51 protein-coding genes are annotated in these 57671 nt (G+C 60.7%); 18 read left to right on the top strand and 33 right to left on the bottom strand.

Going from position 1 to position 57671, the window contains the following annotated elements:
- Window positions 1-225 precede the first annotated feature (225 nt).
- From KGA96_RS17925 to KGA96_RS17855, 15 genes are all read right to left on the bottom strand, one after another.
- Complete coding sequence (locus KGA96_RS17925) at window positions 226-648, bottom strand: hypothetical protein (protein ID WP_046039989.1); 423 nt, start codon at window positions 646-648, stop codon at window positions 226-228.
- A 196-nt stretch (window positions 649-844) separates the two neighbouring features.
- Window positions 845-1855, bottom strand: a complete 1011-nt coding sequence (locus tag KGA96_RS17920; protein ID WP_046039918.1) for a FecCD family ABC transporter permease — start codon at window positions 1853-1855, stop codon at window positions 845-847.
- Window positions 1852-2811: an ABC transporter substrate-binding protein gene (locus KGA96_RS17915; RefSeq protein WP_223514073.1), complete on the bottom strand. Its 960-nt coding sequence runs from the start codon at window positions 2809-2811 to the stop codon at window positions 1852-1854. The genes KGA96_RS17920 and KGA96_RS17915 overlap by 4 nt, the downstream gene beginning before the upstream one ends.
- Window positions 2808-3596, bottom strand: coding sequence for an ABC transporter ATP-binding protein (locus tag KGA96_RS17910; RefSeq protein WP_046039923.1), 789 nt, complete (start codon window positions 3594-3596; stop codon window positions 2808-2810). The genes KGA96_RS17915 and KGA96_RS17910 overlap by 4 nt, the downstream gene beginning before the upstream one ends.
- 156 nt (window positions 3597-3752) lie before the next feature.
- Entirely contained in the window at window positions 3753-5132 is a 1380-nt protein-coding gene (locus tag KGA96_RS17905; protein WP_223514071.1) for a PepSY-associated TM helix domain-containing protein, read from the bottom strand.
- A gap of 110 nt (window positions 5133-5242) precedes the next feature.
- A complete protein-coding gene (locus KGA96_RS17900; RefSeq protein WP_046039927.1) occupies window positions 5243-7360 on the bottom strand; it encodes a TonB-dependent copper receptor in 2118 nt (705 codons plus the stop codon).
- 108 nt (window positions 7361-7468) lie between these two features.
- On the bottom strand, window positions 7469-7924 hold the full coding sequence (locus KGA96_RS17895; protein ID WP_046039928.1) for a DUF2946 domain-containing protein: 456 nt from the start codon (window positions 7922-7924) through the stop codon (window positions 7469-7471).
- A 21-nt stretch (window positions 7925-7945) separates the two neighbouring features.
- Complete coding sequence (locus tag KGA96_RS17890; RefSeq protein ID WP_046039930.1) at window positions 7946-8425, bottom strand: copper chaperone PCu(A)C; 480 nt, start codon at window positions 8423-8425, stop codon at window positions 7946-7948.
- Window positions 8426-8473: 48 nt separating this feature from the next.
- The gene (locus KGA96_RS17885; RefSeq protein ID WP_223514070.1) at window positions 8474-8872 is read right to left on the bottom strand and encodes a DUF2946 domain-containing protein; all 399 of its coding nucleotides are present in this window, start codon (window positions 8870-8872) and stop codon (window positions 8474-8476) included.
- 110 nt (window positions 8873-8982) lie between these two features.
- The gene (locus tag KGA96_RS17880) at window positions 8983-9306 is read right to left on the bottom strand and encodes a DNA-binding protein (RefSeq protein ID WP_008016808.1); all 324 of its coding nucleotides are present in this window, start codon (window positions 9304-9306) and stop codon (window positions 8983-8985) included.
- 4 nt (window positions 9307-9310) lie between these two features.
- On the bottom strand, window positions 9311-9646 hold the full coding sequence (locus KGA96_RS17875) for a type II toxin-antitoxin system RelE/ParE family toxin (RefSeq protein WP_046039935.1): 336 nt from the start codon (window positions 9644-9646) through the stop codon (window positions 9311-9313).
- 56 nt (window positions 9647-9702) lie between these two features.
- On the bottom strand, window positions 9703-10428 hold the full coding sequence (locus tag KGA96_RS17870) for a cobalt-precorrin-6A reductase (RefSeq protein ID WP_046039937.1): 726 nt from the start codon (window positions 10426-10428) through the stop codon (window positions 9703-9705).
- The gene (locus tag KGA96_RS17865; protein WP_223466370.1) at window positions 10425-11522 is read right to left on the bottom strand and encodes a cobalt-precorrin-5B (C(1))-methyltransferase; all 1098 of its coding nucleotides are present in this window, start codon (window positions 11520-11522) and stop codon (window positions 10425-10427) included. The genes KGA96_RS17870 and KGA96_RS17865 overlap by 4 nt, the downstream gene beginning before the upstream one ends.
- Window positions 11515-12726, bottom strand: a complete 1212-nt coding sequence (cbiE, locus tag KGA96_RS17860) for a precorrin-6y C5,15-methyltransferase (decarboxylating) subunit CbiE (protein WP_223466372.1) — start codon at window positions 12724-12726, stop codon at window positions 11515-11517. The genes KGA96_RS17865 and cbiE overlap by 8 nt, the downstream gene beginning before the upstream one ends.
- 137 nt (window positions 12727-12863) lie before the next feature.
- Window positions 12864-13511 carry a hypothetical protein gene (locus tag KGA96_RS17855; protein ID WP_223514069.1) on the bottom strand — a complete coding sequence of 216 codons (648 nt, stop codon included), beginning with the start codon at window positions 13509-13511 and terminating at the stop codon, window positions 12864-12866.
- A 299-nt stretch (window positions 13512-13810) separates the two neighbouring features.
- On the opposite strand from KGA96_RS17855, the gene cobG reads away from it, so the two are divergent.
- From cobG to KGA96_RS17830, 5 genes are all read left to right on the top strand, one after another.
- Window positions 13811-15118 (top strand): precorrin-3B synthase, encoded by a 1308-nt coding sequence (gene cobG, locus KGA96_RS17850; RefSeq protein ID WP_317850349.1) that lies wholly within the window; start codon window positions 13811-13813, stop codon window positions 15116-15118.
- On the top strand, window positions 15111-15737 hold the full coding sequence (locus KGA96_RS17845; RefSeq protein WP_046039946.1) for a precorrin-8X methylmutase: 627 nt from the start codon (window positions 15111-15113) through the stop codon (window positions 15735-15737). The genes cobG and KGA96_RS17845 overlap by 8 nt, the downstream gene beginning before the upstream one ends.
- Window positions 15737-16468: a precorrin-2 C(20)-methyltransferase gene (locus KGA96_RS17840; protein ID WP_046039991.1), complete on the top strand. Its 732-nt coding sequence runs from the start codon at window positions 15737-15739 to the stop codon at window positions 16466-16468. Before KGA96_RS17845 ends, KGA96_RS17840 begins: the two co-directional genes overlap by 1 nt.
- The gene (gene cobJ, locus KGA96_RS17835; RefSeq protein WP_223514067.1) at window positions 16468-18177 is read left to right on the top strand and encodes a precorrin-3B C(17)-methyltransferase; all 1710 of its coding nucleotides are present in this window, start codon (window positions 16468-16470) and stop codon (window positions 18175-18177) included. The genes KGA96_RS17840 and cobJ overlap by 1 nt, the downstream gene beginning before the upstream one ends.
- A gap of 177 nt (window positions 18178-18354) precedes the next feature.
- The gene (locus tag KGA96_RS17830) at window positions 18355-19200 is read left to right on the top strand and encodes a hypothetical protein (RefSeq protein WP_223514066.1); all 846 of its coding nucleotides are present in this window, start codon (window positions 18355-18357) and stop codon (window positions 19198-19200) included.
- A gap of 203 nt (window positions 19201-19403) precedes the next feature.
- On the opposite strand, the gene KGA96_RS17825 is transcribed toward KGA96_RS17830, so the two are convergent.
- The 14 genes from KGA96_RS17825 to gcbA form a co-directional block, all read right to left on the bottom strand.
- A complete protein-coding gene (locus KGA96_RS17825; RefSeq protein ID WP_008053960.1) occupies window positions 19404-20000 on the bottom strand; it encodes a MarC family protein in 597 nt (198 codons plus the stop codon).
- A gap of 66 nt (window positions 20001-20066) precedes the next feature.
- Window positions 20067-22844: a hybrid sensor histidine kinase/response regulator gene (locus tag KGA96_RS17820; protein WP_046039952.1), complete on the bottom strand. Its 2778-nt coding sequence runs from the start codon at window positions 22842-22844 to the stop codon at window positions 20067-20069.
- A 100-nt stretch (window positions 22845-22944) separates the two neighbouring features.
- Window positions 22945-24240, bottom strand: a complete 1296-nt coding sequence (purD, locus tag KGA96_RS17815; protein WP_223514065.1) for a phosphoribosylamine--glycine ligase — start codon at window positions 24238-24240, stop codon at window positions 22945-22947.
- A gap of 188 nt (window positions 24241-24428) precedes the next feature.
- A complete protein-coding gene (gene purH, locus KGA96_RS17810) occupies window positions 24429-26036 on the bottom strand; it encodes a bifunctional phosphoribosylaminoimidazolecarboxamide formyltransferase/IMP cyclohydrolase (RefSeq protein ID WP_223466379.1) in 1608 nt (535 codons plus the stop codon).
- A gap of 82 nt (window positions 26037-26118) precedes the next feature.
- Window positions 26119-26439 (bottom strand): DNA-binding transcriptional regulator Fis, encoded by a 321-nt coding sequence (gene fis / locus KGA96_RS17805; RefSeq protein WP_015093301.1) that lies wholly within the window; start codon window positions 26437-26439, stop codon window positions 26119-26121.
- Window positions 26436-27446: a tRNA dihydrouridine synthase DusB gene (gene dusB / locus KGA96_RS17800; protein ID WP_046039959.1), complete on the bottom strand. Its 1011-nt coding sequence runs from the start codon at window positions 27444-27446 to the stop codon at window positions 26436-26438. The genes fis and dusB overlap by 4 nt, the downstream gene beginning before the upstream one ends.
- Before the next feature lie 184 nt (window positions 27447-27630).
- A complete protein-coding gene (locus KGA96_RS17795; RefSeq protein WP_223514064.1) occupies window positions 27631-28884 on the bottom strand; it encodes a DUF3426 domain-containing protein in 1254 nt (417 codons plus the stop codon).
- A gap of 30 nt (window positions 28885-28914) precedes the next feature.
- Window positions 28915-29793, bottom strand: a complete 879-nt coding sequence (gene prmA, locus KGA96_RS17790) for a 50S ribosomal protein L11 methyltransferase (RefSeq protein WP_046039961.1) — start codon at window positions 29791-29793, stop codon at window positions 28915-28917.
- A 326-nt stretch (window positions 29794-30119) separates the two neighbouring features.
- Window positions 30120-31478, bottom strand: a complete 1359-nt coding sequence (gene accC, locus KGA96_RS17785) for an acetyl-CoA carboxylase biotin carboxylase subunit (RefSeq protein ID WP_046039962.1) — start codon at window positions 31476-31478, stop codon at window positions 30120-30122.
- Window positions 31479-31495: 17 nt separating this feature from the next.
- Window positions 31496-31957: an acetyl-CoA carboxylase biotin carboxyl carrier protein gene (gene accB, locus KGA96_RS17780; protein WP_046039963.1), complete on the bottom strand. Its 462-nt coding sequence runs from the start codon at window positions 31955-31957 to the stop codon at window positions 31496-31498.
- Window positions 31958-31981: 24 nt separating this feature from the next.
- Entirely contained in the window at window positions 31982-32437 is a 456-nt protein-coding gene (gene aroQ / locus KGA96_RS17775; protein WP_007971361.1) for a type II 3-dehydroquinate dehydratase, read from the bottom strand.
- A gap of 132 nt (window positions 32438-32569) precedes the next feature.
- A complete protein-coding gene (locus KGA96_RS17770; protein WP_223514063.1) occupies window positions 32570-34333 on the bottom strand; it encodes a protein-disulfide reductase DsbD in 1764 nt (587 codons plus the stop codon).
- A gap of 188 nt (window positions 34334-34521) precedes the next feature.
- Window positions 34522-35565, bottom strand: coding sequence for a methyl-accepting chemotaxis protein (locus tag KGA96_RS29925; RefSeq protein ID WP_411741592.1), 1044 nt, complete (start codon window positions 35563-35565; stop codon window positions 34522-34524).
- Between the two features lie 955 nt (window positions 35566-36520).
- Complete coding sequence (gene gcbA, locus KGA96_RS17760) at window positions 36521-38191, bottom strand: diguanylate cyclase GcbA (protein WP_046039966.1); 1671 nt, start codon at window positions 38189-38191, stop codon at window positions 36521-36523.
- 487 nt (window positions 38192-38678) lie between these two features.
- Between gcbA and KGA96_RS17755 the strand changes: the two genes are divergently transcribed.
- From KGA96_RS17755 to KGA96_RS17730, 6 genes are all read left to right on the top strand, one after another.
- Complete coding sequence (locus KGA96_RS17755; RefSeq protein ID WP_046039967.1) at window positions 38679-39746, top strand: DUF2333 family protein; 1068 nt, start codon at window positions 38679-38681, stop codon at window positions 39744-39746.
- A gap of 3 nt (window positions 39747-39749) precedes the next feature.
- Window positions 39750-40307, top strand: coding sequence for an NUDIX hydrolase (locus tag KGA96_RS17750; RefSeq protein WP_046039968.1), 558 nt, complete (start codon window positions 39750-39752; stop codon window positions 40305-40307).
- A 189-nt stretch (window positions 40308-40496) separates the two neighbouring features.
- On the top strand, window positions 40497-40868 hold the full coding sequence (locus KGA96_RS17745; protein ID WP_008053936.1) for a translation initiation factor Sui1: 372 nt from the start codon (window positions 40497-40499) through the stop codon (window positions 40866-40868).
- A 219-nt stretch (window positions 40869-41087) separates the two neighbouring features.
- Window positions 41088-43001 carry an arginine decarboxylase gene (gene speA, locus KGA96_RS17740; protein WP_046039969.1) on the top strand — a complete coding sequence of 638 codons (1914 nt, stop codon included), beginning with the start codon at window positions 41088-41090 and terminating at the stop codon, window positions 42999-43001.
- Window positions 43002-43234: 233 nt separating this feature from the next.
- A complete protein-coding gene (locus KGA96_RS17735; RefSeq protein WP_223514059.1) occupies window positions 43235-44542 on the top strand; it encodes a type VI secretion system Vgr family protein in 1308 nt (435 codons plus the stop codon).
- Entirely contained in the window at window positions 44539-45339 is an 801-nt protein-coding gene (locus KGA96_RS17730) for a DUF4123 domain-containing protein (RefSeq protein WP_223514044.1), read from the top strand. Before KGA96_RS17735 ends, KGA96_RS17730 begins: the two co-directional genes overlap by 4 nt.
- 28 nt (window positions 45340-45367) lie before the next feature.
- Here KGA96_RS17730 and KGA96_RS17725 read toward each other — a convergent pair whose 3' ends face one another.
- Both KGA96_RS17725 and KGA96_RS17720 read right to left on the bottom strand, forming a co-directional pair.
- Window positions 45368-46717 carry an MATE family efflux transporter gene (locus KGA96_RS17725; RefSeq protein ID WP_046039972.1) on the bottom strand — a complete coding sequence of 450 codons (1350 nt, stop codon included), beginning with the start codon at window positions 46715-46717 and terminating at the stop codon, window positions 45368-45370.
- An 89-nt stretch (window positions 46718-46806) separates the two neighbouring features.
- The gene (locus tag KGA96_RS17720) at window positions 46807-47100 is read right to left on the bottom strand and encodes a hypothetical protein (RefSeq protein WP_046039973.1); all 294 of its coding nucleotides are present in this window, start codon (window positions 47098-47100) and stop codon (window positions 46807-46809) included.
- A 156-nt stretch (window positions 47101-47256) separates the two neighbouring features.
- On the opposite strand from KGA96_RS17720, the gene KGA96_RS17715 reads away from it, so the two are divergent.
- The 5 genes from KGA96_RS17715 (at window position 47257) to KGA96_RS17695 (ending at window position 52355) form a co-directional block, all read left to right on the top strand.
- Window positions 47257-47559: a MazG-like family protein gene (locus tag KGA96_RS17715; protein ID WP_046039974.1), complete on the top strand. Its 303-nt coding sequence runs from the start codon at window positions 47257-47259 to the stop codon at window positions 47557-47559.
- Window positions 47559-48308 carry a methyltransferase domain-containing protein gene (locus KGA96_RS17710; protein ID WP_046039975.1) on the top strand — a complete coding sequence of 250 codons (750 nt, stop codon included), beginning with the start codon at window positions 47559-47561 and terminating at the stop codon, window positions 48306-48308. The genes KGA96_RS17715 and KGA96_RS17710 overlap by 1 nt, the downstream gene beginning before the upstream one ends.
- A 12-nt stretch (window positions 48309-48320) precedes the next feature.
- Complete coding sequence (locus KGA96_RS17705; protein ID WP_046039978.1) at window positions 48321-48929, top strand: DUF4136 domain-containing protein; 609 nt, start codon at window positions 48321-48323, stop codon at window positions 48927-48929.
- A gap of 55 nt (window positions 48930-48984) precedes the next feature.
- On the top strand, window positions 48985-49548 hold the full coding sequence (locus KGA96_RS17700) for a DUF4136 domain-containing protein (RefSeq protein ID WP_046039980.1): 564 nt from the start codon (window positions 48985-48987) through the stop codon (window positions 49546-49548).
- An 824-nt stretch (window positions 49549-50372) separates the two neighbouring features.
- Window positions 50373-52355 carry a pilus assembly protein TadG-related protein gene (locus KGA96_RS17695; protein ID WP_223514041.1) on the top strand — a complete coding sequence of 661 codons (1983 nt, stop codon included), beginning with the start codon at window positions 50373-50375 and terminating at the stop codon, window positions 52353-52355.
- Here KGA96_RS17695 and KGA96_RS17690 read toward each other — a convergent pair.
- A complete protein-coding gene (locus KGA96_RS17690) occupies window positions 52352-55093 on the bottom strand; it encodes an ATP-binding protein (protein WP_223514038.1) in 2742 nt (913 codons plus the stop codon). The two genes, KGA96_RS17695 and KGA96_RS17690, sit on opposite strands and share 4 nt — an antisense overlap.
- Entirely contained in the window at window positions 55090-55530 is a 441-nt protein-coding gene (locus tag KGA96_RS17685; RefSeq protein ID WP_046043975.1) for a TadE/TadG family type IV pilus assembly protein, read from the bottom strand. Before KGA96_RS17685 ends, KGA96_RS17690 begins: the two co-directional genes overlap by 4 nt.
- 75 nt (window positions 55531-55605) lie before the next feature.
- Here KGA96_RS17685 and KGA96_RS17680 point away from each other — a divergent pair, with 75 nt between their 5' ends.
- A complete protein-coding gene (locus KGA96_RS17680; RefSeq protein WP_223514034.1) occupies window positions 55606-56076 on the top strand; it encodes a prepilin peptidase in 471 nt (156 codons plus the stop codon).
- Window positions 56077-56189: 113 nt separating this feature from the next.
- Window positions 56190-56972 carry a response regulator transcription factor gene (locus tag KGA96_RS17675; protein ID WP_046043973.1) on the top strand — a complete coding sequence of 261 codons (783 nt, stop codon included), beginning with the start codon at window positions 56190-56192 and terminating at the stop codon, window positions 56970-56972.
- Window positions 56973-57671 lie beyond the last annotated feature (699 nt).

The following is a 57671-nucleotide window of genomic DNA, read 5'->3' as shown; positions in this document are numbered from 1 at the left end:
AGCGGTTGAACGGTTTGATGGCGCACCATGAAGGATCGCGTCTGGCGCGTTGGTGCGAAGAGTTGCGCCAGATTGGGGCGGGTAGCATCGATCAATTGTGGGAGCGAGCCTGCTCTCGATAGCGCTGGGTCAGTCAACATTGGCATTACCTGAAATACCGCAATCGCGAGCAGGCTCGCTGCCACAGGATTCAACAATGGGTATCAGTTTTGTAAGCGACGAATGTCAGCTTTTAATGCAGGTTTCAAAACCATGTCCGCCACCTTCGTACTCCGGGCCGTAGTAGTACTTGGTAAATGAAGTCTTTCCGTCAGGGGTTGAAGCAATTTTCGCAATCCCGACGCCGTAATCCTTGAGCGACGGATCCGTATGGGCAAAGTAAATCGCCAGGGAACTCAAGTTGGCGGCAGCAAATCCGTCATACCGGGAGTTGTCGAGCAACGTCAGCGTAAAGCCGTAGGCACCGTGTTCGCCGGTACTCTGTTCGGCATTGAGCTTCATTTCGACAACACCTTCAAAAGGACCGATATGGCTGTCCATTCCGGTGCATTGATACCGGCCGCTGTAGTCGACGCCAGTAAAGGGTGGCTGCACTGCCCATGCGGGCGCTGAAACAAGTGCAATGGATGCGATGAACTTCTTGAACATGTTTACCTCTTCCGCTCTTGTAGGAGTTGTGGCGATTAGATTGTAGGAATAATCGTCATTGAAGTGCGCGAGCGTTTTATAGTTGAACTCGCGAGTGCGGAGTATGAACATGATAGTGAACTTGTTAAGCGTTAACTCAATACGAGGTTTTTCCAGGCGTAAATGCAGCTTTGAAACTTTTTAATTAAATACGGCGTTAACGACGTCGCATCAAGCCGATGAAGAACACCCCACCAATTGCTGCAGTGGCAACACCGATGGGCAAGTCTTCGGGGGCGATCAGTGTCCGGGCGGCGACATCGACCCAGACGAGAAACACGCTGCCGAGCAACACGCACACCGGCAGTAATCTTCGGTGTTCAGCCCCGACCAGGCGCCGCGCAATGTGCGGCACCATCAGCCCGACAAAACCGATCGAGCCGCTGATCGACACCAGAACCCCGGTCATCAATGACGCAATCAGAAACACCCGCAGGCGCACAGTGCGTGCATTCAGGCCCAGGGTCACCGCTGTCTGTTCGCCGGCCATCAGCGCATTCAGCGGACGCGCCATGCCCAACAGCAACATCAGCCCGAGCAACACACTGGCTGTCGGCACCGCCAGCAGCTCCCAGCGTGCCAACCCGAGCCCGCCGAGCATCCAGAACATCACCGCTGAACTGGCCCGATGGTCGCCCATGAACAGCAGCAAATTGGCAATCGCCATCATCACGAACGACACCGCCACGCCGCACAGCAGCAAGCGGTCACTGTCGAGGCGACCATGACGACTGGCGATCATCAGCACCACCAGCATGCTCAGCAATGCCCCGATGAATGCGGCGATCGGCAAGGTCAGCAGGCCAACGATTTCACCGACATGCAGCACCACGATCACTGCGCCAAGTGTGGCACCGGAAGTCACGCCGAGCAGGTGCGGGTCAGCCAACGGGTTGCGCGTGACCGCTTGCAGCACCGCGCCGATCAGCGCCAGGCCGGCGCCCACCAGCGCGCCGAGTAGCATGCGCGGGACGCGGATCAGCCAGACGATATGTTCCTGTCCGGGGGGCCAGTCCGACACACCGAAACCGAACAGCTTGTGCAACAGGATGCGCCACACAACATCCAGCGGCACCCGCGCCGGGCCGAAACCCAAGGACACCACGCACGACACCAGCAACAGGGCACCGAGGGCGATCAGCAACAGGGCGTAGCGACGGTTGATCATTCGCCGTGGAAACCCTTGGCCAGGGTGGCGACTGCCAGCACGTTATCGATCCCCGGCGTAGCCTGCACGTAAGGGATGACGATGAAGCGCCGGTGCTTGATCGCATCCACCGATTGCAGGGCCTTGTTGCTCAGCAGGAATTGAATCTTCTGATCGGCAGTGATTTCGCTGTAATCGACGATCACGATCACCTGCGGGTTGCGCTCAACCACGGTTTCCCAATTGACCCGGGTCCAGCTCGCGTCGACATCCTCCAGGACATTGCGCCCGCCAGCGGCGTCGATCAGCGCTTGCGGCATGCCCAGGCGGCCCGAAGTCATGGCGCGGTCTTCGCCGCTGTCGTACAGGAAGACCCGCGGTTTTTCCGCAGGCAGGTCTTTGCGAATATTCGCGACTTGCGCCTGCATGTCGGCAATCAGGGCATTGGCGCGGTCCTGCACGTCGAAGATTCTGCCGAGGTTGCGCAGGTCGTTGTAGGTGTCTTCGAGGCTGGCCGGCGGGCGCTTCATCACGAACGCGCAGGATTCGCTCAGCTCATACACATTGATGCCCAGCGGTTGCAGGGTTTGTGGCGTGAGATCGCCGCCGATACGCATGCCGTAGTCCCAACCGGCGAAGAAGAAATCGACGTTGGCATTGAGCAGGGTTTCCACCGACGGGTACTTGGCCGCCAGTTCCGGCAGGTCTTCGAGAATGCCCTGCATCTCGGGCGTCACGGCCTTCCAGCCACTGATGCCGCTGTAACCGGCCATCTGCGGCTTGAGGCCGAGGGCGAGCATCATCTGAGTCATGTTGATGTCGTGGCTGAGGGCGTGTTTTGGTGCCTGCTTGAAGGTTACCTCGCGGTTGCAGCTTTTGATTGTCAGCGGGTAGCGGGTGGCTTCGGCCAATGCCTGGGCGCTGCCCAGCAGCATCGCGAGACAGAGGCAGGAGCGCAGCAGGGAACGCAAAGTCATGGTTGGGTTATCCAGGTGATTCGTGGGTAGCTGTGCAGCGGATGTTTATCGATCAGCGCTTCGACGCCGAACACACTGCGCAGCAGCGCAGCCGTCAGGACTTCTTTCGGTGTGCCGCTGGCGACGATACGACCATGGTTGATCACGTACAGCCGATCACAGAAAGCCGCCGCCAGATTGAGATCGTGGATGCTCGCCAGGGTGCCGATGTTCAAGCGCTTGACCAACTGCAAAAGCTCAAGCTGATAGCGCGGGTCGAGGTGGTTGGTCGGCTCGTCGAGGATCAGTAACTGTGGTTGCTGGGCCAGGGCGCGGGCGAGGATGACTCGCTGTTTTTCACCACCGGAGAGGGTGGCGAACCCGTGGTCTTCGAAGCCCTTGAGGCCGACGGATTCCAGGGCCTGATTGATCAGGTCGCGGTCTTCAAGGGTGTCGCCATCGAACAGGCCTTTGTGCGGCGTGCGGCCCATGGCGACCACCTCGAAGACGGTCAGGCCGAAGGCATCAGGGAATTCCTGCAACACCACGGCGATGCGTTGTGCGCACCAACGTGAGGATTGTTTCCAGACGTTCTGGTGATCGAGCCTGACCTCGCCGCTTTCCGGTTTATTGAAGCGCCAGGCACAGCGCAACAGGCTGGTCTTGCCGCTGCCGTTGGGGCCGATCAGCCCGACGAACTCACCGGCGGCAACGTGCAGCGAGGCATCACGCAGCTGGAATTGGTGATGGCAATGGCCGTGACCCAGTGGGGACCAGGTGAGGTTTGTGAGGTTCAGCGAGGTCATGCAGTGGCTCTTGAGGTGATGCCAAGGGCCCCATCGCGAGCAAGCTCGCTCCCACAGGTCTTACGCAATCCCTGTGGGAGCGAGCTTGCTCGCGATGGGGCTGAGTTGATGCGCGGGGAGTTTACAGTGCCTTTCGCCCCGCGCATCTCGCCTGTTTCAAGATGAAGATGAGGCCGATTCAGTTTGCCGGGTGAAGCGCGAAAGCAGCACACGATCCAGCACCCACACCACCACCAGCGAAGCGCCCACCAACGGGAAGGCCACCGCCAGGGCGAACATGATCACCATCGCGGTTTTCCATTTCGGCAGGTCGTGGCGTAGCGGCGGCACACCGAGTTTTCCCTGCGGGCGGCGCTTCCACCAGATCACCACGCCGCTGACCGCGCTGAGCAAAATCATCAGGCAGATCAGCAACACCACGATCTGGTTGAACACGCCGAACATTTTGCCCTCGTGCAGCATCACGCCGATTTCCGTGGCTCGGGCGACGGTGCCGTACTGCTCGAAACGTACATCGGCCAGGACCTTGCCGGTGTACTGATCGATGTGCAGCGTGGCGTCATTGCGCGGGTCGTCGGCGAACACGGCGATGGTGAACACGCCGGTTGCAGTGGTCGGCAGGGTGATGCTGTAACCCGGTTCGACCTTGCGTTCGCTGGCGATGTTTTGTACGTCCTGCAGGCGGATGGTCGGCGAGGCCGGGCCGGCCGCTGCGCCGTCGTGGGCCATGTGCTCGGCATGGTCGCCGGACATCGGCATCGGCGTGTTTTCCATGGCCCACGGCACGGTCTGGCGGGTGGCGGTGTTGAGGGTGCGCGCCTCGACGTCGGACTTCGGCACGTCATCCCACATGGCCGCCGGGAACACGTTCCACACTTCGGCATATTGCTTGCCCCAGAAGCCGGTCCAGGTCATGCCACTCAGCAGCATCACCAGCAGCAGGGACGCGCCCCAGAACCCGGTGACCGCGTGCAGGTCGCGCCACAATACGCGACCCCGACTGTTCAAACGTGGCCATAAAATGCCGGCGGCCTGCCCGCGCGGCCACCACAGGAAAATGCCCGACACCACCAGCACCACGCCCCAACCGGCGGCCAGTTCGATCAGTCGATCACCAACGGTGCCGATCATCAGCTCGCCGTGAATCGACCGGGCAATGGCTTGCAGGTTCTTCTTGGCGTCTTGCTCACCGAGGATGTCGCCGTGGTACGGATCGACGAAAACGTTCAGCTCCTTGCCGCCATTGAGCACGACAAACTGCGCGCTGCGTTCGGCGTTGACCGGTGGCAGGTACTGCTTGATCGTGGCTTGTGGGTACGCGTCTTTCACGCGCTTGAGCAGGTCGTCGGCCGGGACCGTGTGATGACCGGCCGGGACGTTGAGCAGGCTGCTGTACATCAGCGAGTCAAGTTGCGGTTTGAACAGATAGATGGTGCCGGTCAGGGCCAGCATCACCATGAATGGCGCAACGAATAATCCTGCATAGAAATGCCAGCGCCAGGCCAGGTTGTAGAAATTCACTTTGGGCTGTTTCATCACGTGTGCTCCGCTAGGCTGGATCTTTTAGTTGTTTGTTTTGCGGTTGCTGCGCAACCGATCGCGGGCAGGCTCGCTCCCCTGTAGGAGCGAGCTTGCTCGCGAAGCTTTTAGAAACTCATGTCCACCTTGGTCCAGAGCGTTCGCCCCGGTTCCTTGATGGCTTGCGGGTCATTGGCCGGGTAGCCGAAACCGGCGTTGCCGGCCAGGTTCAAGTGCTCGGCGTAAGCCTTGCCGAACAGGTTGTCGACGCCGCTGCTGACCTTCCAGTTGCTGTTGATCCGATAGGCACCATTGAGGGAGAACACGCCGAAGCCCGGCGTCTTGCCGAAATCCTTGCCGACCACGTTGCCCTTGTTCTGGTCGATGCGGTTTTGCGCGGCGACCACTCTCCACAGTGCGCCGGCGCTCCAGTTATCTTCGCTGTAGGTCAGACCGAAACGGGCATCCAGCGGCGGCATTTGCGGCAATGCACTGCCATCGCTGCTGTTCTTGCCCCAGGCGTAGGCCAGGGTCGCGTCGGCTTTCCAGTTGTCAGTGAGGTTGTAGGCGGCGCCCAGTTCGCCGCCCATGATTCGCGCGTCGATGTTTTCGGCTTGCGAGGTCGTACCCATCATCGTCGGGGTGTAGTTGAACAGGATGTAATCGCGCACCTGCCCGACGTAAGCCGAGGCCCAGGCTTCGAGGTCTTCGGTCTTGTATTGCAGGCCGAAATCGAGCTGGGTGGTTTTTTCCGGCTTGATCGAATCGAAGGCATTCACCGAACCGGCGGGGCCGGACTTGGGTGAAAACAGCTCCCAGTAATCCGGGAATCGCTGGGTGTGACCGAGGCCGGCATACAAGGTGGTCGGGCTGTCGGCCAGGTCATGCTCGTAGCGGATGAAACCGCTCGGCAGGGTATCGGCGCGGGTGTCGTCGGCGGTCGGATTCGGGCGGGTCATCATGCCCGAGCCGATGGTCTGCCGATAATCCTTGGCCGAGGCGCGGTCCAGGCGTGCGCCACTGATCAGGCGGTCACGGTCGGCGGCGTACCAGGTCAGTTCGCCGAACACACCGTAGTTATGGAAGTCGGCATCCTTGGTGTACGGCAGGTCCTTGTAAGTGTCGACACCCATGGCGCCGCGCTGGCGATGCTCGTTGGTCTGCGCATCGATGCCGCTGATCAGCTGCACATCAGCCCAGCGCCAGGTGGCCTTGACCCGGGCGCCGAGGGTGCGGCGGTCGACGTTGGAGGCCATGGGACCGGCCATCATCCCGGTGCCGGATGGCGTGCGCAGGGTGTAGTTGTCCATCACGTGGTCGGCGTAGTTGTAGTAGACCTGCGCCTCGACCTTATCCAGCACCTCGCCGATGTTGGACTGTTCGAAGCGCAGGCCGAGGCTTTCGCGCAGGAACTGCGAACCGTCCATGCCGCGCCCGGCGTAGCGGGCTTCACCATCGCCACGGCCGGCGGTCAGTTCCAGCAAGGTGTCGGTATTCGGCGTCCAGCCGACGGCCACGTCGCCGTTCCATTTGTCATAGCGCGACGCCACGGTGTCGTTGTTGCCGTCCTGGTAGTCGTCGGAGTGCGCGGTGTTGCCGATGACCCGCACATAACCCGATTGTCCACCGGCTGCGGCATCCACCAGTTTGTCGAAGCGACCGTAGGAACCGGCCAGCACGCTGGCGTTGACCCGTGTGCCGAGTTCACCGAAGTGCTCCGGCTCACGGTCGAACAGAATGGTCCCGGCCGAAGAACCCGGTCCCCACAGCACGGTTTGCGGGCCTTTGATCACGGTGAGCTTGTCGTAGGTTTCCGGCGAGATGTAGGAGGTCGGTGCATCCATCCGGCCCGGGCAAGCGCCGAGCATCATGCTGCCGTTGGTGAGGATGTTCAGGCGCGAACCGAACATGCCGCGCAGCACCGGATCGCCATTGGTGCCGCCATTGCGCACCATGGCGAAGCCCGGAATGGTCTTCAGGTAATCGGCACCGTCACTGGCCGGCACGGGTTGGCGCGGGTCCTTGGGGTTTGTGACGATGGTCAAGGGCGAACTGGGTGCAACGGCGGTAATCACCGTCGGGCTCAGTTCTTCAGTGTGACCGGCATGGTCATCGGCCAGTGCAGAAGGCGCCAGCAAAGCACCGCACAGGATCGCGGTGGCGTACCTGAAACGAATGCCGGATTCGTTCAGGGCAATAGAGGCTTGGGCAGGGCTCAAGCACGGGACAGCGGAAAACCTGGACATGACAATTTCCATCGAACAGTCGTAAACGACACGGCCGGCAGCCAGCGCAATCCCTGTGGAATTGAGCGTTGGTTGTCTTGCGGACCGTGTGAAATCAGAAGTAAGTGTTTACGCGACGACGGGCGGGGCGCGGGTGCGGGCGCCGGGGAAGAAGGTTTGCCGGGCATGGCCCAGGCGTGGGGAGGGGGTGGTGAAGGTGTTGACGGACGGGATGACGAAGTTGGCGAAAGACACGCCACCGGTCAGCGCCGGGCAATTGAACAGCAGGCTGCAATAGCCGCACTTTTCCCACAGCACATGGTGCCCCGGGGCTGGCGGGCAATGCTCTGCGGTGGCTTGCGTGGAATGGTCGGCATGCTCCATCGCCGACATGTCCATCGGCATGTCCATGCTCATACCGGCAGGCATGCTCATCGACATGGCGCGCGAATCCATCGGCATCGACTGAGAAATCAGCGGACCGATAAAGATCATCAGCATGGCGAACAGGCTGACCCAGCTGCCGCGTGTCAGGCTCAATGCCTGATTGCGTGACCTGGATGACCTGGCGCTAAGCGGGCGCATGGGCGTTTTCAGTTCAGGCGATTACGGCTTGTGCACGTGCGCTTGCATGGCGTCCTGCGCCTGCTTCTGCACCGCGACTTCGACCGTCACGTCACCAGACTTCTCGAAGTGCAGCGTCATGGGGAAGCGCTTGCCATCAACTAGCAGGCTGCGGTCCTTGAGGCCCAGCAACATCACGTGATAGGCCATGGGGGCGAAAGTAACCTCGCCACCGGCGGGCACTTCCACGCTCGGTACGTGCTGCATTTTCATCATGTCGCCTTGCATCACGTGCTCATGCAATTGCGCTTCGCCCGCAATGGGGGTGTCGACGCTGAGCAGGCGGTCGGCGGTCTTGCCTTGATTGTTGATCACGAAATACGCCGCAACGGTGGGTGCATTGGGCGGCAACTCCTGGGACCACGGATGAGCGATTTCCAGTGTGCCGACCTTGTATTCGTGGGCATTGGCAAAGCATGCAGGCAGCAGCAACGCAGCCAGAACGATGAGTTTGTTCAACATGGCAGTTCTCCGGAACGATTTAAAAACGCAGTCAATTGCGAGAAAAAATCACACCAGAGGGGACGCGCGGGGGTTGAGACTCGGCCATTGCTGGCGCGGTGAGGGGCTTTCGAGCGAGGTGGCGGGCAGGCTTCGGTTGGATTCGAAGTGCGCGAAATACAGCTGTGGCGAATGTCCCGGCAACGCCACCAATGGTGCAGAACCCGAGCAGCACCAGCAATGCTGCATGTTGGAATGATCGTCGCTTTGCGGGGCTTTCTGTTCAAGGTCCCCGATGGAAATCGCCACCATACGGGTGCCGCTGGAACTGCAGAAACTGCCCCACAACAACTGTTCGGCTGGTGACTTCGCCGTTTGCGCCATCGCTCCGGACATCGGCATGGCGAGCATGTTGAACAGCACTGCGAAGCAGGCTATCCAGGCAATTGCGAGCCGTTGTCGGGACATGGGACAAAATCCGTTTGGGTGGGCGATCAGGCGCGGGCTATTTAGCCTGATCAGGGCCGATAAGTAAAAAGACGGCGTGCGGTTTGGTGTCGCAGCACAAAGACGTCAGCTCAGTGCGCACGTACCGCATGTACTTGTATTTCTACTCCAAGCGTAGCGCGAATTACGGCGAATATTGCAGCCAGGTTGTCCATGCTTGGGTTGCCTTTGGCGGACAACATTCGATGGAGGCTTTTGCTGGGCTTTGCCGTTTCCTTTGCCAGTTCTTCAAAACCAACGGTGGCGTTGATGAGGTCGCGAAGGATGATCCGCGCCATTTCGGGTTCGCCGTTAAGAAACAGAGTAGCAGCCTCATCCAACAGTGCCTGGGCGAACTCGGGATCACGTTGGGCGCGCTCGGCAATGGTGTGTTTGTAGCTTCTGGTGAGCGCCATGACGTTATCTCCGGTGTCGTTCAGTCTTTTTTCGGGATCGAAACTCGGCTATCAGTACTTTCGCCTGCTTGATGTCAGTTTTTTGTGTGGACTTGTCACCGCCACCAAAAAGGATGATCAGGTGCTTCCCTTCTTGAACGAGATAGATTCTATAGCCCGGCCCCCAATTTATCCGGTACTCGCCGAGCCCGTCGAACCACTTGATGTTTGATGTGTTTCCTAACTCGAGGCGCAGCAACGCGGTGGATACCTTAAGCGCTGCTTGCGCATCCAAGCTGGAAAACCAGCGACCAAAGGGGCTGGTTTCGTTGTCCTGTACGTATTCTTCGAGTGTGATCACAGGCAGCCCTGACGGTAACAAATAGGTTACTTATCATGCAAGCCAATGATCCTGACCTAATGAGCGAAGACCGACAACGCGCCAAGTGTTTCCTCAGGCGTCAGGAACTCCCGATCAACCCCCGGCAACACCGGCCGCTTCAAAACAATTACCGGTACCCCACGCTCACGTGCCACTTCCAGCTTCGGCTCGGTCGCCGTGCTGCCGCTGTTTTTGCTGATCAGCACGTCGATGTTTCGCCGTTCGAACAACTCACGTTCATCGTCGATCAGGAAGGGCCCACGTGCGCCGATCACTTCGCAGCGCTCGTTGCCCGGATACACATCCAGTGCGCGCAGGGTCCAGAATTGCTCCGCGGGAATTTCGTCCAGGTGTTGCAGGGGCTCGCGGCCGAGGGTGAACAGCGGTCGACGGAAGGGCTTCAGGGCGTCGATCAGTTCGGCCCAATCGCGGACTTCCCGCCAGTCATCACCCGCCTGGGCTTGCCAGGCCGGACGGCGCAGCGCCCAGCAGGGGATGCCGCTCAAGCGCGCGGCAGTCGCGGCGTTCTGGCTGATGCGGGCGGCGTAGGGGTGAGTAGCGTCGAGCAGCAGATCGATGCCTTCATCGTCAATGAATTGCGCCAGGCCTTCGGCACCGCCGTAGCCGCCGACGCGCACCTGGCATTGCAGATCGGTCGGCACCCGACCGATACCGGCCAGGCTGTAGATATGCTGCGGTCCCAGCGTGCGGGCAATGGCCATGGCCTCGGTCACGCCGCCGAGCAGCAGGATGCGCTTCATTGAAATGCTCCCGCATGGCCAACGATCCCGCCCTGGCGATCGATGGCAAAGACTTCCACCTGAACCTGTGCCGGCACCACGCTACGGGCAAAATCCAGAGCGTGCTGACAGACTGCATCACCCAGGGCGACCCCGGCCGCGGCGGCCATGGCCAGTGCCTGCTGGCTGGTGTTGGCCTCGCGGATATTCTGCTGCAACGCCGCATCGGCGCCGACCTGCGCCGCCCATAGCGCCAGTTGCGGCAGGTCGATACTCGAATGACGACTGTGCAAATCCATGTGCCCGGCCGCCAGTTTGCTGATCTTGCCGAAACCGCCGCACAGGCTGAGTTTATCCACAGGTACTTTGCGCAGGTGCTTGAGCACGGCACCAACGAAGTCGCCCATTTCGATCAGGGCGATTTCCGGCAGGTTGTAGACCCGGCGCATGGTGTCTTCGCTGGCGTTGCCGGTGCAGGCGGCGATGTGCAGGTAACCGTTGGTTTTCGCCACGTCGATACCCTGGTGGATCGAGGCGATGTAGGCCGCACAGGAAAACGGCCGGACGATGCCACTGGTGCCGAGGATCGACAGGCCGCCAAGAATGCCCAGGCGCGGGTTCATGGTCTTCAGTGCCAGTGCCTCGCCGTTCTCGACATTGACCGTGACCTCGAAACCACCGCTGTAGCCGAGTTCGTCGGCCAGTCGGGCCAGGTGTTCGCTGATCATTTTGCGAGGCACCGGGTTGATTGCGGGCTCGCCGACACCCAGCACCAGCCCGGGCCGGGTCACGGTACCGACGCCGCAACCGGCCTTGAAGCGCGTCCCCGGTTCGGCGCTCAGGCGCACCTGGGAGTAGAGCAGGGCTCCGTGGGTCACGTCCGGATCGTCACCGGCGTCCTTGAGGGTTCCCGCTTCGGCGCCGTCCTCTGTGAGGCGGCAAAACTCAAGACGCATCTGTACCTGTTTGCCCTTGGGCAACACGATTTCCACCGCATCGGTCGATGTTCCATCCAGCAGCAGACGCGCGGCGGCGAGGCTGGTGGCCGTGGCGCAACTGCCGGTGGTCAGGCCACTGCGCAGGGGGGCAGGTTGTTCGGCGGTTTCGTCACGCATCGAAGGGTTTCGTCACTTCCAGCAAGGTAATCGGCAAGGCCTGGCGCCAGGTGTCGAAGTCGCCCAGCGGTTGTGCTTGCGCGATATGAATTCGCGTCAGCTCCCCACCGTGTTGCTCGCGCCAGGCCATCAGGGTCATTTCACTTTGCAGGGTGACTGCGTTGGCGATCAGCCGGCCACCGGGTTTGAGTTCGGCCCAGCAGGTATCGAGCACGCCCTCGCGGGTGACACCGCCGCCGATGAAAATCGCATCCGGCCGCTCGAGTCCCGCCAATGCCTGCGGCGCGCTGCCGCGAACCAGCTGCAGGCCGGGTACGCCAAGGGCATCGCTGTTGTGTTCGATCAACGCTTGCCGGCCCGCATCTGCCTCGATGGCCAGTGCGCGGCAAGCGGGGTGGGCGCGCATCCATTCGATGCCGATCGAGCCGCTGCCGGCACCGACGTCCCACAACAGTTCGCCGGGGATCGGGGCCAGGCGCGCGAGGGTGATGGCGCGCACATCGCGTTTGGTCAGTTGGCCGTCGTGCTTGAAGGCGGAGTCCGGCAGGCCGGCCAGTCGCGACAGACGCAGCGTGTTTGGCTCGGCGATGCACTCGATGGCGATCAGGTTCAGGTCGGCGATCACAGGGTCGATCCAGTCATTGGCGATGCCGTCGATACGCCGCTCTGCTTCACCGCCCAAATGTTCGAGCACAGTCATCCGGCTCGGACCGAAACCACGTTCGCGCAGCAGTGCGGCGATGGCGGCGGGGCTGCTGCCGTCGTTACTCAACACCAGCAAGCGCACGCCACTGGACCATTGCGCATTGAGTGCGACGACGGGGCGGGCAACCACCGACAACGTGACCACTTCCTGCAACGGCCAACCCATACGCGCTGCGGCGAGCGAGCAGGAAGAGGGAGCGGGCAGAATAAGCATTTCATCGCTGGATAAATGTCGGGAGAGACTGGCACCCACCCCGAAAAACATCGGATCACCGCTGGCCAGGACGCAAACGGGTTCTCCCTGTTTCGTCAAAACCGGTTCAAGGGCAAAAGGACTGGGCCACAATTGCCGTACACCGCGGATGCAGGCTGGCAACAAGTCCAGCTGCCGTTGACCGCCAATGATCCGGGTAGCGTTCAGCAGAGCGTGTCGGGCATTTTTGCCAAGCCCCTTGAAGCCTTCTTCTCCAATGCCTACCACTGTCAGCCAGGGGGTCATGCCGTTCCTCTTCTATCAATCGAAGCCAAATCATCACGCTGCCGGTCTGTGTCGACCTGGCGGTTGTGCATCATAGCGCGGTGTGGATTGAATTCGCCTGTCGCCAGTGTCTGTAAAGGTGGTCGGGGCTTATCCCGTTAATGGTTCTTTTTCAGGTCGAATCTCTTCATTATGATTTCGAGCCGCTTGCGTTCCATGAGCGGCCTTTTGCTTTCGAGTATGTTTTTGTCCAGTTTAAGATAAGCGCGTTGCTGGATGATTTTTGCAGCGTGGTCTTCCATGTTAAAAAATAGAAAGCCACTTTTTTTGATCGTGGTAACTAATTCAAGATTAAAGACTGCGATTTCAAGAAACCCCTTTGAATCGTAGCGTGTGGGTATTACTTGAAAGCGCTCTCCCAGGGAACTTTGTTGGTCCAGTGAATAAAGCGCCGGCTGGTTGGGTTTCAGTGCGTCGAGCGTGTCAATCATGGCGTTCCCTTGCCGGCGATCCGGCATGGTTTGAGCGCTTTGCACCAGAAACTCGGCAATGCTTTTCGAAACAGAGTGTTGAGTGCGGGTGAAGATGGCATCCTGATAGACAGACCAGCCGAAGAAATTCAACGTCGTAACGTATTCATTCAGCCACGTTGTCGAGTCGGCGAAGCGACTGCCGACCATGTCAGCGGACTGGGTGGCTATCTGTGTGCAATGGGTGAAGTCGTCGTAATCTTGCAGCGAAAGTTCTTCGGTGCACGAAATAAGATTGTGGGCAGTCAGTATTCCATTCGCTTTTTCAATGTTCATTTTTTTCCTTTGATATAGATGATTTTTTGCTGTTGTTTTTCTTCGGAGCGCGGTGAAAAGTACAAGAGTTGGTGTGTGGTTTAAATAAGTCTGGTTGGTTGAATTGATTCTTGCTGTTAGCGTTTTCGCTGAGTGTTCAATTAGAACTTGCGATGGCGGTCCACGCTTGAAGCGAAAAGCCTGGGCCCGGGATCACGCGCTTTTCGTCGTCAACCTGCCAGGGTTTTTCATCCGGCCGGACAAAGCAGGCATAATGCTGTCCTTCGTCTTGTGCCGGTCGTCCTGTGAAGTCACGTCAGATACCCAACCGCTTGCGCCCTTCCGCCTGTCCCGGGTTGTTGCGTGTCGTCCAGGCATTGGACGGTGGTATTTGCCGGATCAAACTCGACGGTGGTGCCATCGGTGCGCACCAGGCAATCGCTGTGGCCGATGTCGCCGAGCGATATGCCAGCGGAGCGATCGAGGCGACCAACCGGGCCAACCTGCAGATCCGCGGCATTGGCAACGAGCAAGCGGCGTTGATCGACAGCCTGCTGGCTGCCGATCTGGGGCCGCGCACGGCGGCTGGCGACGATGTGCGCAACCTGATGCTCAGCCCCGGCGCCGGGATCGATCGGCGCATGCTGTTCGACACTCGCCCGCTGGCCGGGCAGATCCTCGCCACACTGCAAAGCCACGAAGCCTTCTACGACCTCAGTGCCAAGTTCGCTGTGCAACTTGATGGCGGCGAAGACCTGGCGATGCTCGAACATCCCCATGACCTGTGGCTCTCGGCGTTTGAGCAAGACGGCGAACAACGGCTGGCGTTCGGTCTGGCGGGATGCCCGACGGACAGCCCCGCCGGTTCGGTTGCGCTGGCTGACGGGCACACACTGGTGGTCGCGGTTCTTGAGTTGTTCCTTGAACTGGCGCGCCCCGAGCAGGCGCGAATGCGCCATTTGCTGGCCGAGTACCCGATAGAGGACGTTCTGCTTCGGCTGGCCGAGCGAGTGCCGCTGCGAGCCGTTGTCGGTTGGCAGCGGGTTTCGGGCTTCAGTGATTTGCACCTGGGTGCCCATCCCCAGGCCGAGTCCGGTGTTATCTATGTGGGGGCCGTCCCGCCGCTGGGGCGGCTTGATCCGGCGATGCTGCGGGGGGTGGCATACCTGGCACGCGAGTTTGGTGATTCCAGCCTGCGCTTCACACCCTGGCAAAGCTTGCTGCTGCCCAATGTCCGCATGGACAATGCCGCCGAAGTCATGGGGCGTTTGCAACGCTTGGGCTTGTCCTGTGAAGCCGGTCAGCCATTGTCCAGGTTGATCGCCTGCACCGGTTCCAGCGGTTGCGCCAAGGGGTTGGCCGAGACCAAGGGCGATGCCCTGCAACTGGCCGCGCTGCTGCACAGCCATGGACCGGCACTGAACATGCACCTGAGCGGTTGCCCGCGCTCCTGCGCCGCCGCGCATACGGCGCCCGTCACATTACTGGCCGTCGCCCACGGTCACTACGATCTCTATTTTCGCGATGCAGCGCAGCCGGGTTTCGGCGCGCTGCACGCACGCAACCTTACTATTGAAGCGGTCGCGGCCCTGCTCGACGCCCGCTCACGGAGCCCCCTTGATGCTTGATTACATCCGCGATGGTCAGGAGATCTATCGCAACTCCTTCGCGATCATTCGCGCCGAGGCCAACCTCGAGCGAATCCCGGCCGATCTGGAGAAACTCGCGGTCCGTGTCATTCACGCCTGCGGTATGGTCGAGGCCATCGACGGCCTGCAGTTTTCCGCAGGGGCGGGCAAGGCCGGGCGTGATGCGCTGGCGGCCGGCGCGCCGATTTTGTGCGATGCGCGGATGGTCTCAGAAGGCGTGACCCGCGCGCGGTTGCCGGCGAACAATCCGGTGATCTGTACCCTGCGCGACGAGAGTGTTCCGGAACTGGCCCGTGAATTGGGTAACACCCGCTCAGCCGCTGCGCTGGAACTGTGGCGTCCGCACCTGGAAGGCAGCGTGGTAGTCATCGGCAACGCCCCGACGGCACTGTTTTACTTGCTGGAAATGCTCGACGCCGGTGCGCCGAAACCGGCGCTGATCCTCGGTTTTCCAGTGGGCTTCGTCGGTGCCGCCGAATCCAAGGCCGCGCTGGCAGCCGACAGTCGTGGCGTGCCTTTTGTCATCATGCAGGGTCGCCTGGGCGGTAGCGCCATGGCCGCCGCCGCCGTCAATGCCCTCGCCACGGAGATCGAATGATGCAGCAACCTGGACGTTTGATCGGCCTCGGCGTCGGCCCTGGTGATCCGGAACTGATTACCGTCAAGGCCCTGCGCTTGCTGCGCGAATCGCCGGTAGTGGCGTACTTCGTGGCCAAGGGCAAGAAAGGCAACGCCTTCGGCATCATCGAGGCGCATCTGCAGGATGCACAGAATCTGTTGCCGCTGGTGTACCCGGTGACCACCGAAGCGTTGCCGGCACCGTTGTCCTACGAACAAGTGATCAGCGACTTCTACGATGACGCCGCCGACGAACTGGCGACGCATCTCGATGCCGGTCGCGACGTGGCGGTGATCTGCGAAGGCGATCCGTTCTTCTACGGCTCCTACATGTACTTGCACGACCGGCTCGCCGAACGTTATCAGGCTGAAGTCGTGCCCGGTGTGTGCTCGATGCTCGGCGGGGCCTCGGTGCTCGGTGCGCCGCTGGTGTATCGCAATCAGAGTCTGTCGGTGTTGTCCGGTGTGCTGCCGCACGACGAACTCAAGCGTCGCCTGGCCGATGCCGATGCGGCGGTGATCATGAAACTGGGGCGCAACTTTCCCAAGGTTCGCCAGGTACTGGAAGAACTCGGCCTGGCCGAGCGCGCTTTGTACGTCGAGCGCGCGACCATGGCCAATCAGAAGATCGTGCCGCTGGACCAGGTCGAGCCGATGTCCTCGCCGTATTTCTCGCTGATCATCGTTCCCGGCGAAAGGTGGCAAGGCTGATGACCCGTCCAGTTCCGGCGATTGTCATTCTTGGCAATGGCAGCCTCGCTACCGCACGCAGCATTCAGCAGCTGTATCCCGACGCCCTGATCCACGGCCTGGCCGAACGGGTCGAAGGCGCGGATCGGGTCTATCACGAATTCGGTGCGACCCTGCGCGAGCTCTATCAACAGGGTGCACCGATCATTGCCCTGTGCGCGGCCGGGATCGTGATCCGCACGCTGGCGCCCTTGCTGCTGGAAAAAGGCGCCGAACCACCGGTATTGGCAGTGGCCGAAGACGGCAGCGCCGTGGTTCCACTGTTGGGTGGTCTTGGCGGAGTAAACGTGATGGCGCGGGAGATTGCCGCCACGCTGGAAGTCGCGGCGGCGATCACCACCAGCGGCGAGTTGCGTTTCGGCACGTGCCTGCTCAACCCGCCCAGTGGTTATGCCCTTGGCGACCTGGAACTGGGCAAGCGTTTCGTTTCCGATCTGCTCGCCGGCGAAACGGTGCGTATTGAGGGTGAGGCCCCGTGGTTGGCGCAGGCGCAATTGCCCGAAGACGCGCTGGCCCGACTGGCGGTTCATGTCGGTCATGCCGAACGGGCACCTGCGGCCAACGAATTGTTGATCTACCCGCGCAATGTGGTGGTCGCCGTGGACGCTGGCCTGGTGAACGTCGCAGAGGCGGTGCGCGAGGCGTTGCATCAGGTAAGAATTGCCGTGCAGTCGCTGGCCTGCCTGTTGGCCGCCGATACCGAAATGGCCAATCCGGCGTTGCGTGAGGCAGCACTTGAACTGGGCGTGCCGTTGCGCTTTGCCCACGCAGGGCAGTTACTTGGCGAACGTCTGCGTACTGCCATGGGTCGGCCCGTTTCCATGCTTGGTAACGACACTGTTGCCATTGCAGTCGCAGACCAGCCGCTGGACCCGTTGCAGATCGGCCGCCCGCGTGGACGGCTGGCGGTGATCGGCCTCGGGCCGGGGGCCGCCGAACTGATGGTGCCGGCCGTGAAGGCTGAACTGGCCCGCGCCAACGATGTATTGGGCTACGAAACCTACGTGCGCATGGCCGGGCCGTTTCGCGACGATCAGGTGCTGCATTGCACCGACAACCGCGAAGAGATGCAGCGCGCCCGTCACGCTTTCGAGTTGGCGGCCCAAGGGCGTTCGGTGGTGGTGGTTTCTTCAGGTGATCCGGGTGTTTTCGCCATGGCCGCGGCGGTGCTTGAGGCGCTGCACGAGTCCACCGACGTCCATTGGCACAACGTCGATCTCGAGATTTTGCCGGGGGTTTCCGCCTCGCTGGCGACGGCCGCCCAGGCTGGTGCGCCGCTGGGTCATGACTTCTGTGTGCTGTCGCTGTCGGATAACCTCAAGCCCTGGTCGATCATTGAAAAACGTCTGGATCTGGCAGCGCAAGCTGATCTGGCAATGGCGTTCTACAATCCGATCTCGCGTTCCCGACCTTGGCAATTGGGGCGTGCGCTGGAGATCGTCGCTCAGCATCGCGCACCTGAAACGCCAGTTGTGCTAGGGCGTGATGTCGGACGCCCGGGGCAGACACTACGCGTGACGACGCTTTCTCAATTGACTCCAGACCAGGTCGACATGCGGACCATGGTGTTGATTGGTTCATCCACGACTCGCGTGTTTCATCGCTCCCAAGGAATGCCGTGGGTTTATACGCCGCGTAGTTATGGTGATAAATTAAGCGATATTAACTAATTTAATATCACTGTTTGGTGCAGTGTTGTTCGGGCTGAGCGGCTCGACAACTGCTGCATGGTTGATGGGTGCTTACATATGTCGACATTCAATCGGGTTTGATAGCAGAGTTGGGGTGATTTAGATTCGTTTTGTCTCTGCAGGAGACTTAAACGAATTTAAAAGGAGTAGTTCGATATGGAAATCGTAGAAGGTTTTGTCACTCATAAACAATGCACCGATATTGGGAAGGCGCGTCTTGCCAGGTCAAAGGCGTTGTTGAGCAGTGCTCCTCGTGCAAAAGCGTTAATGTCGACCACTGCGTCGAGTTCACCCAAGGCATTGAACGATTCGAGTCCTACCAAGGAATTGGATGCTTTGGTTTTGGGCAATACGCTCATTGGTTATGGCGATAATATTTCGCTTGAAAATATGACGATTATCGAAAACCTCATAAAGTTTTCGAAGTTGGAGGCCGATCGCGAGACTAAAGACAGTCATAGCCCCGCCGCCTGGCACCGAGCCTTTCTCCAGTGCATGGAGGATATGGGGTGTTCTGTTCCCATCAACGCGAGTATCGAATACAAAAAAAGGTCTGGTAGCGGGACAATGAAAAATGTTGTCACCTCTATTATCCAGGCGGGCGTTGAAGCGGCAAAAGCTGCCATTCCCGGTGCGACCGTGCTAAGTGCCGTCGCCGACAGCACATTGTCAGCATTGGAAAAAGAGCCTGAAACAATCAAGGTTTTCAACTATGAAGTTACCAAGGCCAAGGGTATAAAGCTGGCCTTGCTGCCTTGCGAGCAAACGAAAAACGGATTGGTTATGGTTTCGTTTTCATCCGTTAATCATGTCGGAGATCAAGTGGGTGGTGGGGTTTTGTTTTTGGATTTGAAAATTGCAAGTCTCGATATTTACCAGGGCTCCAACTTTCTCGCCTTTAATCCTGCTGCTTACGCTGAAGTAAAAAATGATGTCGAATTTATCCTGGCGCAGAATCGGAAAGAAGTGTTGGCTAAAAGATTTGTGCGTCGCAGGCAGTGAACTCAATCAAGCCGGTTCAGAGGCTGATAGTCTTTGGTCTGTTTGAAACCTGTAGGGGTGTAGAAGGGGAAGGGTTAAACGGTTTGAATCAATGGTGCGAGGAGTACGAAGCAGGCGCCGTGCAGCGATGAGGCACACGGCGACATCCTGGATGCTTCGAGTCCGCTAGCCCCACGATTTGCCAGAACCGGAGTGCTTTATGTTCAAGGCACCAGATAACCCTTCACCCCGGTGAAGATGATCTGCGCCGCCAGTGCGCACACGAACAACCCCATCAATCGGCTGACGATCTGTAGCCCCTGGTCGCCGAGAATGCGCTCGATGCGGCCGGACAAAAACAGCACCACGCCCACGGTAAAACTGGCCAGGGCAATGCTGACAATGGCCGTGAGCTTGTCGTCCCAGTGCGGCTGGCTCACGCCCATCACTAGCAAGGCGCCGATCGTACCGGGACCGACTGTCAGCGGGATGGTCAGCGGAACGATGGTGACATCCTGCTGCACGTTGTCGGTCTGTACCGCCGATTTGCCTTGTGCCATGCCCAGCGCCGAGATGAACAGCACACTGCCGGCGCCAATGCGGAATGCGTCCACGGTAATGCCGAACACGCTGAAAATCACCCGTCCGAACAAGTACAGCAGAACGCTGGAGACCAGGGTGGCGACCGCTACTTTCCAGGCCAGTCGACGCTGTTCCTTGCGCGAATAACCACGGGTCAGGCTGATGAAACAGGACAACACGAAGAATGGGCTATAGAGCACCAGCATCTTCAGATAAACGCTGAACAACACATGGAGCATGGTGCCGGGCTCACTGGCGAGGGAAGTCGAGGGGGGAGTCTATCAGGGGTTGCGAAGTCTGTCGGCTCAGGACGTTTGGGTTGTCGTGCGATTCTGCTGGTCACGCTGGGCAACCCAGTGCTCGATCAGTTCGCGCAACTGCGACAGTTCCACCGGCTTGGCCATGTGTCCGTCCATGCCAGCCTGGCGCGCACGCTCTTTGTGTTCGGCAAGGATATGGGCGGTCAACGCCACCACAGGGGTGCGAACCCGCTGGTTGCCGACTTCCCAGGCGCGCAATTGCTGGGTGGCCGAGAAGCCGTCGAGGATCGGCATTTCGCAGTCCATCAGCACCAGGTCGTAACGCTGGGCTTTCATCGCCTGCAGGGCTTCTTCGCCGTTGCAGGCGGTATCCGGTTGCAGATTGAGCTTGCTCAGCATGCCGCGGATCACCTTGGTCGAGATGCTGTTGTCTTCAGCCACCAGAATGCGGAAGTCGCAGGGGACCTTGATCGGCAAAGCCGGGCCGCTTGGTACGGGCTGGGTCGCGACGAGCCCTTTGTTGCGCTGGGTCAGTTCGTCGGCCAGGGTAGTCTTGAGGGTGTAGCCGGCCACCGGCTTGGCGAGGATGCGCTTGATCCCGGAGTTGCGCGCGATGATCTTGCTCGGTGCGTTGCTGATGCCGGTGAGCATGATCAGCAGGATGTCATGGTTCAGGCTCGGGTCTTCCTTGATCTTGGCCGCCAGTTGCATGCCGGTCATGCCTGGCATGTTCTGGTCCAGCAGGACCACATCGAAGTAATCGCGCAAATGAGCCTTGGTGCGCAGCAGGGCCAGCGCTTCCTTGCCGGAAGACGCGGCGCTGACGTTCAGGCCCCAGGCGCTGCATTGCTGCACCAGCACCTTGCGACAGGTGTCATTGTCGTCCACCACCAATACCCGCGCACCCTGCAGTGGGCCGTCGAGGTCGGAGGTCGGGTGTTCGAGGCGATCCGGGTCCAGCGGCAGGGTCAGCCACAGGGTGCTGCCCTGGTTGTTGCCGCTCTTGATTCCGAATTCACCCTGCATCAAGCGGATCAGCTGGCGGGCAATCACCAGCCCCAGGTTGCCGCCCAACTGGGTGGCCGAAAGAAAATGCCGGCTGTGCAGTTCGGTGTGCATCAGGGCGTCGCGTTCTTCGGCGTCCATGGGCTCGCCGCTGTCCTGCACGGCGATGCGCAGGCGTGGTTTGGTGTTGCGCTCGTCGAGCGCCACGACGATCAGGATTTCACCTTCATCGGTTTTTTTCAGGGCGTTTTCAAGCAGGCTCAACAGCGTCTGGCGCAAGCGTGTAGGGTCACCGCTGATCACCCGCGGCACTTGCGGCTGGATGAAGCTGATCAACTCGACGTTTTGCTGCTCGGCCTTGGCGCGGAAGATGCTCAGGCAGTCTTCGATCAGCGCGTTGAGGTCGAACTGCACATCGTCCAGCTCGATCTGTCCGGACTCGAGTTTGGAAATGTCGAGAATTTCGTTGATCAGTGTCAGCAGTTCGTTGCCGGCGCTGTGGATCGTCTGCACATAGTCGCGTTGCTTGACCGATAGCGGCGTGCCCAGCAGCAGCTCGGTCATGCCGAGGACGCCGTTCATCGGGGTGCGGATCTCATGGCTGATCTTCGCCAGGAACTCGGCCTTGGCGTTGATCTCGGCGTTGCTGGCCGCCAGGTCACGGCTGATGCTGAAGCGGTCTTCGGTGATGCGGCGCTGGCGCTCGCTCAACGCAATGCTCATCAACAGGCCGCTGATGCAGATGAACGCCAGCAATGTGGTGATCAGGCCATGGGGTTCGATCAGGGTCAGCCCCAACAGCGCGGGCAGGATGACCAGTGTCCCAAGATTGAACACCACCATGGCCGCCACGAAGAAGCGAGCCGGGCGATAACCTTTTTGCCAGTGATAGGCGCTGATGAACAGCATGGTCAGGCCAGCCAGGGCTACCAGGCCGTAGGTAATGAAGTTCAGCGGCAAGGTATTGACGAACAGCAGCATCAGCCCGCAGGCGGTGATGAGCAGGACCTCTCCAAGCAGCAACCGGTTCAGCGGATGCGGCCCGAGCGGGGCGAAGAAGCGATAGGCAAGCATCAGGCCGCAGGGCGCAGTCATTATCAATGCCAGGTAAGCCCCCGGCGTTTGCAGTGCATGCCAGTCCGGAAGCCAGGGGCCGGCGAGGTTCAGCAACAACAGCAGGCTGAGCATCAACAACCCTTCGCACGTCGCCAACCAGAGGGCGCTGCGCGAGCGGGTGTAGGTGTAGCGGATGAGGTTGTGCAGGATCAGCATGGCGATGCAACCGAACAACAGGCCATAGACCAGCGTCTGGTTCTGGTTGGCGGCCGAGATGATCGCCGATTGCAGGGTGATATAGGGCCGTAACTGGTGGTCGGAGGCCAGTCGCAGGTATACGTCGAGAGGGTTGTCGCTTTGCGGCAGGGCCAGCATGAAGTCGCTACTGGGCAATGGTCGCTCGGATTGGGGGCGTTCGTTGCCCGTGCTGGATTGATCGATCAGCGTGTCGCCGTCCAGTACGTACATGTTGAACTGACGCAGGTCAGGCGCGAACACCCGCAGCAATTGTTCGTGTTTGCCCGGTGCAAGCCTGAATCGCAACCATAGCGCGCCATCGGGTTCGGCTGCGGTAATGCGGTCGAGTTCTATGGGGCTGAATTGATTGGTGTAGCGTGCGGAGCGGATGTCGCTCAGTTGCAGATCGCCCTGTTCGTCGAGCAATACCGCCCAGCCACTGCCTTGCGCGGCCTGGGCCGGTAGCATGCAGAGCAAGGTCAGCAACGTGACGGTCAAGCTTATGGCAATCCTGAGCCAGCGCACGGCGAAATCCCTTCGTTAGGTTGATGCCAGAATATAACGATGCGCGGCGCCGGAATAGCCAGGCAATAAACGGTGTTCATTGCCTGGCGCGGTGTTTACCTTATTCCTGGTTTTCGCCACGCTCGCGGGCAATGGCGCGGTAGCCAATGTCCTTGCGATAGAAACAGCCTTCCCAATCAATCGAAGCCGCCAGCTTGTAGGCTTGTTGTTGTGCAGCGTCGACGCTGGCACCCATGGCCGTGGCGCAAAGCACCCGACCACCGGCCGTTACGACTTGACCGTCATTGAGCGCAGTACCGGCGTGGAAGACTTTGCCTTCCAGTGTGGCGGCTGCATCCAGCCCCTTGATGGCCACGCCTTTGGCGTAGTCACCAGGATAGCCGCCAGCGGCCAGGACGATGCCGACGCTCGGGCGTGGATCCCATTGTGCTTCTACTTTGTCCAGCGCCTGGGCCAGGGCGGCCTCGACCAGCAGCACCAGGCTCGACTGCAGGCGCAGCATCACCGGTTGGGTCTCAGGGTCGCCGAAGCGGCAGTTGAATTCGATGACTTTTGGGTTACCAGCCTTGTCGATCATCAGACCGGCGTACAGGAAACCAGTGTAGACGTTGCCTTCCTCGGCCATGCCGCGCACGGTCGGCCAGATCACCAGGTCCATGACGCGCTTGTGCACTTCGGCGGTGACCACTGGCGCCGGGGAGTAAGCACCCATGCCACCGGTGTTTGGACCGGTGTCGCCGTCACCGACGCGTTTGTGATCCTGGCTGGTGGCCATCGGCAGTACGTTCTTGCCGTCGACCATGACGATGAAACTGGCTTCTTCGCCGTCCAGGAACTCTTCGATGACCACGCGCGAACCCGCATCGCCAAAGGCATTGCCCGCCAGCATGTCACGCACGGCGTCTTCGGCTTCGGCCAGGGTCATGGCGACGATCACGCCTTTACCGGCGGCCAGGCCATCGGCCTTGATCACGATCGGAGCGCCTTTTTCACGCAGATAAGCCAGGGCCGGCTCGATCTCGGTGAAGTTCTGGTAGTCGGCAGTCGGGATCTTGTGGCGAGCCAGGAAGTCCTTGGTGAAGGCTTTGGAACCTTCCAGCTGCGCAGCGCCAGCGGTCGGACCGAAGCAATCCAGGCCGCGGCTGCGGAACAGGTCCACAACACCGGCAACCAGTGGCACTTCAGGGCCAACGATGGTCAGGGAAACGTTTTTCTCGGCAAAGTCTGCCAGTTGTTCAAGCGCCAGTACGTCGATGGCGACGTTCTCGCACTTGGCTTCGATGGCGGTACCGGCGTTGCCCGGAGCTACGAAAACCTTCTGCACGCGCGGATCCTGAGCCACTTTCCAGGCCAGTGCGTGTTCACGGCCACCGCTGCCAATGATCAAAACATTCATTTCAAAAACCTCGGATGACGCTAATTCTGTTTAGGACCCAAAGCGCTTCACGCCCTGGGAGGTTGCAATGACGCCGGTAGATGCAAAGCGGAGCCCACCTCGATGAGCGGAGTTGCCTTCTGGCAATGAGCATCATCGAGGTGGGCTCCAACGCAGCAGATGCCGGCGTCAGTGCGACCGTTGCCGTATTAGTGACGGAAGTGGCGCATGCCGGTGAATACCATCGCGATGCCGGCTTCGTCGGCAGCAGCAATCACTTCGGCATCACGCATCGAGCCGCCTGGTTGGATCACGGCAGTCACGCCCGCCTTGGCCGCATTGTCCAGACCGTCGCGGAACGGGAAGAAAGCGTCGGAAGCCATCACCGAACCGGCTACCTGCAGGCCAGCGTGCTCAGCCTTGATGGCCGCAATACGTGCCGAGTTCACGCGGCTCATCTGGCCGGCGCCGACACCGATGGTCTGGCGATTCTTGGCGTAGACGATGGCGTTGGACTTGACGTACTTGGCAACTTTCCAGGCAAAGATCAGGTCGTGGATTTCTTGCTCGCTCGGTGCGCGCTTGGTCACTACTTTCAGGTCGTCGGCGCCGATCATGCCGATGTCGCGGCTCTGTACCAGCAGGCCACCGTTAACGCGCTTGTAGTCCCAGGCAGCAGCGCGGTCAGCCGACCACTCGCCGCAGGCCAGCAGGCGTACGTTGGCTTTGGCAGCGACGATGGCGCGGGCCTCTTCGCTGACCGACGGAGCGATGATCACTTCGACGAACTGACGCTCGACGATGGCCTTGGCGGTCTCAGCGTCCAGTTCGCGGTTGAAGGCGATGATGCCGCCGAATGCCGATTCGGTGTCGGTGGCGTAGGCCAGGTCGTAGGCCTTGCGGATGCCGCCTTCGGCATCAGGGCTGACAGCCACGCCGCACGGGTTGGCGTGCTTGACGATTACGCAAGCCGGCTTGACGAAGCTCTTCACGCATTCCAGCGCGGCGTCGGTGTCGGCCACGTTGTTGTACGACAGTTCCTTGCCTTGCAGCTGGGTCGCGGTGGCGATGCCGACTTCGGCAGGCTTGGCTTCAACATAGAACGCCGCGCTCTGGTGCGGGTTCTCGCCGTAGCGCATTTCCTGGGCCTTGATGAACTGGCTGTTGAAGGTGCGCGGGAACTCGCTGCGGCCTTCGGTGCTCAGGGTTTCAGCCGTCTGGTTCACGGTGCCCATGTAGTTGGCGATCATGCCGTCGTAGGCGGCAGTGTGTTCGAAGGCCTTGAGCATCAGGTCGAAACGCTGGGCGTAGGTCAGGCCGCCGGCTTTCAGGTTTTCCAGTACGTTGGCGTAATCGCCGGCGTTCACCACGATCGCCACGTCTTTATGGTTTTTCGCTGCCGAACGAACCATGGTCGGGCCACCGATGTCGATGTTCTCGATGGCGGTCGGCAGGTCGCAGCCTGGCTTGTTGATGGTGGCTTCGAACGGGTACAGGTTGACCGCTACCAGGTCGATCGGCCTGATGCCGTGCTCGTTCATGATGGCGTCGTCGATACCGCGACGACCGAGGATCCCACCGTGGATTTTCGGGTGCAGGGTCTTCACCCGGCCGTCCATCATTTCGGCAAAGCCTGTGTAATCCGCGACTTCCACTGCGGCAACGCCGTTGTCCTGCAGCAGCTTGAACGTCCCACCGGTGGAGAGGATCTCGACGCCCAGGGCTTCAAGCTCCTTGGCGAATTCGAGGATCCCGGTCTTGTCGGAAACGCTGATCAAGGCGCGGCGGATCGGCAGGCGGGTAGTCTGGTCGGTCATCTCAATTTCCATCAAAAGCAAAGGAAGTCAGCAAAAAAGGCGACCGGTTTTACGCGGGCGCCTTTCTGGTTTGATTGAATGCTTACAGCAAATCGTACTGCTTGAGTTTCTTGCGCAGCGTGCCCCGGTTCAGCCCGAGCATCTCACTGGCCTTGGTCTGGTTGCCCTTGACGTAATTCATTACGCACTCGAGCAGGGGGGCCTCGACTTCGGAGAGCACCAGGTTGTACACATCCGTGACGGCAGCGCCCTCAAGGTGGGCGAAATAATTGTGCAGCGCCTTCTCGACACTCCCGCGAAGGGTCTGGCCTTCTTCGCTTGGCGTATTGAGGTGCTGTTTCAAATTCACGTTGTCGCTCACGGGTGTTGTTCCACTCACTAAAGTCTCGGTCATCATCGTCATGCGGCCACCCACTCTCCGTCCCCTGTCAGGCTCTTGTAACGCTCGGCGAAAAACGCCCGAACGTTGGCGCATTGTGTATCCGTACCATCCAAACGATTGAAGTGGGCGCGAAACTCCCTGGCGCCCGGCAGGGTTGCGAGATACCAGCCCACATGCTTTCGAGCAATGCGCACGCCCATGACATCGCCATAGAAGGCGTGCAGGGCGGCCAGATGCTCTAGCAGAATGCGTTCCACCTCGATCAGTTCCAACGCCGGGAGTTTCTCGCCGGTACGCAGGAAATGGTCGATCTCGCGAAAAATCCATGGCCGCCCCTGGGCAGCCCGGCCAATCAACAGGCCATCGGCACCGGTCGCGTCGAGCACGTACCGGGCTTTTTCCGGCGAATCGATATCGCCATTGGCGAAGACCGGGATCGACACTGCTTGCTTGATCGCGGCAATGGTGTCGTACTCGGCTTCACCGGTGTACAGGTCGGCACGGGTGCGGCCATGCACCGCCAGCGCCGTAATGCCTGCCTGCTCGGCGATCTTCGCCACCGTCAGGCCATTCTTGTTGTCCCGGTCCCAACCGGTCCGGATCTTCAGGGTAACCGGCACATCGACCGCAGCCACGACGGCCTGCAGGATCTCGGTTACCAGGAGTTCATCCTTCAACAGTGCGGAACCGGCAGCCTTGTTGCAGACTTTTTTTGCCGGACAGCCCATGTTGATATCAATGATCTGCGCACCCATTTCAACGTTGGCACGGGCGGCGTCCGCCAGCATCTGCGCGTCCCCACCGGCGATCTGTACCGAGCGTGGCTCGGGATCACCTTCGTGGATCATGCGCATGCGCGACTTGCGGGTGTTCCACAAACTCATGTCGCTGGTGACCATTTCCGAGACGACCAGTCCCGCACCCAAGCGCTTGCACAGCTGACGAAAGGGCTGGTCGGTGACTCCCGCCATGGGGGCGAGAATCAAGCTGTTATGTAATGTGTATGGGCCGATGCGTACCGCCGACATAGGACTTCCCTGTTGTGGGGCCGGATCATGAGAGTTCGAAAAAGGGTTGGCATGATACCCGCTCTCGATGACTGGATAAAGGCTGAATTGAACAAATTCTGAACAGTTATTCTGTTATTACCCGTGGTTTGGTTCGCCCGGGGCAGTCAGAAAGCCGGCGTTAATCCGGGAACAATGAAGCGTTTCACTCCGGAGAGTGAAAGCTCAGACTGTAGTTCACGGCCTTGGCACCTGGGTCGAGAATGTCCAGGGCGATGTGGATCGGCGTTTGCGGAGGCATCTCCGCCATGCCTTCGAGATCGCCATTGAGGTATTCGCCAGGCTTGAAGCGACGACTGGCGATCAGATGGCCATTGAGGTCGGCGAAGCGCAGTTCCAGCAGCGGGAAGGGCTGGGAGAAGGGCGCGCGGTTATAGATGATCGCATCGACCACCAGGGCGCCATTGAACTCGGGATGGCTGCGCACCACCAGGTTGCTGCTCTTGATTTTCGCGATGTCGACTTTGGAGGGCACGGTGCAGCCGATTTGCGGGCACAGTTGCTGGAACCACGGGCGATATTGATCCTGTCGCGCCAGTTCGTCGAAATGGTAGGCGATGTACTGGCCGGCGAGGGCGCCAGCGGCAATCAGCACCAGTAGCAGCCACAACAACCGTCGGCCCCAGGGCGAGCGGCGTTTTTGCCAGTCCAGTTGCAGCGGATCGTCGGTCAGGTCTTGCAGCACTTCGGCACGCACGCCCGGCTCGCTGCGTTCGCGTCGCTTGCGCAGCGGTTCGATCGAGGGCAGGTTGTCGTCGATTTCGCTCTCGTCGGCGGCCGACAGGCGTTCGCGGTTCAGCGGCGCATCGAGAGGGTCGTGCAGTCGCAAATGGGGTGGCTGCGGTTCGTCGTCGAGATCAACCGGTTCCAGGGACAGCGAAGGTTCGGTGCGCGAGGCTTTGCTCGGTTCGACCATCGGCTCTGGCGTTTCAAGGCTGTCGAGCGGTTCGTCGAGTTGCGCGCGATCGGCCGCCGACTCACTGAACAGGCTGTCGGACCACGGCTCCTCGTCGTCATGCTCGTTGCTGTCGCGACGGGCACTCAGCGAGTCCTCGCGATGGCGGCCGAGTTCGGTAGTCGGCTGGATTTCCCGCTGTTCGAGCCGGGCGAGCTCTTCGTCGAGGTCGAGGCTGTCCAGGTCCAGTTCAGTCGCGCTCCATTGCTTTTGGCTGATGGCGCGCGGCGCTGATGACTCAGGGGGTTCCTCAGGCTGCACAGGCGGGAGCGGCATCGCGACCGGTGCTTCCTTGCCGGCCTGCTCAAGCAGCTGCCTGGCGGCATTGAACACCTGCAGGCAGGAGCCGCAACGAACTACCCCGCGAGCCACGCTCAATTGGGCATGGCTAACGCGGAAGCTGGTTTGGCAATGCGGGCACTGGGTGACGAAGCTGTCGGTCATGCGGCGATCCGGATTATGCAGGCAATCATTCTAGCGCCGACGGCCAGTGATGCGCACCCAGCCATCGCGATTGGCGATCGGATCCAGATCGAAGTCCTTGGCGTAGGCGGCAGCGACTTCGTCACCCTGTTCGGCGAGGATGCCCGACAGCGCCAGGCGACCGCCCGACTTGACCAGGCCGGACAGCTGTGGCGCCAGGGACACCAGAGGGCCGGCGAGAATGTTGGCCACCAGCACGTCGGCCTGCACCTGCGGCAGGTCTTCCGGCAAATACAATGGGAACAGTTCATCGGCGATACCGTTGCGCCCGGCGTTGTCGCGGGAGGCTTCCAGCGCCTGCACGTCGATATCGGTGCCCACGGCCTCTTTGGCGCCCAGCAACAGGGCAGCGATCGCCAGAATCCCCGAGCCGCAGCCGAAGTCCAGCACGTTGCAGTCTTTCAGGTCCTGACCGTCGAGCCATTCCAGGCACAGTGCGGTGGTCGGGTGGGTGCCGGTGCCGAACGCCAGGCCCGGATCCAGCAGCAGGTTCACCGCGTCAGGTTCTGGTGCGGCGTGCCAGCTCGGCACGATCCACAGGCGCTGGCCGAATTGCATTGGCTGGAAACCATCCATCCAGCTGCGCTCCCAGTCCTGGTCTTCGATCACTTCGCTGTGGTGCTCGGGCAGCGGGCTGCCGGTCAGCAGTTCCAGATGGGCCAGTACCGGGCCTGGCTCGGTGCCGCCTTCGAACAGGGCCAGCAGGTGCGTGTGGGACCACAGCGGCGTGGTGTTGAGTTCCGGCTCGAAGATCGGCTGATCTTCGGCGTCCATGAAGGTCACCGACACGGCGCCCACTTCAAGGAAAGCGTCTTCATAGGTTTCGGCTTGTTCTGGGCTGATGGCGAGACGTACTTGCAGCCAAGGCATGGCGGGCACCTTTGAAAAATATTGATTGCAGCCTGGTGGGCTGCGAGAAGGACGCAAGTTTACGCGAGCGCGGGGCAGATGACGACCGGGTTGGTAGAGTTCAGGTGTGAACGAAAGACCTGTGGCGAGGGAGCTTGCTCCCGCTGGAGCGCGAAGCGATCCCAAAACGGCAGGCACGGTTCTGTCTGGTCTGGCCCGGCTTGATGGTTTTGCGGTTGCTGTGCAACCGAGCGGGAGCAAGCTCCCTCGCCACAGAGATACGGTGCGCAGTAATGTCCAGATACAACAAAGCCGCCCGAAGGCGGCTTTGTCGATGGGGTCGAAGCTTAGTGCTTCTCGCCAGCCAGCTTGTGCTCGAGGTAGTGAATGTTCACGCCCCCTTTGCAGAAGCCTTCATCGCGGGTCAGGTCGCGGTGCAGCGGGATGTTGGTCTTGATCCCGTCGACCACGATCTCGTCCAGCGCATTGCGCATGCGCGCCATGGCTTCGTCGCGAGTTGCGCCGTAGGTGATCAGCTTGCCGATCAACGAATCGTAGTTCGGCGGAACGGCATAACCACTGTACAGGTGCGAGTCGACGCGAACGCCGTTGCCGCCTGGGGCGTGGAAATGCTTGACCGTGCCCGGGCTCGGCATGAAGGTTTTCGGGTCTTCGGCGTTGATCCGGCATTCCAGCGCGTGACCGCGGATGACCACGTCATCCTGGGTGAACGACAGCTTGTTGCCGGCGGCGATGCTGAGCATCTCCTTGACGATGTCGATACCGGTGACCATTTCTGAAACCGGGTGCTCTACCTGGACACGAGTGTTCATCTCGATGAAGTAGAAGTGACCGTTTTCGTACAGGAACTCGAAAGTGCCTGCGCCACGGTAACCGATATCGATGCAAGCCTTGACGCAGCGTGCGAGTACTTCCTCACGTGCGTTCTCGTCGATGCCCGGTGCCGGCGCTTCTTCGAGAACCTTCTGGTGACGACGTTGCAGCGAGCAGTCGCGGTCGCCCAGATGGATAGCGTGGCCCTGGCCATCGGAAAGTACCTGAACTTCCACGTGGCGTGGGTTGGTCAGGAATTTTTCCAGATAGACCATCGGGTTGCCGAACGCCGCGCCAGCTTCGGAGCGGGTCAGTTTGGCCGAGGAAATCAGGTCTTCTTCTTTATGCACAACGCGCATGCCGCGACCACCGCCGCCGCCAGCGGCCTTGATGATCACCGGGTAACCGACTTCGCGACCAATGCGCAGAGCGGTTTCTTCGTCTTCCGGCAGCGGGCCGTCAGAGCCCGGAACAGTCGGAACGCCGGCGGCGATCATGGCGTGCTTGGCCGATACCTTGTCGCCCATCAGGCGAATGGTTTCGGCTTTCGGGCCAATGAACGCGAAGCCGGAGTTCTCGACCTGTTCGGCGAAGTCGGCGTTTTCCGCAAGGAAGCCGTAGCCCGGGTGAATGGCGGTGGCGCCAGTCACTTCGGCCGCAGCAATGATTGCCGGAATGTGCAGGTAGGAGTGGGCGGCCGATGCCGGACCGATGCAGACGGATTCGTCTGCCAGGCCCAGGTGCATCAGTTCCTTGTCAGCCTTGGAGTAAACGGCGACGGTCTTGATGCCCATCTCTTTGCAGGCGCGCAGGATCCGCAGGGCGATCTCACCGCGGTTGGCGATCAGAACTTTTTCCAACTTCGCAGTCATCAAAGGCTCTCCGCGGTTCAAACGATGGTGAACAGCGGTTGGTCGTACTCAACCGGCTGGCCGTCTTCGACGAGGATGGATTCGATCACACCGCTGGTTTCAGCTTCGATGTGGTTCATCATCTTCATGGCTTCAACGATGCACAGGGTGTCGCCTTTCTTCACGGTCTGGCCGACTTCCACGAAGGACGGCGAGCTTGGCGAAGACTTGCGATAGAAAGTACCGACCATCGGCGAACGGGCAACGGTGCCGTTCAGTGCTGGCGCGGCGGCAGCAGCAGGTGCAGCAGCAGCCGGAGCGGCGGCAGCGACAGGCGCGGCAACCGGAGCATGCATTGGAGCTGGCGCGTAGTACTGCTGAGCCGGGGTCTTGCTATGACGGCTGATGCGTACGGACTCTTCGCCTTCCTTGATCTCGAGCTCGTCGATGCCGGACTCTTCCAGCAATTCGATCAGTTTCTTAACTTTACGGATATCCATGAATCATCAACTCCCAAGGGTCGGTCAGGGGCGGTTAACTTGTTGTTCAAGCTGTTCCAGGGCGGCCTCCAGGGCCAGTCGATAACCGCTGGCGCCAAGGCCGCAGATCACTCCCACCGCTACGTCGGAGAAGTAAGAGTGATGGCGGAAAGGTTCTCGTTTGTGCACGTTAGACAAATGCACTTCGATGAATGGGATGCTCACCGCCAGCAGCGCGTCACGTAATGCGACACTTGTATGTGTAAAAGCTGCTGGGTTGATCAAAATGAAGTCCACGCCTTCGCTGCGGGCAGCGTGGATGCGGTCGATCAATTCGTACTCGGCGTTGCTTTGCAGGTGCAGCAAATGGTGACCGGCTTCGCGGGCACGGCGTTCCAGGTCCTGGTTGATCTGCGCCAGCGTCGTGGCGCCGTAGGTGCCCGGTTCACGAGTGCCGAGCAGGTTCAGGTTGGGTCCGTGCAGAACGAGTAGCGTCGCCATCGGCGGTTCCTATGTTATCTGTGAGCAATTGTCAGAACCCGGCGACTATGCCGCAAAGCCTTTATGACTGTCCAGTTCTCTGCAATAGCCAGCACGATGACCGATGTTTGCGCGAAATATATGACTGCTTGATTAAATATGGTCATTCGCCCTGGTTACACGTTCGGCGAAGTCTTTGGCGTTGATCTCGCCGATCACCCTCACTTCGGCGCGTTCGACACCGTCCTTGCCGAAAAACATCAGCGCCGGAGGACCGAACAACTGGTAGCGGTCGAGCAGGGCGCGTTGCTCGGCGTTGCTGGCGGTGATGTCGAAGCGGATCAGCCGGTAGCCCTTGAGGCGTTCGATGACGACAGGGTCGTCCAGCACCTCATGCTCGATGACTTTGCAACTGATGCACCAGTCGGCGTACCAGTCGAGCAGCAGCGGTGTGCCGGATGAGCGTGCGTCGGCGAGTGCGCGGTCCAGATCGGCCGGCGTGCTCACGGTTTGCCAGGTGCTGGTGTTTGGCGCGGGGCCGCTGTTGGCAACGATACGGGGCTGGCCGATCGGGTTGAACGGGTCGGTCTGGCCGCTGAAGGCGCCGTACCAGCAGGCCAGCGCGTAAAACAGCAGGAACATGCCGAGCAATTGGCCCAGGCGTTTGCGCGGTGGTTTATAGACGAACTCCAGCGCCCCCATGAACAAGCCGACACCGCCGGCCAGCAAGCCGATCAGCAACAAGGTGACCTGACCCGGCAGAACGCGGCTGAGCAGGCCGACGGCCAACCCGAGCAACAACACACCAATCGCGTTTTTCACGTACACCAGCCACGGACCGCTTTTCGGCAGCCAGGCTGCGCCACCGGTGGCCACCAGCAACAGCGGTGCGCCCATGCCGAGGCCGAGCATGAACAGTTTCAAACCGCCGCCCAGCGCATCGCCACTGGCGCTGATGTACAGCAGCGCCCCGGCCAATGGCGCCGAAACGCAGGGTGAAACCAGCAAACTGGAGACCACGCCCAACACCGCGGCGCCCCACAGTGACCCGCCTTCGGTGCGGCCGGCGATGCGGTCCAGGCGACTGCTGATGGCATGCGGCAACTTGAGTTCGAAGACGCCGAACATCGCCAAGGCAAACACGGCGAAAAACATCGCGAACGGCACCAGCACCCAGGCCGATTGCAGTCGCGCCTGTAGATTGAGCTGGGCACCGAACAGGCCCATCAGGGCTCCGAGCAGGGCAAAGCAGGCGGCCATCGGCAGCACATAGGCCAGCGACAGATTGAAACCGCGCCAGCCACCGACCTGACCGCGCAGCACCACGCCGGACAGGATCGGCAGCATAGGCAGCACGCATGGCGTGAACGTCAGGCCCAGGCCCGCGAGGAAGAACAACGCCAGTTCGCGCCAGTTCCATGGATAAGCCGTCGCCGGAGCGCCGCTACCGTCGATGCCGTCGATGCCGTCGATGCTCAGGCGCTCGGTTTCCGGCGGATAGCACAGGCCTTTGTCGGCGCATCCCTGATAGGTCACGGCCAGGGTGAACGCGCGTTGGTCGGTGCGCGGCAACTCGACGTCGAGAATGCCGTGGTAGACCTCGACATCGCCGAAGTATTCATCGTGCTTTTTCTGGCCGTCAGGCAGTTTCGCCGCGCCGAGGACAACATCGGCCGGATCGGCGCGAAATTGAAAGCGGTGGCGGTAGAGGTAATAACCTTCGGTGGCGACGAAACGCAGCTTGATCGATTGCGGTGTGCTGTCTACCAGGCTCAGCTGGAAAGCTTCGCGCACCGGCAGGAAGTCGGCGCTGTTGTTGATCGAGCCCAGGCTTGAGCTGGGTCGGTTTTCCAGCAAGCCAGTGGCGCTGGCCGGCAGGGCGAACACTAAAAACAGCAGGCAAAGCAAACGGCGCATGACGATCTCGCGTATCGGAATTGGGGGGATGATAGCGGACGGCAGTGCAGTGTGCAGAGCCAAGGATGTGTGGTGATTGATCTGACGTCATCGCGGGCAAGCCCGCTCCCACAAGTATTGATGGTGCTCACAAGATCTGTGAACACTCCCTACCCTGTGGGAGCGGGCTTGCCCGCGATAGCGGTGGATCAGACGCGAAAGGCTTGAACGGCGGTATGCAGTCGCCCACCCAGCACCAGCAAGTTCTCCCCTTGCTCACGCCCTTTGCCAATGCGCAGCAGGTTATCCCCACCCAACTGGTGAATCCGCTCGCTGTGGTCACGGATCTCGCTGACAGCGCCACTTTGCTGGGCCGTGACATCGGCGATGCGTACTGCCGTATCGGAAATGGTCTGGATCGCCCCGACGATTTTATCCAGTGCGCCATCTGCAGCCTGTGCCTGGCTGGCCGTGGCTTCGGCGTGTTCGACCTGGGCGCGCATGCCTTCCACCGATTGCCGAGCCGCGGTTTGCAGCCCTGCGATCAGCGTCTGGATTTCTGCCGTGGCCCCGGCGGTACGTTGCGCCAGTGAGCGCACCTCTTCGGCCACCACTGCAAAGCCTCGGCCCATTTCCCCGGCCCGGGCCGCCTCGATGGCGGCGTTCAAGGCCAGCAGGTTGGTTTGGTCGGCAATCGAGCGGATCACCGTCAACACGCCGCCGATGGTGGCCGACTCTTCGGCCAGGTGTTCGATCATTTGCGCATTGCCTTGCACTTCATCCACCAGCGCATGCAGGCCGGTGAGGCTCAGGCCGATGACTTTCTGTCCGTGCTCCACGGCCAGGCCGGCGTGGCGGCTGGCGTCGGCGGCCTGGCTGGCGTCGCCGGCGACTTGTTGAATGGTCGCTTCCAGTTCGCTGAGGGAGTCGCGGATCAGTGCCGTGTCGCCGGCCTGATGCTCGGCACCTTCATGCAGGTCGTTGCTCAGGTCGGCCAGGGTGCGGCTGCTGCCGGCCACCTGCTCGGCATTGCGGCGAATGGTCCCCACCAGGTCCACCAGATAGGCGCGCAAGCGGTTGAGCGAGGCTTCAATGTCATGCAATTCGCGGTTGGTGTTGCCCAGTTGAATGTCGCGACTGAAGTCGCCTTCGGCCCAGGTCGAGAGGGCCGGGGCGAGGTTGGTCAGGGTCCGCGCCAGTTTGCGCTGCAGGGTGTCGATCAGCAGGGCGATCAACAGAATCAAGCCGATCATCACGCCTTGCATCAGCCGCACTTCACTCTGGATCTGCCCGTGCTGGGCGCGCACTACCGGTTCCAGCCCGGCAATGGCCTGTTGCACGTCGGCGATTTTCAGGTGGGTCGCCGCGCTGAGGTCGGCGCGTTTGCGGATCTGATCGCGAGTGCGCGAGAGCTCGGCCGGGTAGCGGGTGAGCAGGCTGTTGAACTCGCGCTTGAGGCCGACGCCGGCATCTTCGGCAACGGCTTTTTCCTTTGTCTCAAGGCCCATCATCGAGGCGAAATCATCGGTGATCGATTCGCTGCTGGTGGTTACGCCCAGCAAAGGCAGGGCGTCGAGTTTCTCTGCCTGGGTGCGGATGTTGGCCACTTCGCGTTCGACATCGGCGGCCAGTTCACTGCGGCCGCTGCTGACCAGTTTGTCCCGGGCCAGGGACAATTTCCCCAAATGTTGCGATGCCGTGAGCAGCGGCGTCAGGTAGGCCGCATTGCCACTGGCGTACTGGCTGAGCTGATCGAGACTGGCCCCCAGCTCGCGCTCGGCCTGTAGCAGCAAGGCCTGCGGATCGCCCGCCAGTTTGCCGGCGGCCAGCAGGTCGGTTTTGCTGAATTCTTCAAGGGTCGACAGGCTGGGGCGCAATGTCTCGGCCAGGGCCGGCGGCAATTCGTCGAGTTCTTTTTTCAGGCTGTCGATGCCTTGGGCGGCACTGCTCAAGCGTAGCGCGTCGCCGCTGCCCAGGTAATCCTCGACGCTGCGGGCGACGTCATTCTGAAACTGCTGCGACAGGCCCAGGTAGCGCTCCATTAATAGATACGGACGCTCGAGGGCTTTTTGGGACCACCACAGCGTAGCGCCGAGGGCCACGCACACGGCCACCAGAAGGAGGGTATTGAGATTGGTCAGCAGCTTCAGGCGCATTACGGACTACCAACGGCAGAAATGGTAAGTGCCTGAAGTTATTGCGTTTCTGTTACAGGGTTATGACCGTATCGGTCGATTCCGATAAAAAAGTGGCACTTTGCTTTGACGTCCGCGCAGCCTGGACGCGATTGCGTCCGCCGTGTTTGGCGCGATACAGCGCTTCGTCCGCCTGGCTGGCCATCATCAGGCTGTCGGAGCTTTCGCAAAGCTCAACCACTCCGGCGCTGAAGGTGCACCACAGATCCTCGGGTTGCGCAGGATAGTGAATCTCGGCAAAGCGCTGACGGATTTCATTGAGCACGTTGTAGGCCGCGTCGATATCGGTGTCCGGCATGACGATGGCGAATTCCTCACCACCGTAGCGGCCGATGAAGTCGGTTTTGCGCAGGCGTTGCTTGAGAAACAGCGCCAGGCTCTTGATCACCCGGTCGCCCATGGGGTGGCCGTGGCTGTCATTGACCCGTTTGAAGTGGTCGATGTCGAGCATGGCAAAGCTCAGCGGCTTGCTTTCGCGGCGGGCGCGGAACGAGCAGTCTTCGAGCAATTGCAGAATGTGCGTGTGGTTGTACAGCCCAGTGAGGCTGTCGCGGACCATCCGTGCCTTGAGGTTGCGTGCTCGCGCTGCGCGGTTGCGCACGGTGGTGATCAGGTGTCGGGGCTTGATCGGTTTGGTCAGGAAGTCATCGCCGCCTTCGCTCATGGCGTCGAGTTGCTTGTCCAGGTCGTCTTCGGCCGACAAGTAAATGATCGGTACGCTGACGTAACGGTCGTTATGGCGAATCACCTTGGCCAGTTCCGTACCGGTGCAGGCCGGCATGTACATGTCGAGGATGATCAGGTCCGGCTGGAAGTCCGCCAGTTCGGCCATGGCCTGGATCGGCTCGATCAAGGTCCGGGTGACGATCCCGGCGCTGTTGAGCAGGCGCTCGGTATGCAGGGCCTGCGCGCGGGAGTCGTCGATGATCAGCACTTTATAAGGCTCGTACTGGGCGACGCAGGTCAGGACTTCGATCTTCTCCAGCAGGCTCGACGCTTCGAGGGTGCCGGTGAGGAACTCCTGGCCACCGGCACGCACGGCGGCCAGGCGGGTCGGGGTATCGGTTTCGTGCAGGCTGAAGAACAGCAGCGGCAGCTGATGATCGAGGCCTTCCTGGGCTTCGGCAGCCAGCTTCAGGCCGACGCCGGTGCCACTGAAATCCACGTCCATGACAATCGCGGCCGGCAGGCGCTCGACCATCGATGAGCGAAACGCATCTACGCTGTCCAGGGACTGGGCGCTGAGGCCGAAGAACTCCAGCTGCTTAGCCAGACGCTCGGCACGGTCGTGATCCTGCAGCATCACGTAGATGGGCTTGCGCAGCGGTGGCAGGAAGGTTTGATCGAGTTGGTCGCCATGGCGCAGGCCGGTGCGTGACAGGCGCTGCATCAAGCGATTGAGGTCGGTGATCAGGCCGCTGCTCAGGCGTCCGCGATTGGCGTCGACCGCCTCCAGGGACTGACCGATGTGGCGTGCCAGTTGCGTGTGTTCCGGTTGTTCGAAACGCTCGGCGAAACGCAGCAGGCGCAGATTGGCCTCGCTCAGTTCCGAAAGGTCGGCGGTGGACCACTCACTGCGTTGCAGGCGCTGCCATATCTCAAGAATCTGACGAGCCTGATGAATTACCCGCTGGGCAAAGTGGTGCTTGAGGCGCTCGCGGCTGGGGTCTTCTGGCTCGGTCATATCCTGACTACTAGTTAGGGTGCACACTGAGGTCGAGTGGTGGCTCTATGCTAGCACCACTTTTCCATTGCATGAGTGCTGTACGTCAATAATCTGCAATGTGACTTCATTCAGTTTGTGACTGAGCGGTCTTGTTCGAGCCTTTCTAGTCGCGGTTTACAGGGGGCGAAGTGCTTGAATCAGGGCACTTGGCGGGTATGAGGTGGAAATGGGCAAGTGGCTGACAACCGGCCATTCATGATTTTTTGCCGGTGCTGATCGGCACGTTTTTTTGGGTTTCAGGGGGTCGGGGATTCCCTTAGCCTGGCAATCCAAACCATTAGGGGTGGATTTCGATGGCTGCGGCGACGTCGGGTGCACAGGCACTCGTTTGATCCGCAAGCCCGGTAATTTTCCGCATCGGTGCGATGGCGGGTGCCGGGCCAAGGCGCGTTGTTGTATGGTTGTGGTCGAACCGTTGAACTCAAGAGCTTGAAAGGATATCGCCATGCTGGACTGGAAGAACCGCACAGACAGTGCGCCTGAACGTGCCGCTGAACCGAAGTCGGAGACCCGCAGTTATCTGGGCGGTCTGTTGTTCAGCCGGGCGCTGGCCACTCTGCTGGGCATCTACCTGTTGGTGGCGAGTGTCCTGGGCTGGTACTGGAGCCAGGAGCCGGCGCTGTTCCCGGTCCAGCAAACCGCTCAACTGGCGGCCGAGAAAGAAGGCAAGCAGATGGTTGTCGGCTACACCACGGTGGAAACCCTCAAGACCGTCGCTGGCACCTTGTTGACCAAGCCGGGCGGCTATATCTCCAACGACCGATTCCCGCCAGGCCTGTGGATGGACAACATGCCGAGCTGGGAATATGGCGTGCTGGTTCAGGTCCGCGACCTGAGCCGCGCACTGCGTAAAGACTTCGCCCGTTCGCAGTCGCAGTCCGCCGAAGATGCCGACCTGGCCAAGGCCGAGCCGCGTTTCAACTTCGACAACAAGAGCTGGGTGCTGCCGTCCAGTGAGTCCGAGTACCAGGAAGGCATCAATTCCCTGAGCCGCTATCAGGCGCGCCTGTCCGATCCGAACCAGAAGAGCGCGTTGTTCTATGCCCGCGCCGACAACCTGAACAACTGGCTGGGTGACGTCGGCACCCGTCTGGGCTCGCTGTCGCAACGGCTGTCGGCCAGTGTCGGCCGGGTCAAGCTCAACACTGCGCTGAAGACCGAGGTGGTGACGCCGGGTGTGGCGCCGCAAGTCGATGAGGAAATCGTCGAAACTCCATGGCTGCAGATCGACAACGTGTTCTACGAAGCTCGCGGCCAGGCCTGGGCCTTGTCGCACTTGCTGCGCGCCATCGAAGTCGATTTCGCCGATGTGCTGGCCAAGAAGAACGCCACGGTCAGCGTGCGCCAGATCATTCGTGAACTGGAAGCGTCGCAGGAGCCGGTGTGGAGCCCGATGATCCTCAACGGCAGCGGCTTCGGCGTACTGGCGAACCACTCGTTGGTCATGGCCAACTACATTTCCCGGGCCAACGCCGCGGTGATCGATTTGCGTCAATTGCTCAATCAGGGCTGAGTCATGGTCGATAATGCAAGGGAGGCTGCGCATCGTGCGGCCTCCGATGCCGAACAGATCGCCTGGGTCGACGAGCAGGACAACCTGCTCGGCGCCCTGGTCCGTTCCGATTTGCGCGAGCGCGGGCTGATCGGGCGCGGCACCTACATTATGTTGTTCAACTCCGCTGGCGAACTGTGCGTGCACCGGCGCACCCTGAGCAAGGCGATCTATCCCGGTTACTGGGACGTGGCGGCGGGGGGCATGGTGCTCGCCAGTGAAACCTACGCCGAGTCGGCGGCAAGGGAGCTGGAGGAAGAACTGGGCGTGAGTGGCGTGGAGCTGACCGCCCATGACCACTTTTTCTTCGAGGACACCGGCAATCGCCTGTGGTGTTCGGCGTTCTCGGCGGTGTGGGACGGCCCGTTGATCCTGCAACCGGAAGAGGTGCTCGAAGCGCGCTTTATCCCCATCGATCAGGTCATGCTGGAAATCGAGCAAAAGCCTTATTGCCCGGACTCTCTGGCCGCGTTGAAGCGCTATTTGCGCTCACGCCGGATCGACGTCGCAAAACAGCTATAAATTGGCGCCGATTGGCTCTTAGCAATCGGCGTTTTTGCCGTTACACTGCGCGACCTTTTTAAACTGAACCGGCGCTCCTTTTTGTAGGGCATCCGGTTCAGTAGCGCTGCCCCTGCCTGAGTGGGGCTTCGCGGTCGATAGCCTTCCCAAGTGCTGCGACCAGTCTTTGTCCTCCGAAGAGGATTGCCGGTGGCCAAAAAAGCCGCATCCTTCGCCGCCCTGGGCGGCCTGGTATTTTCCACCGACGCAGGTCGTCATTGCCCGGAATGCAGTAAACCGGTGGACGCCTGCATCTGCAAACAGACCGTTATCCCGGCCGGCGACGGCATCGCTCGCGTGCGTCGCGAAAGCAAGGGCCGTGGCGGCAAGACGGTGACCACCATCACCGGCGTGCCATTGGCTGAAGACGCGCTCAAGGACCTGGCCACGACGTTGAAGAAACGTTGCGGTACCGGTGGGGCGCTGAAAGACGGTGTCATCGAAATCCAGGGTGATCATGTCGAGCTACTCTTGGCAGAACTGATCAAGCTCGGTTTCAAGGCGAAGAAGTCCGGCGGCTAGCAGCCTCTGTGAAAACCACCCTCGGCTTGATCCGGTCCTGATGACATTCAGGTCCGGCATCGTCTACATGGTTTTCACAGAGCCTGTTCATGACCGGTTTCTAAACTCACTGCGGTCGGCGGGGTCTATTGCCTCGTTGACGAACCGTCATTTTCATTCTTTAGACTGCGCCGGCCTGAACCCAGGCGACGCACTATGACTTCTTTATAGGGGACTTCGATGTCCGTACGACGCACACGCAAAGACGATGGCAGCCAATGGACAGTTGCGGACAGCCGCAGTGTTTACGGGATTCGCCATTGGGGGGCCGGGTATTTCGCGATCAATGACGCCGGTCGCGTCGAAGTTCGTCCGAACGGTCCGAGCAGCTCGCCTATCGACCTGTACGAGCAAGTTGACCAGCTGCGCAAAAGCGGCCTGTCCTTGCCGTTGCTGGTCCGTTTCCCGGACATCCTGCAAGACCGCGTGCGTCAGCTGACCGGCGCGTTCGATTCGAACATCGAGCGCCTGGAATACCAGAGCAAGTACACCGCGCTGTACCCGATCAAGGTGAACCAGCAGGAAGCGGTGATCGAGAACATCATCGCCACCCAGAACGTTTCCATCGGCCTGGAAGCCGGGTCCAAGCCTGAACTGCTGGCAGTGCTGGCACTGGCGCCGAAGGGCGGCACCATCGTCTGCAACGGCTACAAGGACCGCGAATTCATTCGCCTGGCGTTGATGGGCCAGAAGCTCGGTCACAACGTGTTCATCGTGATCGAGAAAGAATCCGAAGTCGGCCTGGTGATCGAAGAAGCCAACTCGCTCAAGGTCAAGCCTCAGGTCGGCCTGCGCGTGCGCCTGTCATCCCTGGCCTCGAGCAAGTGGGCGGACACCGGCGGCGAGAAATCCAAGTTCGGCCTGTCGGCGGCGCAACTGCTGTCGGTGGTCGAGCGTTTCCGCGCAGCCGGCCTGGACCAGGGCATTCGCCTACTGCACTTCCACATGGGTTCGCAGATCGCCAACCTGGCGGACTACCAGCACGGTTTCAAGGAAGCGATCCGTTACTACGGCGAGTTGCGCAACCTCGGCCTGCCGGTGGACCACATCGACGTCGGCGGTGGCCTGGGCGTGGACTACGACGGCACACACTCGCGTAACGCCAGTTCGATCAACTACGACATGGACGACTACGCGGGCGTCGTGGTCGGGATGCTCAAGGAGTTCTGCGATGCGCAGAGCCTGCCGCACCCGAACATCTTCTCCGAAAGCGGCCGCTCCCTGACCGCGCACCACGCCATGCTGGTGATCCAGGTGACCGACGTCGAGAAACACAACGACGACGTGCCGCAGATCGAGAACAAGGAAGCGCTGCCGGAAACCGTGCAGTGGCTGGTGGACCTGCTGGGTCCGACCGACATCGAGATGGTCACCGAAACCTACTGGCGCGCCACGCACTACATGAGTGATATTGCCTCCCAGTACGCCGACGGCAAGCTGACCCTGGCCGAGAAAGCCTTGGCCGAGCAGTGCTACTTCGCCGTGTGCCGTCGCCTGCACAATTCGTTGAAGGCCCGCCAGCGTTCCCACCGTCAGGTGCTGGACGAACTCAACGACAAGCTGGCCGACAAGTACATCTGCAACTTCTCGGTGTTCCAGAGCCTGCCGGACACCTGGGCCATCGACCAGGTCCTGCCGATCATCCCGCTGCACCGTCTCGACGAAGAGCCGCTGCGTCGTGCGGTACTGCAAGACCTGACCTGTGACTCCGACGGCAAGATCAACCAGTACGTCGACGAGCAGAGCATCGAGACCAGCTTGCCGGTGCACGCGCTGAACGCAGGTGAAGACTACTTGCTGGGTGTGTTCCTGGTCGGTGCCTACCAGGAAATTCTTGGCGACATGCACAACCTGTTCGGTGATACCGACTCGGTGAACATCTACCAGAACGCCGACGGCAGCGTGTACCACGCCGGTATCGAAACCCACGACACCATCGAAGACATGCTGCGCTACGTGCACTTGTCGCCGGAAGAACTGATGACTCACTACCGCGACAAGTGCGCCAATGCCCGTATCAGCGCAACCGAGCGCACGCAGTTCCTCGATGCCTTGCGTCTGGGGCTGACCCGTTCGTCTTACCTGTCTTCTTGAGGTAAGGCGCCGCACACATCAGGTTGTCTGAAAAATTTCCGTTCGCTGCGGAAATTTCAGATGACCTGGTGCGGCAATTCTCCTGTTCCAGGCGAAATTTCCAGCATCTTCGACAACTCAGCGCATTTGGTCCTCTTTTCGCGTAGGTTATTTCCTAATTTGTATTTCGGCACTCTACTCGGCCATGTCTCTCAGCGAGAATCCCCGGCCGCCCCTCCTGTAGAGAAACGCCGATGTTCAATCCAGTCAGCGAACCTTCATTTCGTCTGGATGTAGCAGGTCTGCCCGATTCCTTAGAGGTTCTGGCCTTTACCGGCAGAGAAGCCATCAGCGAGCCGTTCGTGTTCGACCTGGAACTGCTGATCGAAGACCCGGTGCTTGACCTTGCCAGTTTGCTGTACCGCCCGGCCTCGTTGCATTTCGGACCAGCCGGAAGCCGCGTGCATGGACAATTGCATGAGCTCGTCCAGCACGACCACGCCAGCGGACCCAGACTCTGCCAGGTGCGACTGGGGCCAAGGCTGGCTTGTCTGGCCCAGCGCTTCAGTCAACGAATCTTCAGTGCCCGCTCAGTGCCGCAAATCCTCGACCAGGTGCTCAAGGAGCACGGCATTACCGGCAAGGATCGACGTCTGGAGCTAAGCGGCGAATACCTGCCCCGGGATTTTTGCACGCAATATCGAGAGTCAGACCTGCAATTTCTCCAGCGACTGTGCGCCCAGGAAGGGCTTCACTACCACTTCGAACACCGGGCCCGCGGGCACTGTGTGGTGTTTGGGGATGACCGGCAGCATTTTCCAACCGGCGAACCTGCGGTCGTGCGCAGCGGAGGCGATCGGCCGGCGGTGCGGCAGTTCGAACGTCAGTGCAGCGGTGGGACAGCGGTGCAGAGCGCCGAATGCCGGACGGACCTGGCGACCTTGCGCAGCGGTCGGCTGATGCCGCTGTCCGGTCATCCGGTTGCCGATTGCAATCGGCTCTGGCTGCTGACACGCGTTGAGCATTGGGGCAGCCAGGATACGATGAAGCCTTACCACAATCAGGCCCGTGCCCTGCACTGGCCGGCACCCATCGAGCCGCCCTGTGCGACGGTCAAACCAAGGATGCATGGCCCGCAACGGGCGTGGGTCGTCGAGGTCGATGAGCCAGGCCCCGACCCGGCAAGGCCGGTACCGGTGCAATTCGACTGGCTTTATCAAGGCGAAGGGGCTGCGCCTAGTCATTGCTGGCTGCCCCTGGCCAGGCAGTTGCAGGCCTCGACGCTCTCGCCATTGCGGGAAGGGACTGAGCTGGTCGTGAGTTTTGTCGAGGGCGATCCCGATCAACCGCAGATAACCGGGTTGCTGCATGCACCGGCAATGATCGAGGATACACCCCAGCCCACCTGCGCCCATGAAGAGGGCCTGGAACAATGGTTGCGCTCGGGGGAGCCATTGCTGATGTTGTGCCTGCTACCCGGTGGCGGCAGCTTCAACCATTGCGCACAGGCTTTGTGCACCTGTCGTCTGGCGACGCAGCTTGGCCAGAGCTCTGGAGCATGATCGCCACACGCACGCCTGAGGTACCCCCGCAATGGCTGTTGCTGGATGTGCCGGGCACGCCACAGGCGGGTGTCAATCTTCGGCAGATGTTTGCCCAGACCCGATGGTTCGGGTTGTTCGACGGCACGGAGTGGCATGCTCTGCACGAACAGGGGCCGGTCCTGGTCGATCTGCGCACCTGCCCGGCACTGGCCGATTTATGCATCGTTGACGGACAACGCTGGCCCGGATTGCTGATGACCAGCGAGGCCGGCGCTGCGTCGTTGCTGGCACAATTGCGGCGCATGCTCACGGTCACGCTGGGCCTGCACCGGGCCCTTTTGAGTTACTACAACCCAACTACGGCCAGTTATTTTTTCGATGCCTGCGATGCCGTTGAACTGAGTCGCTGGCTAGGGCCTATCCACCAGTTACGCTGGTTCGGCGGCAGTTGGGCCGACCGTGCGATGGGATGTGAGGGCTGGCAGCGCTTGTCCAACCCGGGGTTGGCGGTCAGAACGTTGGCAGTCGAGGAAAGCCTCAGCGCCGGGCAGCAGGGAAAACTGCAAACCTGCCTGCTGGAACAGCATGCCTGGCGTTGGAACCGATCCACCGGTGTCGACTTTCCCAGTCTGTGGACCTATGTGGAGGAAGGGCTGGCGCTGGGTTTCAGCGAGCGCCCGGTGCTTGATGGCTGGATATGGCTACGCCTGCAGTATCCCGACGCCGTGCCCGTGCAGCCGCTGCCGGGTGGGACTCAACAGGAGCGACTCGATAGCCTGCGTCGCCTGTGGCAGAACGATCGACCCTGGACATGAGGTCGAATATTGTCGGGGCTACGCCCGTTCAGTGAGTGCTACCGACGAACCAGCCATCGTTGCGGCGCAGGCGCCAGGCGATCACACCGAGGGTCAGACTGCGCAGCAGCATGAACAACAGAAAGGTTATCCACAGGCCATGGTTGCCCCCGCCTTGCAGTACCCAGCCGAAGGGCAGCACCAGTGCCACGGTCAGCAGCATGCCGTTGCGCATTTCCCGGGCGCGGGTGGCGCCGATGAACAGGCCGTCGAGCAGGTAACTCCAGACGGCAATCAGCGGCAGTACGGCGAGATAGGGCAGGTAGATGAACGCGGTGTCACGCACACTCTGAATGTCGGTCTGCATCTCGATGAACAGATGCCCGGCGAACAGAAACAGCGCGGCAAAGCCCAGGCTTGCCAGCAACGACCAGCCACCGGCCACCACCAATGAACGGCGCAGGGCATCGCGGTCACGGGCGCCAAGGGCATGTCCGCACAGGGCTTCGACGGCGTGGGCCAGGCCATCGAGGGCGTGGGCGGTCAGCAGCAGGCCATTGAGCAAAAGAGCGTTGGCCGCAACCGTGGCATCGCCCAGCCGTGCGCCTTGCACCGTGATCAGGAAGAACACCGATTGCAGCGCCAGGCTGCGGATGAAGATGTCGCGGTTGACCGCCAGCAGTGGCCGCCAACTCTGCCACAGCGCCAATGCTGCCCAAGCGATATGCCCGGGGTAGGCGCGCAGGGCTTTGCGGGTCATCAGCAAGCCGATCAGTGCACCGGTCCATTCGGCAATCACCGAGGCCCTGGCTGCACCGACGACGCCCCATTCCAGGCCGAGGACGAACCACAGGTTCAGGGCAATGTTGACCAGATTGGTGCTCAGCAAAATCGCCAGGGGCGCCCGGGCATTCTGGGTGCCGAGAAACCAGCCGACCAGTGCATAGCTGGCGAGCGCCGCTGGCAGGCCGAACAGGCGGGTGTGGAAGAACTCGCGGGTCAGTTGATCGAGCTCAGCGGACGGTTGCATGAAGTGCAATGCGACCCCACTCAATGGCACGCCCACCGCCCCCAACACCACAGCCAGGCCCATGGCGAGCAGTAGGCCTTGCAACAGAATCTGCCGCAAGGCCGCGCCATCCCCGCGCCCCGCTGCCTGGGCGGCGAACCCGGTGGAGCCCATGCGCAGAAAGCCCATGGCCCAGGCAAGGAAGGTGTACAGGCTGGCCCCGACCGCTACGGCGCCGAGTTGATGGGCGTGGGGCAGGTGACCGATGACGGTGCTGTCGACCAATGCCACCAGCGGTACGGAAATGTTCGAAAGAATCATCGGCGCAGCGAGTGCCCAGACCCGGCGATGGGTAGGGCGGTCGCGCCAGTCGGCGGTCAGGTTGGACATGCAGGCTCCTTGGGAGCAGGCATTGTAGCGGTGAAAACGGATTGGCTAAGTGAGCTCAATCCATAAAACACCAGAGATCCAATGTGGTGTCAGTGGATGATCCAGCTGAGTAACCAAAGCCCCAGCACCAACCAGATGAAACCCATGATGAACGACGCATTGAGAAAGGCGCGGATCGCCGACCACAGCAGGACCAGCCCGAGGATCAAGGTCACGATACTGATGACCGAGGTATCCATGCCCAGCGCCTGGGACAGGCCTTCGACAAAGTTGCTGCTGGCGTTGCCCAACAGATTGAACAGCCCGCTGAGGCCATCAACGATGAAACGGATGATCGAGCCGAGTACCTGGCCGAGCCATTCGGAAAAACCTTCTACCTGCATGGAATGAACGTCCTGATTAAAGAGAATTGAGTCTTGGGCTATTGATCACGCTGCCGAGTTCCCACAAGCATAGAGGGTTGCACACAGAGCATGCATCTTCTGCCCCTTGCCTTCACCTGTGATCCCCCCGAAGCTATACGCCTTCAGGAGAGCCCGATGAACCTTGTTGAACTGACCGAACGCCTGCACGCCATCCGTGACCGCAATGACTGGCGGCAATTTCACAGCCCGAAAAACCTGGCCATGGCCGCGAGCGTGGAAATGTCCGAGCTGGTGGAAATTTTCCAGTGGCTGTCCGAAGACCAGTCCCGCCAGTTGCCGGCGGAAAAACTCGCCCACGCCGGGCAGGAAGTCGGTGACATCGTGCTTTATCTGTTGCTGTTGTGCAGCGAGCTGGGCCTGGACATGGAAGCAGTAGTGCGCAGCAAACTGGCGGACAGCGAACGGAGGTTCAGCTGATGAGCGACCGTCATTTCGATCAACTGGCGACCCGTTTCGCCGAAAAAATCTACGGCGGTGCCAAAGGCGCGATCCGTCTGGCGGTGTTGCAGGCCGATCTGACCGAAATCCTGCCCGACCGGCCGCTGCGCGTGCTGGACATCGGCGCCGGCCTTGGCCACATGTCGTTGTGGCTGGCCCAGCGCGGCCATCAGGTGACTCTCGCCGAGCCTGCCGAGCCGATGCTCGAAGGCGCCCGCCAGCGCTTTGCCGAAGCCGGGCAGAACGCCACGTTCATTCAGGCACCGTGGCAGGAGCTGCTGGGGCAGCTCACCGAGCCCTACGACCTGGTGCTGTGCCACGCCGTGCTGGAATGGCTGGCCGACCCCCACGCCATCCTGCCGGTGTTGCATCAACTGACCAAGGCGGACGGCTGGCTGTCCCTGGCGTTCTACAACCGCGATGCGCTGATTTATCGCAACTTGCTCAAGGGCCATTTCCGCAAGATGCGCAAGAACGACATGGCCGGCGAAAAGCAGAGCCTGACCCCGCAACAGCCCCTTGATCCGCGCGAGCTGGCGACGCAACTTGAAGGTCTGTGGCAGGTCGAAACCATGAGTGGCGTGCGGGTTTTTCACGATTACATGCCAGTGGAGTTCCAGGCTCGCGTCGAGCTGGCAGACCTGCTGGAAATGGAGCTGGCCCACCGTCGTCATCCGAGCTTTGCCGGGCTTGGGCGTTATTTGCACTGGATCTGTCGGCCTGTCTGATCGGAGCACGCAATGAAAAGTCATTCAGGTGTACTGGTGTTCTGCCTGGGGCTGGCTGCCTGTCAGGGCAGCAACCCCTATGTCGCCACGTCCAACCCTTTGCCACCAGCGCCGCCCCAGGCCGCCAAGACCTTTGACCGCAGCGCTTACCCGGCAGCGCCGCGTGACTATGGGCGCTACCGCAGTTGGGCCTGGCTCGACGGGCATCTGCCACCGGGCACCGCCTGGGCCGACTCGGCGCAGATCGCCGAAGCGGTCAGCAATGCGCTGGATCAACGCGGCTTGCGCCCGCTGCACGACAATCGCCCGGCCGACCTGTTTGTCAGCGCCGACCTGCGGATGGAAACCCGCTTGCGTCAGGTTCAGGACGATTATTACGGCGGCGGTTATGGTGGCTACAACGGCTACGGCCCTGGATATGGCGGGTACGCCACCGTACCGGTCGTTCGTACCTATCAGGAGCAAGTCGTAGTGGTTCAGGTGGATATGTATGACGCCAAGAGCGGCCAGCCGGTGTGGAGCGCCAGCGCTGAAACGGGCAACCGGGGCAGCGAAAGCGAGCGGGCCGATGCCATACGGAAGGCTGTGGAAAAGGCAATGTCGGCGTATCCTCCTAGTTAGCTTCTTGTAGATAAGAAGCATTCCACAGGATCATGTCTTCAACCGGAGAATCATCATGTTCCGCCGTTTTGTTTTACTGGCAGTGGCCGCGCTGCTCAGTGCCTGTGCGGCCAACCAGGTCAATCATGACTTCGACGCCAGCCGCGACTTTGCTGCCTATCGCAGCTGGACCTGGAAAGAACCCGCCCTGCAATACCGTCCCGACGATCCACGGATCAAGAGCGACCTGACCGAACAGCGCATCCGTCAGGCGGTCGCCGATCAACTGGATCAGCGCGGTTTGCGCCCGGCCGCCGCAGGCGCCAAGGGCGATCTGAATGTGCAGACCTACCTGGTTGTCGAAGAGCGGCAACAACAGGTGACCACCAATTACGGCGGCGGCTGGGGTAACCCGTGGTATGGCTACTACGGCGCCCCCATGTATAACGAAACCCGCAGCGTCAGTTACAAAGTGGCGACCATCCAGATCGACCTGCTCGATGGCAAGGACGGCAAACTGGTGTGGCGCGGCAGTGACGAACAGATACTCAGCCGCACGCCAAACCCGACGGATCGTCACGATGCCATCTGGGAAACGGTCACACGGATATTGGCCAACTATCCACCGCACGCCTCCTAGAATCAGCCAGTCTCTCAACCCCTGTGCCCCCACAGGGGTTTTTTATTGGTGCGCCAGGCATGGCGCGTTGCGCGTAAGCGCAACCAGCTTGGCTGTGGTGGCCACGCTGGTGACTTGGAGGTGAAAGTCCTCTACACACCCGGCAAGGGGAAGTGTTAGCCAGAGGCAAGGGTGTCGCGGGTGACTGCGAATCTGAAGGAAGCCCGAGGCAAAATGCTGGCCTGACGAACAGGAAGCGGATAGAGGCGGCGCAGCGGGGTAAGAAGGCCAATATCTTCAAAGCCCGATACTTGCACGGAACGCTGCGACGTAGATCCGACAGGCATAAGCAGGAAGGTCGCGCGAATTACCCTGGGAGATCTGTTTAGCCTGCCATGTGCTACCGGCGTCGCGAGATGACGGGATGGGCGACAGAAGTCAGCAGAGGCCGTAGTAGTTGCTCGAAACCGGAGTAATGAAGGGCTGAACCTGCCATGAGTGGATAGTCGGGTGTGATCTCTGTTGGAGCGTAAAGCAGAAACTCCGCGTAGCGGAGGTCAAGACCATTAGGAGGTAGGAGCCGGAAGCTCCGAGGGCCGGTCTGGGCGCTTAGATACCGCAGGCGACACATCAACGGAACCAAGCTCGCTGACGTTGTTTGTCAGTAGGCAGGAACCGCCGTATACGGAACCGTACGTACGGTGGTGTGAGAGGACGGCGGGGGCAACCCCGCCTCCTACTCGATTCTGCACTGGCAAGTTGCCAGCAGTCTTGCCCACCCTTGTCTACACTGCTTTTCACCAACGGAGGTTGCGCCCGGCAGTGCGCCGGCAAAGGAGTGCGCCATGTCTCCCCGCATGCAGTTTCGCGGCCCGGCCCGGCAACGGGGGGCGATCGGCTTGATGGCCGCTTTGACCCTGACTTTGGCTTTGGCATTCATGTTGTTGGTGGTCGATACCGGCAGGCTGTACCTGGAAAAACGCAGTTTGCAGCGCGTGGCTGACATGGCCGCCCTTGAAGCCGCCACCCGGGGTGGAGACTGTTCCGGTGGCTCAACCGCGAACACCTATGCCACCGCCAGCGCGCAACGAAATGGTTTCGCCATTCCCTCCACTGGGCGCGCACTGGCTGTGGCGTGCGGTGCGTTGACCCTGGATGCCAACAACCTACGGGTATTCGGTGCAGACCCAAGTAAAAGCGAGGCTATCCGGGTTATCGCCAGCCATGTCGTGCAACAGAGTATTGCCGGTGGCATCGGCGCGTTGGCCGGCGGTGCACCAGCGGGCTCAACGCTGACGCTGAGCGCAACGGCGGTCGCTGCGCTGCAGCCCCCCCTGGCTTCATTGACGATCCGCAGTACGCTCCTGACCTTCGATACCAGCAAGGCCGCCATTACCAGTCTGCTTTTCGGGGGATTGCTGGGAGGCAACGTCAGTATCAGTGCGGCGGGCTGGAACGGATTGGTCAATACCGACATCAGCCTGCTCGGCTACCTCAATCGGTTGAAAATTGACCTCGGCCTGATCGCTGGCGGCTACGACCAGGTACTGGGTACAACGGTCAATGTCAGCCAGTTGATCCAGACCGCCATCAATGTACTGGACCCCAACGGCACACTTGGAGCATCCGCAACCATTGTCAGCCTGCAAGCATTGAAGGTGGCAGCGGGTACGACGTCCGTTGTGCTGGGTAATATGTTGCATGTTGAAAGTGGCACCGACATCTCGACCCTTGCCGTGAATCTGAAAGCCTTCGATCTGATTGAAGGGTTTGTGCAACTGGCCAACAAGAAGAATGCCGTGGTCGCGACCTTGCCGATCAACATCGCGGGCCTGGCGCAGATCACTGCACGGGTACAGGTGATGGAGCCACCGCAACTGTCGGCCATCGGCAATCCAAAAAACGCGGCATTGGCCCCTTTGGGCCCCAACCGCATCTATGTACGCACGGCTCAGGTCAAGACATTGTTGTCGATCAACCTGCCCGTGCTGGACGCCATCACGCCTCTGGTCAACGCCGTTATCGATCTCGTTGCACCGCTGACCAACACTCTGAATTCATTGCTGCATCTGGACCTGGTAGGCGTCGTCAACTCATTGACCTGCGCGTTGCTCGTGCCCTGCGACACGCCGGAAATCAAGCTGTTGCCACCTCCGATTCGCATCGACGTGGCGCTGGAGGCGGCGGGTGCCTGGAGTTATGTCACGGCTTACAGTTGCGTGAGTACGACGAATAAAAGCCTGACGACCAGCACCACCACCACATTGATCGGATTGAAGATCGGGCAGATCAACCCTGCCGATGTGTTTGGCTCGCCCACCGTTCCACCCAGCAACAACGTCAATCCTCTGAAGGTCATCGATATCGGCGTACAGACCTGCCAACGGCTGCTGATCCTGCCGCCAACCTGCTACAACCATCAGCCCGGTGTGGGCGGTAGCATCGATATCATGGTCAACACCGCGGTTGCCCAAAATGCCAACATGTCCCACGTCTATTCCGCACCAGCGGCTGCCAACTTGCCGGAGATCAATCAGCCACCGTTTTACTACGCCTTTACCACGACCAATATCGTCAACAGCCTGAGCACCACCGTGAGTAACCTTGGCGTGAACATGTATGGACCGTCGGGCAGTATCGTGGGTGGCTTGGGCAGTATTTTGAGTGAGGTCACGACTGCGTTGGTCAATGCGATCAATACGGTACTCAGCCCGTTACTGGATACGCTGATCAATACGTTGCTGGCGAGCCTGGGGATCGACCTGAACAAAGTCGAAGTGGGTGCCAACCTCAGTTGTCACTCGGGTCGAGCGGCGCTGGTGATCTAGTCCTGCTTCACGATCGGCAGTTCGATGCAGAAACGCGCACCCTCGGTGGCGTTTTGCACGCTCAGTTTTCCGCCCATGTTCTCGACGATGCCGTAACTTACCGACAAGCCCAAACCCGTGCCGACGCCGACGGGTTTGGTGGTGAAGAACGGCTCGAAAATCCGCTCCAGCAAACGCGGGTCGATACCGCCGCCGTTGTCCTCGACCCACAGGCGTACCGAGTGCGTATCCCGTTCGGCGTACACCGAAATCCACGGTCTGAAATCGGGGTCGGCCTCGCGCTTGCCGAGCAATGCATCCCGGGCGTTGACCATCAGGTTGATCAGCACCTGCTCAAGCTGATCGACGTAGCCGCGCACTTGCACTTCAAAACCGGTCTCGCTGATGCGCAGGTCGACGCCTTTGCCGCGCATCCCTTCGGACAACAGCGCCAGCGTGCCTTCGATGGCCTGGGCCGGGTTGAACGGTTGCTGCTCGATTTCCGAACGGCGACCGAACACCCGCATGTGGTCCACCACCCGCGCGGCGCGTTGTACCTGGGTGTCGATGCGGGTGAGCTTGTCGATCAGGTAATCGACCTGTACGTCGCCGTTGTTCAGGCGCTTGAGTACGTTGACGATGGCCATGCGCATCACGTTCAGCGGCTGGTTGATCTCATGGGCCAGGCCGGTGGCCATTTCTCCGAGGGTGGCCATTTTCGCGCTTTGTGTGAGCTGCTGCTGCGAGCGCCGCACCTCGGTGTTGTCGCGCCCCACGGCCTGGACCTCGAGCAACCGGCCCTGTTCATCGAACACCCCGCGATCGGACCAGACCCACCAGGCGTGTTCGCGGCCGGGCAGTTGCAGGTTGATCTCGGCGGTACTGACCGGAAACTCGGGGCTCAACTGGTCCAGCCGTCGGGTGAATGCCTCGCGCTGTTCCCCGGACATCCAGTTGCCCAGGTTCACCCCCGGCAATTGCTCGGGCGCCAATTCCAGATAGGTGGCCAACGGACGGTTGCCGAAGGTCAGGGTCAGGTCCGGCTGGTAGCGGCAGATCATCGCCGGCGAGTCTTCCACCAGAATCCGGTAGCGTTCTTCACTCTGCCTGACCTGTTCGGTGGCCAGGGTCGCTTCGGTGATGTCCAGCCACAGGCCCACGGCTTCCACCGGCAAGCCGAGGTCGTCGCGCAACAATTTCGCCTCATCCAGCAGCCAGTGATAGTCGCCGCGACTGTCGCGCATCCGATACCGGGCGCGCACCGAGCCTTCACGCAGCAACAGCCGCGTGCGCTCGAAATACTGCAGGCGATCGTCGGGATGCACCCGTTCCACCAGCGCCCCAGGGGTGCAGTCGGCGAGGGTCCAGCCGAGCAGCGGCAACAGGCTGTCGCTGAAGAACACCGGGTGTAACGCACCTTCGACATAGCGCTGTACGTAAATCACCGCCGGAGAGCTGGCGATCAGATTGTCCAGGCGTGCATGGGCGGCGGCGGCGCTCTGCTCCTGGTTCTTGATGTCGCTGATGTCGAGCATGAACCCCACCAGTCGACGGTTTTTTCCCGCGCCCAGGGCCTGGCCTTGCAGGCGATACCAGATGGGGGCGGGCGCACCGTAATGGCGATACAGGCGCACGCACAGCAGCAGGGGAGTGCCTGTCTCCTGCAAGTCTTGCAAGCAAATGCGCAGCTCTTCGCGGTCGGCGGGATACACCTGTTCGAGCCAGTCCTGCATGGATAAACGCGACGTACCAAGGTTCAGGGTAGTGGCCAGCGAAGGTGCCAACTGAACCTCGTCGCTGTCGCTGATGACTTCCCACCAGCCGGTTCCCAGCAAGGCTTGCAGTGATTCCAGGCGTTCCAGTTGCAAATGATGCCGGTGCTCGCGCAGGCGCTCGAGCAAGGGGCTGGCGAGCGCGGCGGTGATTTGCAGCCAGTCGCGTTCCGTGACATCGGGGGCGCGTTGTTGCGCCGTGTAGAAGCCGCATAGCAACCAGGCGACCACCCCTTGCGCATCGTGATAAGGCACGGCGAAGCCGTCGGTATTGCCGAACGTGCCTTGCAGACGCGGGTGTTCACGCGGGGTCAGGTGCTGCGGTTCCGAGCCGTTCAAACTGTCCAGTCCCGTGCCCAGGCGTTGACCGTTTTGCCAAAGTTGCGGTGCATCGAGGGCCGCGTAGTGCTGGTAAATTTGCCAACCCTGTTCCTGCTCATCGAGCAAGGCCAGGGCAATGCACGGAACCTGAAAGCGCTGGGCCAGGCTTTGCAGTTGTTCGGCCAGCATCTCGGGCAGTCGTGTAAGGCTACATAGGCGTAACTGTCCGGCGATTTGCAGCGCCAGCACCTGGCACTGTTCGCGGTTGCGCGATTGCCGGCGTTCGAGCAGCAAGTCGCCGATGTCCAGCATCTGCAACAACCAGGCATCGGCCAAGGGTTGCACCCAACCGCGCAAATGCAGCGGCGGACCGTTGAGGCTGTAAAAGTCCAGGTCCAGGGTTTGTCCCTGCCAGTCCGCCGGCGAGCCTTCGATGGCGAGGCTGCTGTGGGGCAACAGGAAATCGAGCAGGTGCGGTGCCTGTGCGCTGGGAGGTTGCTGGGCCAGCAAGTGCCGCAGCGGACCGCTCAATTGAACGACACGCCCCTCGGCATTGAGCTGCATCTGCAATCCGAAACTGTGCACCCGCAGTGCCTCCGGCGGCTCCGGTGGAGGCGGCGGATGGCGGTGGAGCAGGCGCCCGAACAATTTGTCCCCGGCACTCAAAATTGCAGGCTCGCACTGGCCGTGAGGGTCGCCGGCAGATTGGGCACCCGACCGATGCCGGGCAGGTTCAGGAACGGGATGACGGCGCTGATTTTATTGGTGGGGTAGGTGATGCGGACTGTCAGCAGCCCGCCCACATAAGTGACATTGGCGTCGGTGGCGACATTGAAGTTCAGGGCCGGCGCAATCCAGGCTGTTTGCGTGGTCAGTTCTGCCTTGGCGCGGGCGATCAGCGCGGCGCTGTAGCCGGGGGTGGCCGGGTCCAGCGCCACGCTGCGGCGCACGGCTTCGGCAGTCGACTGGTTGAATGACTGCATCAACAGCAGCGGCAGGCTATAGCTGATGATGCCGTAGAACACGCCAAAAAAAATGATGAACACCAGGGCGAATTCAATCGCGGCGGCGCCTTTTTGTTTGTGGGGGAGGCTGGCTTTCATGAGTGCGTCTACCCTGACCAACACTGAGTAATGTCAGCATAGAATCATTCAGCCAAAACGGACGTTTTTTACCGAATGCAGAGCTTTGTCCTATTGATCTGGCTGGCGCTTTGCGCCGCACAGGATGCCCGGCAACGGCACATCGCCAATGGCCTGACCCTGGGTGTCGGTGCCCTGGCCCTGGCGTGGCTGCTGTGGAGCGGCACGACCTGGCTGGGGGCCGACGCACAACAGGGCGGCTGGGCTTTTTTGTTGGCCCTGGGCTTCACGCTACCGGGCTACGCCATGAAGCGAATGGGTGGTGCAGACGTGAAACTCATGGCCGCCCTGGCTCTTGCGACGGACGGTATGCACGTGCTCGGCACGTTTATTGGCGCCGGATTGGCCAGCATCTTCTGGCTGCTGCTGGCGCCAAGAGTCTGGCTTTATATGAGTCAAGGGCTTAGAACCCATCTTTTTTATATGGCACCAGAAATGTCAAGGAAACAGCCATTTGCACCCTTCGTGTTGGTGGGGCTGATGCTGACATTTGCCTGGTTCCACTAGTCGAGCCTTTTGTGTACATAGCCTGAAACTACGTCTACTTTTCAGACAGAGTTGTACAACCGCTGGCTGTCGGTGAGGGACGGGTCAACCTTTGACCTGACAGGGAGTTGCTCGTGAGCAAGTTTACTTCGGCAGTAAAAGTCCTTGTGGTCGACGATGCGCCATTGATCGTTGAAGAACTTTGCGAATTTCTGGAGGGCAAAGGTTACCGTTGTGTTCCCTGCGAATCGGGCTATCAGGCGATCGAGCGTTTCAACGAAGACCTCGATATCGGCCTGGTGCTACTGGACCTTCAGATGCCCGGCATGGACGGGATTGAGTTGATGCAGGAGCTGCAACGGCTATCGGGCAAGCACCGGGCGTTCGAGGCGATCATGCTCACCGGGTGTGCCGACAAGCAGGACGTGATCAAGGCCCTGCGCGCTGGCGTTGCCGACTATTACCAGAAGCCGATCGATCTGAATGAATTGTTCGAGGGTTTGCAGCGGCAGGAAGTGGCCTTGCAGGAGAGGCACAAGAACCTGCAGTTGGGGCATTTGAATCAGAAGCTGCAGTATCTGTCCGAGTCGATTGATGATCTGTACCAGGACCTGGACAAGGTTCGGCGGGGTCCGCAGGCGGCAGACGCGGGTGGCCGGGGTGTCGCTGATGCTGATGCGGCGGAGACTCCGGCGATTTTCAATCAGCTGTCTCCGCGGCAGCTGGAAGTGGCGCGGTTGGTGGGCAAGGGGCAGACCAATTATCAGATTGCCTGTGAGTTGGGGATTACCGAGAACACGGTGAAGTTGTATGTGTCGCAGGTGTTGCGGTTGACGCATATGCATAATCGGACGCAGTTGGCGTTGGCTTTGTCGCCCAGTAGTTCCGGGATGCAGCAGCGGGTTACGGCGCACTGAGGCTTGGCGGCCTCTGGGCCGACCAGGCTGGTGGTTTGGGTTGTGTACATATCCGTTTCTGCGGTAACGGCGGCTGGCGGTTTCGCCCTTACGGCGAGTCCCTTTTGGCAAACGCCCCAAAAGGAACCAAAAGGTCTCGCCCCTTACGTACGGCCCCTCGCTTAGGCTCGGCGTTCCTTCGCTACGGTATTCATCCGGGGGCATTGCCCTCCGGTCGGCTTCGCTTCGACCTACATGCAATGAGTTCGACTGCGTCGAACGGCGCTGCGCGCCCGTCCCCGGATGAACACCTCCACTCAGCCTTCCGAGGGGGCGGGTGGATCAAGATCAAAAGCTGCAGGCGAGCTAACACTCGGCCTGATGAGTGGTGAGAAGCGGCGCGGTGTGGGCTGCTCTGCCTTTGCTTTTCTGTGGGAGCGAGCTTGCCCGCGAAGGCGGCCTGCCGGCCGACCAATTTCTTTCAGATGTCCCCAGTCCAACTGTAGGAGCGAGCCTGCTCGCGAAGGCGGCCTGACAGCCGACCTGAATCTGGTGGATGTACCTCGACCCTGTGGGAGCGAGCTTGCCCGCGAAGGCGGCCTGCCGGCCGACCAATTTCTTTCAGATGTCCCCAGTCCAACTGTAGGAGCGAGCCTGCTCGCGAAGGCGGCCTGACAGCCGACCTGAATCTGGTGGATGTACCTCGACCCTGTGGGAGCG

This window comes from Pseudomonas sp. GL-R-26 (genome assembly GCF_019947365.1).
Classification (GTDB): domain Bacteria; phylum Pseudomonadota; class Gammaproteobacteria; order Pseudomonadales; family Pseudomonadaceae; genus Aquipseudomonas.
This window is presented reverse-complemented; position numbering and strand designations above follow the sequence as displayed.

Coding starts and splice junctions, on each gene's coding strand:
- KGA96_RS17825 (WP_008053960.1), bottom strand. CDS start 20,000: ATGCTCCATGTGTTGTTCAGCGTTTATCTGAAGATGCTGGTGCTCTAT.
- KGA96_RS17700 (WP_046039980.1), top strand. CDS start 48,985: ATGTTCCGCCGTTTTGTTTTACTGGCAGTGGCCGCGCTGCTCAGTGCC.
- KGA96_RS17705 (WP_046039978.1), top strand. CDS start 48,321: ATGAAAAGTCATTCAGGTGTACTGGTGTTCTGCCTGGGGCTGGCTGCC.
- KGA96_RS17730 (WP_223514044.1), top strand. CDS start 44,539: ATGATCGCCACACGCACGCCTGAGGTACCCCCGCAATGGCTGTTGCTG.
- KGA96_RS17725 (WP_046039972.1), bottom strand. CDS start 46,717: ATGTCCAACCTGACCGCCGACTGGCGCGACCGCCCTACCCATCGCCGG.
- KGA96_RS17895 (WP_046039928.1), bottom strand. CDS start 7,924: ATGCGCCCGCTTAGCGCCAGGTCATCCAGGTCACGCAATCAGGCATTG.
- accC (WP_046039962.1), bottom strand. CDS start 31,478: ATGACTGCGAAGTTGGAAAAAGTTCTGATCGCCAACCGCGGTGAGATC.
- purH (WP_223466379.1), bottom strand. CDS start 26,036: ATGACCGACCAGACTACCCGCCTGCCGATCCGCCGCGCCTTGATCAGC.
- KGA96_RS17735 (WP_223514059.1), top strand. CDS start 43,235: ATGTTCAATCCAGTCAGCGAACCTTCATTTCGTCTGGATGTAGCAGGT.
- dusB (WP_046039959.1), bottom strand. CDS start 27,446: ATGTCGGCGGTACGCATCGGCCCATACACATTACATAACAGCTTGATT.
- KGA96_RS17695 (WP_223514041.1), top strand. CDS start 50,373: ATGTCTCCCCGCATGCAGTTTCGCGGCCCGGCCCGGCAACGGGGGGCG.
- KGA96_RS17680 (WP_223514034.1), top strand. CDS start 55,606: ATGCAGAGCTTTGTCCTATTGATCTGGCTGGCGCTTTGCGCCGCACAG.
- purD (WP_223514065.1), bottom strand. CDS start 24,240: ATGAATGTTTTGATCATTGGCAGCGGTGGCCGTGAACACGCACTGGCC.
- fis (WP_015093301.1), bottom strand. CDS start 26,439: ATGACGATGATGACCGAGACTTTAGTGAGTGGAACAACACCCGTGAGC.
- KGA96_RS17750 (WP_046039968.1), top strand. CDS start 39,750: ATGGTCGATAATGCAAGGGAGGCTGCGCATCGTGCGGCCTCCGATGCC.
- KGA96_RS17830 (WP_223514066.1), top strand. CDS start 18,355: ATGGAAATCGTAGAAGGTTTTGTCACTCATAAACAATGCACCGATATT.
- KGA96_RS17920 (WP_046039918.1), bottom strand. CDS start 1,855: ATGATCAACCGTCGCTACGCCCTGTTGCTGATCGCCCTCGGTGCCCTG.
- aroQ (WP_007971361.1), bottom strand. CDS start 32,437: ATGGCGACGCTACTCGTTCTGCACGGACCCAACCTGAACCTGCTCGGC.
- KGA96_RS17865 (WP_223466370.1), bottom strand. CDS start 11,522: ATGCGTGACGAAACCGCCGAACAACCTGCCCCCCTGCGCAGTGGCCTG.
- KGA96_RS17900 (WP_046039927.1), bottom strand. CDS start 7,360: ATGTCCAGGTTTTCCGCTGTCCCGTGCTTGAGCCCTGCCCAAGCCTCT.
- KGA96_RS17925 (WP_046039989.1), bottom strand. CDS start 648: ATGTTCAAGAAGTTCATCGCATCCATTGCACTTGTTTCAGCGCCCGCA.
- prmA (WP_046039961.1), bottom strand. CDS start 29,793: ATGCCTTGGCTGCAAGTACGTCTCGCCATCAGCCCAGAACAAGCCGAA.
- accB (WP_046039963.1), bottom strand. CDS start 31,957: ATGGATATCCGTAAAGTTAAGAAACTGATCGAATTGCTGGAAGAGTCC.
- KGA96_RS17715 (WP_046039974.1), top strand. CDS start 47,257: ATGAACCTTGTTGAACTGACCGAACGCCTGCACGCCATCCGTGACCGC.
- cobJ (WP_223514067.1), top strand. CDS start 16,468: ATGACCCGTCCAGTTCCGGCGATTGTCATTCTTGGCAATGGCAGCCTC.
- KGA96_RS17855 (WP_223514069.1), bottom strand. CDS start 13,511: ATGAACATTGAAAAAGCGAATGGAATACTGACTGCCCACAATCTTATT.
- KGA96_RS17720 (WP_046039973.1), bottom strand. CDS start 47,100: ATGCAGGTAGAAGGTTTTTCCGAATGGCTCGGCCAGGTACTCGGCTCG.
- cbiE (WP_223466372.1), bottom strand. CDS start 12,726: ATGACCCCCTGGCTGACAGTGGTAGGCATTGGAGAAGAAGGCTTCAAG.
- KGA96_RS17770 (WP_223514063.1), bottom strand. CDS start 34,333: ATGCGCCGTTTGCTTTGCCTGCTGTTTTTAGTGTTCGCCCTGCCGGCC.
- KGA96_RS17795 (WP_223514064.1), bottom strand. CDS start 28,884: ATGACCGACAGCTTCGTCACCCAGTGCCCGCATTGCCAAACCAGCTTC.
- KGA96_RS29925 (WP_411741592.1), bottom strand. CDS start 35,565: ATGATCGGCTTGATTCTGTTGATCGCCCTGCTGATCGACACCCTGCAG.
- KGA96_RS17915 (WP_223514073.1), bottom strand. CDS start 2,811: ATGACTTTGCGTTCCCTGCTGCGCTCCTGCCTCTGTCTCGCGATGCTG.
- speA (WP_046039969.1), top strand. CDS start 41,088: ATGTCCGTACGACGCACACGCAAAGACGATGGCAGCCAATGGACAGTT.
- KGA96_RS17870 (WP_046039937.1), bottom strand. CDS start 10,428: ATGAAGCGCATCCTGCTGCTCGGCGGCGTGACCGAGGCCATGGCCATT.
- KGA96_RS17755 (WP_046039967.1), top strand. CDS start 38,679: ATGCTGGACTGGAAGAACCGCACAGACAGTGCGCCTGAACGTGCCGCT.
- KGA96_RS17840 (WP_046039991.1), top strand. CDS start 15,737: ATGCAGCAACCTGGACGTTTGATCGGCCTCGGCGTCGGCCCTGGTGAT.
- gcbA (WP_046039966.1), bottom strand. CDS start 38,191: ATGACCGAGCCAGAAGACCCCAGCCGCGAGCGCCTCAAGCACCACTTT.
- KGA96_RS17890 (WP_046039930.1), bottom strand. CDS start 8,425: ATGTTGAACAAACTCATCGTTCTGGCTGCGTTGCTGCTGCCTGCATGC.
- KGA96_RS17710 (WP_046039975.1), top strand. CDS start 47,559: ATGAGCGACCGTCATTTCGATCAACTGGCGACCCGTTTCGCCGAAAAA.
- KGA96_RS17910 (WP_046039923.1), bottom strand. CDS start 3,596: ATGACCTCGCTGAACCTCACAAACCTCACCTGGTCCCCACTGGGTCAC.
- KGA96_RS17685 (WP_046043975.1), bottom strand. CDS start 55,530: ATGAAAGCCAGCCTCCCCCACAAACAAAAAGGCGCCGCCGCGATTGAA.
- KGA96_RS17845 (WP_046039946.1), top strand. CDS start 15,111: ATGCTTGATTACATCCGCGATGGTCAGGAGATCTATCGCAACTCCTTC.
- KGA96_RS17885 (WP_223514070.1), bottom strand. CDS start 8,872: ATGTCCCGACAACGGCTCGCAATTGCCTGGATAGCCTGCTTCGCAGTG.
- KGA96_RS17905 (WP_223514071.1), bottom strand. CDS start 5,132: ATGAAACAGCCCAAAGTGAATTTCTACAACCTGGCCTGGCGCTGGCAT.
- KGA96_RS17880 (WP_008016808.1), bottom strand. CDS start 9,306: ATGGCGCTCACCAGAAGCTACAAACACACCATTGCCGAGCGCGCCCAA.